This is a genomic window from Exiguobacterium chiriqhucha RW-2, from assembly GCF_000416965.1.
Taxonomy (GTDB): Bacteria; Bacillota; Bacilli; order Exiguobacteriales; family Exiguobacteriaceae; genus Exiguobacterium; species Exiguobacterium chiriqhucha.
Genome location: NZ_ATCL01000020.1, coordinates 173015 through 229965 on the forward strand (window position 1 = coordinate 173015; position 56951 = coordinate 229965).

General features: G+C 52.3%; 60 protein-coding genes, 1 other RNA gene and 1 other annotated feature (2 of these 62 running past the window's edge). Of the genes, 48 read left to right on the forward strand and 13 right to left on the reverse strand.

The window, feature by feature from the left end; all coding sequences use genetic code 11:
- On the forward strand, positions 1 to 767 hold the 3' portion of the coding sequence (locus tag M467_RS24990; RefSeq protein ID WP_021066913.1) for a zinc-binding dehydrogenase. It extends 268 nt beyond the left edge of the window; only the last 767 of its 1035 coding nucleotides appear in the window; the start codon falls outside the window, past its left edge; it ends in the stop codon at positions 765 to 767.
- Between the two features lie 163 nt (positions 768 to 930).
- A complete protein-coding gene (gene tnpB, locus M467_RS24995; RefSeq protein ID WP_021066914.1) occupies positions 931 to 2103 on the forward strand; it encodes an IS200/IS605 family element RNA-guided endonuclease TnpB in 1173 nt (390 codons plus the stop codon).
- Positions 2104 to 2174: 71 nt separating this feature from the next.
- Here tnpB and M467_RS25000 read toward each other — a convergent pair whose 3' ends face one another.
- Positions 2175 to 2819, reverse strand: a complete 645-nt coding sequence (locus M467_RS25000; protein WP_031200136.1) for a YczE/YyaS/YitT family protein — start codon at positions 2817 to 2819, stop codon at positions 2175 to 2177.
- Between the two features lie 344 nt (positions 2820 to 3163).
- On the opposite strand from M467_RS25000, the gene M467_RS25005 reads away from it, so the two are divergent.
- From M467_RS25005 to M467_RS25010, 3 genes are all read left to right on the forward strand, one after another.
- The gene (locus tag M467_RS25005; RefSeq protein WP_021066917.1) at positions 3164 to 4378 is read left to right on the forward strand and encodes a DASH family cryptochrome; all 1215 of its coding nucleotides are present in this window, start codon (positions 3164 to 3166) and stop codon (positions 4376 to 4378) included.
- 75 nt (positions 4379 to 4453) lie between these two features.
- Positions 4454 to 4640, forward strand: a non-coding RNA gene (ssrS, locus tag M467_RS31625) — 6S RNA.
- A 95-nt stretch (positions 4641 to 4735) separates the two neighbouring features.
- Entirely contained in the window at positions 4736 to 5503 is a 768-nt protein-coding gene (locus tag M467_RS25010) for a tRNA threonylcarbamoyladenosine dehydratase (RefSeq protein WP_021066918.1), read from the forward strand.
- Between the two features lie 24 nt (positions 5504 to 5527).
- Here the strand turns inward: M467_RS25010 and M467_RS25015 are convergent, their stop codons facing one another.
- Positions 5528 to 6835: a replication-associated recombination protein A gene (locus M467_RS25015; RefSeq protein WP_021066919.1), complete on the reverse strand. Its 1308-nt coding sequence runs from the start codon at positions 6833 to 6835 to the stop codon at positions 5528 to 5530.
- A gap of 60 nt (positions 6836 to 6895) precedes the next feature.
- On the opposite strand from M467_RS25015, the gene cymR reads away from it, so the two are divergent.
- Genes cymR through M467_RS25035 form a run of 4 tightly spaced genes read left to right on the forward strand, consistent with a single transcriptional unit; the run spans position 6896 to position 10252 of the window.
- The gene (gene cymR, locus M467_RS25020) at positions 6896 to 7303 is read left to right on the forward strand and encodes a cysteine metabolism transcriptional regulator CymR (RefSeq protein WP_021066920.1); all 408 of its coding nucleotides are present in this window, start codon (positions 6896 to 6898) and stop codon (positions 7301 to 7303) included.
- A gap of 17 nt (positions 7304 to 7320) precedes the next feature.
- Positions 7321 to 8457, forward strand: coding sequence for a cysteine desulfurase family protein (locus M467_RS25025; RefSeq protein ID WP_021066921.1), 1137 nt, complete (start codon positions 7321 to 7323; stop codon positions 8455 to 8457).
- Positions 8458 to 8460: 3 nt separating this feature from the next.
- Complete coding sequence (gene mnmA, locus M467_RS25030; protein ID WP_021066922.1) at positions 8461 to 9582, forward strand: tRNA 2-thiouridine(34) synthase MnmA; 1122 nt, start codon at positions 8461 to 8463, stop codon at positions 9580 to 9582.
- A 4-nt stretch (positions 9583 to 9586) separates the two neighbouring features.
- A complete protein-coding gene (locus M467_RS25035) occupies positions 9587 to 10252 on the forward strand; it encodes a tetratricopeptide repeat protein (RefSeq protein ID WP_021066923.1) in 666 nt (221 codons plus the stop codon).
- Between the two features lie 44 nt (positions 10253 to 10296).
- Here the strand turns inward: M467_RS25035 and M467_RS25040 are convergent, their stop codons facing one another.
- The 3 genes from M467_RS25040 to M467_RS25050 all read right to left on the reverse strand — a co-directional run bounded on the left by M467_RS25040 (position 10297) and on the right by M467_RS25050 (position 11627).
- Positions 10297 to 10743 carry a hypothetical protein gene (locus M467_RS25040; protein ID WP_021066924.1) on the reverse strand — a complete coding sequence of 149 codons (447 nt, stop codon included), beginning with the start codon at positions 10741 to 10743 and terminating at the stop codon, positions 10297 to 10299.
- Positions 10740 to 11015: a hypothetical protein gene (locus tag M467_RS25045; protein ID WP_021066925.1), complete on the reverse strand. Its 276-nt coding sequence runs from the start codon at positions 11013 to 11015 to the stop codon at positions 10740 to 10742. The genes M467_RS25040 and M467_RS25045 overlap by 4 nt, the downstream gene beginning before the upstream one ends.
- Positions 11016 to 11078: 63 nt before the next feature.
- The gene (locus M467_RS25050; RefSeq protein ID WP_021066926.1) at positions 11079 to 11627 is read right to left on the reverse strand and encodes a VOC family protein; all 549 of its coding nucleotides are present in this window, start codon (positions 11625 to 11627) and stop codon (positions 11079 to 11081) included.
- Between the two features lie 116 nt (positions 11628 to 11743).
- Between M467_RS25050 and M467_RS25055 the strand changes: the two genes are divergently transcribed.
- The 15 genes from M467_RS25055 (at position 11744) to M467_RS25125 (ending at position 28299) form a co-directional block, all read left to right on the forward strand.
- The gene (locus M467_RS25055; protein WP_021066927.1) at positions 11744 to 12430 is read left to right on the forward strand and encodes a magnesium and cobalt transport protein CorA; all 687 of its coding nucleotides are present in this window, start codon (positions 11744 to 11746) and stop codon (positions 12428 to 12430) included.
- A 70-nt stretch (positions 12431 to 12500) separates the two neighbouring features.
- Positions 12501 to 14708 carry an SF1B family DNA helicase RecD2 gene (recD2, locus tag M467_RS25060; protein ID WP_034797288.1) on the forward strand — a complete coding sequence of 736 codons (2208 nt, stop codon included), beginning with the start codon at positions 12501 to 12503 and terminating at the stop codon, positions 14706 to 14708.
- A 310-nt stretch (positions 14709 to 15018) separates the two neighbouring features.
- Positions 15019 to 17658, forward strand: a complete 2640-nt coding sequence (gene alaS / locus M467_RS25065) for an alanine--tRNA ligase (RefSeq protein ID WP_021066929.1) — start codon at positions 15019 to 15021, stop codon at positions 17656 to 17658.
- Between the two features lie 37 nt (positions 17659 to 17695).
- Positions 17696 to 17962 (forward strand): IreB family regulatory phosphoprotein, encoded by a 267-nt coding sequence (locus tag M467_RS25070; protein ID WP_029595797.1) that lies wholly within the window; start codon positions 17696 to 17698, stop codon positions 17960 to 17962.
- A gap of 1 nt (position 17963) precedes the next feature.
- Positions 17964 to 18386, forward strand: coding sequence for a Holliday junction resolvase RuvX (ruvX, locus tag M467_RS25075; protein ID WP_029595796.1), 423 nt, complete (start codon positions 17964 to 17966; stop codon positions 18384 to 18386).
- Between the two features lie 13 nt (positions 18387 to 18399).
- The gene (locus M467_RS25080; protein WP_021066932.1) at positions 18400 to 18699 is read left to right on the forward strand and encodes a DUF1292 domain-containing protein; all 300 of its coding nucleotides are present in this window, start codon (positions 18400 to 18402) and stop codon (positions 18697 to 18699) included.
- Positions 18700 to 18770: 71 nt separating this feature from the next.
- Complete coding sequence (gene mltG / locus M467_RS25085; protein WP_021066933.1) at positions 18771 to 19913, forward strand: endolytic transglycosylase MltG; 1143 nt, start codon at positions 18771 to 18773, stop codon at positions 19911 to 19913.
- A gap of 66 nt (positions 19914 to 19979) precedes the next feature.
- Positions 19980 to 20621, forward strand: a complete 642-nt coding sequence (locus tag M467_RS25090) for an O-methyltransferase (protein ID WP_031200140.1) — start codon at positions 19980 to 19982, stop codon at positions 20619 to 20621.
- Positions 20622 to 20637: 16 nt separating this feature from the next.
- Positions 20638 to 21273: a uridine kinase gene (gene udk / locus M467_RS25095; RefSeq protein WP_021066935.1), complete on the forward strand. Its 636-nt coding sequence runs from the start codon at positions 20638 to 20640 to the stop codon at positions 21271 to 21273.
- Between the two features lie 67 nt (positions 21274 to 21340).
- On the forward strand, positions 21341 to 21814 hold the full coding sequence (greA, locus tag M467_RS25100; protein ID WP_021066936.1) for a transcription elongation factor GreA: 474 nt from the start codon (positions 21341 to 21343) through the stop codon (positions 21812 to 21814).
- 55 nt (positions 21815 to 21869) lie between these two features.
- Positions 21870 to 22574, forward strand: coding sequence for a 5'-methylthioadenosine/S-adenosylhomocysteine nucleosidase (gene mtnN, locus M467_RS25105; RefSeq protein WP_021066937.1), 705 nt, complete (start codon positions 21870 to 21872; stop codon positions 22572 to 22574).
- Positions 22575 to 22649: 75 nt separating this feature from the next.
- Positions 22650 to 23609 (forward strand): beta-ketoacyl-ACP synthase III, encoded by a 960-nt coding sequence (locus M467_RS25110; protein ID WP_021066938.1) that lies wholly within the window; start codon positions 22650 to 22652, stop codon positions 23607 to 23609.
- Positions 23606 to 24838 (forward strand): beta-ketoacyl-ACP synthase II, encoded by a 1233-nt coding sequence (gene fabF, locus M467_RS25115; protein WP_021066939.1) that lies wholly within the window; start codon positions 23606 to 23608, stop codon positions 24836 to 24838. Before M467_RS25110 ends, fabF begins: the two co-directional genes overlap by 4 nt.
- Before the next feature lie 66 nt (positions 24839 to 24904).
- Entirely contained in the window at positions 24905 to 26437 is a 1533-nt protein-coding gene (locus M467_RS25120; protein ID WP_021066940.1) for a peptide ABC transporter substrate-binding protein, read from the forward strand.
- 203 nt (positions 26438 to 26640) lie between these two features.
- Positions 26641 to 28299: a peptide ABC transporter substrate-binding protein gene (locus tag M467_RS25125; RefSeq protein ID WP_021066941.1), complete on the forward strand. Its 1659-nt coding sequence runs from the start codon at positions 26641 to 26643 to the stop codon at positions 28297 to 28299.
- Between the two features lie 117 nt (positions 28300 to 28416).
- Here the strand turns inward: M467_RS25125 and trpS are convergent, their stop codons facing one another.
- Both trpS and M467_RS25135 read right to left on the reverse strand, forming a co-directional pair.
- A complete protein-coding gene (gene trpS / locus M467_RS25130; RefSeq protein ID WP_021066942.1) occupies positions 28417 to 29418 on the reverse strand; it encodes a tryptophan--tRNA ligase in 1002 nt (333 codons plus the stop codon).
- A gap of 48 nt (positions 29419 to 29466) precedes the next feature.
- Positions 29467 to 29674 (reverse strand) — a binding site (T-box leader).
- 46 nt (positions 29675 to 29720) lie between these two features.
- Positions 29721 to 30089 carry a DUF3899 domain-containing protein gene (locus M467_RS25135; RefSeq protein ID WP_021066943.1) on the reverse strand — a complete coding sequence of 123 codons (369 nt, stop codon included), beginning with the start codon at positions 30087 to 30089 and terminating at the stop codon, positions 29721 to 29723.
- Positions 30090 to 30361: 272 nt separating this feature from the next.
- On the opposite strand from M467_RS25135, the gene M467_RS25140 reads away from it, so the two are divergent.
- The 5 genes from M467_RS25140 (at position 30362) to M467_RS25160 (ending at position 36280) form a co-directional block, all read left to right on the forward strand.
- Positions 30362 to 31978, forward strand: coding sequence for a peptide ABC transporter substrate-binding protein (locus M467_RS25140; protein WP_031200143.1), 1617 nt, complete (start codon positions 30362 to 30364; stop codon positions 31976 to 31978).
- Positions 31979 to 32280: 302 nt separating this feature from the next.
- A complete protein-coding gene (opp3b, locus tag M467_RS25145; protein WP_021066945.1) occupies positions 32281 to 33207 on the forward strand; it encodes an oligopeptide ABC transporter permease in 927 nt (308 codons plus the stop codon).
- Positions 33207 to 34232, forward strand: a complete 1026-nt coding sequence (gene opp3C, locus M467_RS25150) for an oligopeptide ABC transporter permease (RefSeq protein ID WP_021066946.1) — start codon at positions 33207 to 33209, stop codon at positions 34230 to 34232. The genes opp3b and opp3C overlap by 1 nt, the downstream gene beginning before the upstream one ends.
- Positions 34233 to 34256: 24 nt before the next feature.
- Positions 34257 to 35330, forward strand: coding sequence for an ABC transporter ATP-binding protein (locus M467_RS25155; RefSeq protein WP_021066947.1), 1074 nt, complete (start codon positions 34257 to 34259; stop codon positions 35328 to 35330).
- Complete coding sequence (locus tag M467_RS25160; protein WP_021066948.1) at positions 35330 to 36280, forward strand: ABC transporter ATP-binding protein; 951 nt, start codon at positions 35330 to 35332, stop codon at positions 36278 to 36280. Before M467_RS25155 ends, M467_RS25160 begins: the two co-directional genes overlap by 1 nt.
- Positions 36281 to 36351: 71 nt before the next feature.
- Here the strand turns inward: M467_RS25160 and M467_RS25165 are convergent, their stop codons facing one another.
- On the reverse strand, positions 36352 to 36885 hold the full coding sequence (locus tag M467_RS25165) for an HD domain-containing protein (protein ID WP_021066949.1): 534 nt from the start codon (positions 36883 to 36885) through the stop codon (positions 36352 to 36354).
- Between the two features lie 220 nt (positions 36886 to 37105).
- Here M467_RS25165 and M467_RS31795 point away from each other — a divergent pair, with 220 nt between their 5' ends.
- The 4 genes from M467_RS31795 (at position 37106) to M467_RS25180 (ending at position 39954) form a co-directional block, all read left to right on the forward strand.
- On the forward strand, positions 37106 to 37243 hold the full coding sequence (locus M467_RS31795; protein WP_021066950.1) for a hypothetical protein: 138 nt from the start codon (positions 37106 to 37108) through the stop codon (positions 37241 to 37243).
- Positions 37244 to 37422: 179 nt separating this feature from the next.
- Entirely contained in the window at positions 37423 to 37821 is a 399-nt protein-coding gene (gene spxA / locus M467_RS25170; RefSeq protein ID WP_015881217.1) for a transcriptional regulator SpxA, read from the forward strand.
- 180 nt (positions 37822 to 38001) lie between these two features.
- Entirely contained in the window at positions 38002 to 38655 is a 654-nt protein-coding gene (gene mecA / locus M467_RS25175) for an adaptor protein MecA (RefSeq protein WP_021066951.1), read from the forward strand.
- Positions 38656 to 38721: 66 nt separating this feature from the next.
- The gene (locus M467_RS25180) at positions 38722 to 39954 is read left to right on the forward strand and encodes a DUF2254 domain-containing protein (RefSeq protein WP_021066952.1); all 1233 of its coding nucleotides are present in this window, start codon (positions 38722 to 38724) and stop codon (positions 39952 to 39954) included.
- 37 nt (positions 39955 to 39991) lie between these two features.
- Here M467_RS25180 and M467_RS25185 read toward each other — a convergent pair whose 3' ends face one another.
- Positions 39992 to 40714 (reverse strand): SDR family NAD(P)-dependent oxidoreductase, encoded by a 723-nt coding sequence (locus tag M467_RS25185; RefSeq protein WP_021066953.1) that lies wholly within the window; start codon positions 40712 to 40714, stop codon positions 39992 to 39994.
- A gap of 81 nt (positions 40715 to 40795) precedes the next feature.
- Here M467_RS25185 and cls point away from each other — a divergent pair, with 81 nt between their 5' ends.
- Genes cls through pepF form a run of 3 tightly spaced genes read left to right on the forward strand, consistent with a single transcriptional unit; the run spans position 40796 to position 45201 of the window.
- Positions 40796 to 42307: a cardiolipin synthase gene (cls, locus tag M467_RS25190; protein WP_021066954.1), complete on the forward strand. Its 1512-nt coding sequence runs from the start codon at positions 40796 to 40798 to the stop codon at positions 42305 to 42307.
- Positions 42308 to 42319: 12 nt separating this feature from the next.
- Positions 42320 to 43381 (forward strand): competence protein CoiA, encoded by a 1062-nt coding sequence (locus M467_RS25195; RefSeq protein WP_021066955.1) that lies wholly within the window; start codon positions 42320 to 42322, stop codon positions 43379 to 43381.
- Between the two features lie 17 nt (positions 43382 to 43398).
- Positions 43399 to 45201 carry an oligoendopeptidase F gene (gene pepF, locus M467_RS25200; protein WP_021066956.1) on the forward strand — a complete coding sequence of 601 codons (1803 nt, stop codon included), beginning with the start codon at positions 43399 to 43401 and terminating at the stop codon, positions 45199 to 45201.
- Between the two features lie 221 nt (positions 45202 to 45422).
- Here the strand turns inward: pepF and M467_RS25205 are convergent, their stop codons facing one another.
- Both M467_RS25205 and M467_RS25210 read right to left on the reverse strand, forming a co-directional pair.
- Entirely contained in the window at positions 45423 to 46196 is a 774-nt protein-coding gene (locus M467_RS25205; protein WP_021066957.1) for a DsbA family protein, read from the reverse strand.
- Between the two features lie 85 nt (positions 46197 to 46281).
- Entirely contained in the window at positions 46282 to 46863 is a 582-nt protein-coding gene (locus M467_RS25210; protein ID WP_021066958.1) for a CYTH domain-containing protein, read from the reverse strand.
- A gap of 107 nt (positions 46864 to 46970) precedes the next feature.
- On the opposite strand from M467_RS25210, the gene yjbM reads away from it, so the two are divergent.
- Genes yjbM through M467_RS25225 form a run of 3 tightly spaced genes read left to right on the forward strand, consistent with a single transcriptional unit; the run spans position 46971 to position 49294 of the window.
- Positions 46971 to 47615, forward strand: coding sequence for a GTP diphosphokinase (gene yjbM, locus M467_RS25215; protein ID WP_021066959.1), 645 nt, complete (start codon positions 46971 to 46973; stop codon positions 47613 to 47615).
- Positions 47616 to 47626: 11 nt separating this feature from the next.
- Positions 47627 to 48424: an NAD kinase gene (locus tag M467_RS25220; protein WP_021066960.1), complete on the forward strand. Its 798-nt coding sequence runs from the start codon at positions 47627 to 47629 to the stop codon at positions 48422 to 48424.
- 3 nt (positions 48425 to 48427) lie between these two features.
- On the forward strand, positions 48428 to 49294 hold the full coding sequence (locus M467_RS25225) for an RluA family pseudouridine synthase (RefSeq protein WP_021066961.1): 867 nt from the start codon (positions 48428 to 48430) through the stop codon (positions 49292 to 49294).
- Between the two features lie 40 nt (positions 49295 to 49334).
- Here M467_RS25225 and M467_RS25230 read toward each other — a convergent pair whose 3' ends face one another.
- Positions 49335 to 50501, reverse strand: a complete 1167-nt coding sequence (locus tag M467_RS25230) for an FtsW/RodA/SpoVE family cell cycle protein (protein WP_021066962.1) — start codon at positions 50499 to 50501, stop codon at positions 49335 to 49337.
- A 150-nt stretch (positions 50502 to 50651) separates the two neighbouring features.
- Here M467_RS25230 and fabI point away from each other — a divergent pair, with 150 nt between their 5' ends.
- Positions 50652 to 51425, forward strand: coding sequence for an enoyl-ACP reductase FabI (gene fabI, locus M467_RS25235; RefSeq protein ID WP_021066963.1), 774 nt, complete (start codon positions 50652 to 50654; stop codon positions 51423 to 51425).
- 85 nt (positions 51426 to 51510) lie between these two features.
- Complete coding sequence (locus M467_RS25240; protein WP_021066964.1) at positions 51511 to 51699, forward strand: hypothetical protein; 189 nt, start codon at positions 51511 to 51513, stop codon at positions 51697 to 51699.
- A gap of 2 nt (positions 51700 to 51701) precedes the next feature.
- Here M467_RS25240 and M467_RS25245 read toward each other — a convergent pair whose 3' ends face one another.
- Positions 51702 to 52211 carry a YjcG family protein gene (locus M467_RS25245; protein WP_021066965.1) on the reverse strand — a complete coding sequence of 170 codons (510 nt, stop codon included), beginning with the start codon at positions 52209 to 52211 and terminating at the stop codon, positions 51702 to 51704.
- Between the two features lie 172 nt (positions 52212 to 52383).
- Here M467_RS25245 and M467_RS25250 point away from each other — a divergent pair, with 172 nt between their 5' ends.
- The 7 genes from M467_RS25250 to M467_RS25280 all read left to right on the forward strand — a co-directional run.
- Positions 52384 to 52929: a phosphatidylglycerophosphatase A family protein gene (locus M467_RS25250; protein ID WP_029595773.1), complete on the forward strand. Its 546-nt coding sequence runs from the start codon at positions 52384 to 52386 to the stop codon at positions 52927 to 52929.
- Entirely contained in the window at positions 52929 to 53513 is a 585-nt protein-coding gene (locus tag M467_RS25255; protein ID WP_021066967.1) for a phosphatase PAP2 family protein, read from the forward strand. Before M467_RS25250 ends, M467_RS25255 begins: the two co-directional genes overlap by 1 nt.
- The gene (locus M467_RS25260; RefSeq protein WP_021066968.1) at positions 53510 to 54043 is read left to right on the forward strand and encodes a hypothetical protein; all 534 of its coding nucleotides are present in this window, start codon (positions 53510 to 53512) and stop codon (positions 54041 to 54043) included. Before M467_RS25255 ends, M467_RS25260 begins: the two co-directional genes overlap by 4 nt.
- Entirely contained in the window at positions 54040 to 54231 is a 192-nt protein-coding gene (locus M467_RS25265) for a hypothetical protein (RefSeq protein WP_021066969.1), read from the forward strand. Before M467_RS25260 ends, M467_RS25265 begins: the two co-directional genes overlap by 4 nt.
- A 155-nt stretch (positions 54232 to 54386) precedes the next feature.
- Positions 54387 to 56405, forward strand: coding sequence for a BglG family transcription antiterminator (locus M467_RS25270; RefSeq protein ID WP_021066970.1), 2019 nt, complete (start codon positions 54387 to 54389; stop codon positions 56403 to 56405).
- A 3-nt stretch (positions 56406 to 56408) separates the two neighbouring features.
- Entirely contained in the window at positions 56409 to 56675 is a 267-nt protein-coding gene (locus M467_RS25275; RefSeq protein WP_021066971.1) for a PTS sugar transporter subunit IIB, read from the forward strand.
- 33 nt (positions 56676 to 56708) lie between these two features.
- Positions 56709 to 56951, forward strand: partial view of a PTS ascorbate transporter subunit IIC gene (locus M467_RS25280; RefSeq protein WP_021066972.1) — the start only. It continues 1020 nt past the right edge of the window; 243 of the gene's 1263 nt are visible here — the first part of the coding sequence; the start codon lies at positions 56709 to 56711; its stop codon lies off the right edge, out of view.

Below are 56951 nucleotides of genomic sequence, written 5' to 3' on the forward strand. Positions count from 1 at the left end.
TAGGACGTCGCGTCATCCTGTTCCCGTTCACATCGAGCGGGCAGGACGGGGAAGAGCATATCGCTGACGATATGTCGTTCATCGGTTCCGAGTACGATGGCGGTTATGCCGAATATGTCGCTTGGCCGGCCGCACTCTGTTACGATATGCCGCTCGACAGTTTCGTCGATAGCGCCGTCTTCACGGTGAGCGGGTTGACGGCGTGGCATATGAATGAGCAGATTGAGATTCAGCCGGGGCAGACGATTGTCGTCACCGGTGCGAGCGGTGGGGTCGGGTCGTTCAACGTCCAAATCGCGGCGAACGTGCATGGTGCGAACGTATTCGCCATCGTCGGCGACTTGAAAGATGAGGCGAAGCTGAAAGAACTTGGCGCGAGCCGTGTCTTTTCATACCGCTCCGAGACACTCGCCGACGAGATTCTCGAGGCGAACGGCGGGCCGGTCGATGCCGTCCTTGATGTCGTCGGTGACGCCTTGTTCGCGACGTCGCTCGAGGTGTTGAAAAACGGCGGTAAGTTCTGTATTTCCGGTTCGGCCGGGGGACAACAGACGAACCTCGATTTCCGGAAGCTGTATTTGAAACATATCACCATGTACGGCTCCGTACTCGGCACGCGGGCCGAGTTCCAAGCGATGCTCGAGGCGATTGAGGACGGTAAGATTCGGTCACTCGTCGATCGGATGTTCCCGCTTGCTGAGGCGCGGGACGCCCAAACGTATTTCAAACAACGGGGCAAATTCGGGAAAATTGTCCTCGTGCCATAACGAAAAGAGAGGAAACCGGACTGTGTCCGATTTCCTCTCTTTTTTATCAAAATTAGGCGAGAATACGCCCACTTCTAAACGTGACGGGCGAAGCCCCAGTGAAAGTGGGCAATGAATCGCCACCCTCTCTTTTGGGTATAAATACCTAGAGGAGGTGAACATCATGTTGAAGCAAAAAGCGTATCGATTCCGGATCTACCCGACAACGGAGCAGGAGATCCTGATCGCCAAGACGATCGGCTGTTCCCGCTTCGTCTTCAACCATTTTCTAGCGAAGTGGGAAGAGACCTACGAGGCGACAGGAGAAGGACTGTCCTACGGTTCCTGTTCGAAAAAAATCCCTGCCTTGAAGCAAGAGTTCGACTGGCTGAGGGAGGTCGATAGCACCTCTGTCCAAGCGAGCGTCAAGCACCTGGCCGAGGCGTATGACCGCTTCTTCAAGAAGCAGAACGGACGGCCCCGGTTCAAGTCGAAACGGAACCCGGTCCAATCCTACAAGACGAACATCCAAGGCAAGTCTCAACTTCCTGAGGTGTCGATCGTCGGGAACAAGCTCAAACTCCCGAAGCTGAAGTGGGTCCGGTTCGCCAACTCGAGGAAGGTCGAGGGCCGCATCTTGAACGCCACGATCCGACGCAACGCCTCGGGCAAACATTTCGTCTCCCTCTGCGTCGAGCAGGAGGTCGACGAGCTGCCGAAGACCGGCTCCTCGGTCGGCGTCGACGTAGGCCTGAAGCATTTCGCCGTCCTGTCCGACGGCACGGTGTACCAAAACGACCGCTACTTCCGTTCGCTCGAGAAGAGACTGGCGCGCGAGCAACGCAAGCTGTCGCGGCGTCGGCTCATCGCCCTGAACCGGAACATCAAGCTGTCCGAGGCCAAGAACTACCAGAAGCAGAAGCGGAAGGTCGCCCGCATCCATGAGAAGATCGCCAACAAGCGCACCGACTTCCTGCACAAGGTGTCGACCGAGATCGTCAAAAGCCACGACGTCATCGGCATCGAGACCCTGCAGGTGAAGCACATGCAGCAGGACCGCAAGTTGAGCAAGTCCATCTCTGACGTCAGTTGGTCGGAGTTCTTCCGCATGCTCGCATACAAGGCGGACTGGTACGGCAAGACCGTCGTGAAGGTCGGGAAAACGTTCGCCTCGAGCCAGCTCTGTTCGAGTTGCGGCCATCAACACAAGGACGTGAAGCATCTCGGTCTGCGCGAGTGGACATGCCCGGGTTGCGGGACCCATCACGACCGCGATGTGAACGCAGGACTGAACCTCAAACGCGAGGCCGAGCGCATCCTGGCCTCCTCAACCGTCGGGACGACGGGGCTAGCCTGATCAGGTTCCGGTCGTCAGACCGGATCACCCAGGAATCCTCCACCTCCAAGCGAAGCGTAGGTGGGGGTAGTTCAAGCGGCCACTTTCGCCCGGTCGATGACTGAGACGAGGCGCCGGAACTGTTCAAGCCAAAACTGGAAGAACGGGCCGATCAGGAAAATCGACAGCACCGTTCCGAAAAAGACCGGTCCGCCGAGCACCCAGCCGATGAGGCAAGCCGTCAGTTCCATCCACGTCCGCATCATCCGGACCGACGTGTTGAACCGGTCGGCCAAAGCGAGCGTCAATCCGTCCCGTGGGCCGGCCCCGTAACCGATGGCGACGTACAATCCGGCACCCATCCCGATGACGAAGATGCCAAGGATGAGCCAGGCGATGTTGAGTGCGATGCCGTCAAGTTGCGGCAACCAATGATGGTCGAGAATCAAGTTCATGAACACGCCGACGAAGACGGCGTTGACGAGCGTCCCGAACTGGGGCCGAATCCGGTCCAGTATGTACTTGCAGAAGACGAGCAGGAGACCGACGAGCAAGATGATTGTCCCGACAGAGATCGGGGTATGGCGGGCGAGCCCGAGATGGAGCACGTCCCATGTCGATACGCCGAGGTCGGCCGTGATCATCATCGAAGACCCAAGGGCGAGCAAGAATAGACCACCCATGAATAACACCCACTTCAAACTGATTCGTAAAGATTGTACCCATACCGCGTGCATGATGGTCGCCTCGATTCCCTAAAATGTTCCATCATCATATCATATCTGGTTTCAACAGAAGAAAAAAACGCCTCGGACGAGGTCCGAAGCGCTTGGCTCACTTTTTAGGTGTTGATGCTTTTTTTGCTTTGTTCTTTTTATAGTAATCGTAGACGAACGGTGCGACCGCCGTCGCGACTTTAATGAGTGTACCAAATTTACCTTTTCTAGCCATGTTGCTGCACCCCTTTCTGTTCTAATGATGTATATTCCACCCGTTCCGGAAATGAAAACATGTTTCGTACAGTTTCGTCTAAGCGAGCACCGGGATTCATGTTCCATAATGGGGGGAGGAGGCGAAATCAATGAAGACGATTATCTGGTATCAAAATGATTTACGGGTCGACGACCATCGTCCGCTCGAGGAGGCGCTCCGGCATGACGATCCGATTGAAGGTCACTACATCATTCCACAAGAAGAGCTCATTGAAAACCGGTTCGGCCATACGCCGCTCGGACCACGGCGACTTCAGTTTTTGAACGAGTCACTCGACGACTTGGCCGGTTCGCTCGCAGCGCTCGGCATCCCGCTCTTCGTCCATGTCGGTCATCCGCTCGACATGTTCGAACCGACTGACCGCCTGTTGTTCCAACGGTCGATCGGCTATAACGAACGGAAACGCGAACGTGAGGTCATGACCGCGTGGCAGGGCGAGTGTCAGGCGTTCGACGGGTTCATGCTCTATCCACGCGACGAGATTCCGTTCGAGAAACTGCCATTCCTCTTCACCGAGTTCCGGAAAGCAGTGGAAAATGATGCAAGACCGGACCGTTTGATTGAGCGCTCGCCTGCGAAGGAACTGCGAGCCGTCGATTTTCCGATCGCTTATGAACAGCCGCGATACGACGCACGGACTGCGTTTCCATTTCGAGGCGGGGAACGGGCGGGGTGGGAACGGCTCGCGGCCTATTTGGCCGGTCCGGTCCGGACGTATAAAGAGACACGGAACGGCTTCGGGGTCGACGACTCATCGAAACTGTCGGCTTATCTTGCCAACGGCTCGTTGTCACCGCGACGGGTGCTGCACGAGCTCGAGCAACATGAGCGGTCATACGGGGCGAACGAGTCGACGTATTGGCTCTATTTCGAGCTGCTCTGGCGCGAGTTCTTCCAATGGGTCGCCCTCGAGCAAGGGAAACGACTGTTCCGCGCCCAAGGCATCCGTTCGAAACAGAAGACATGGCGCGTGGACGATGACGTCATCGGGCGTTGGCAAGCGGGAGAGACGGGCGTCGACTTCGTCGATGCGTTCATGCGCGAATTGAACGCGACGGGATGGATGTCAAACCGGGGGCGTCAAATCGTCGCGAGCTATTTTGCGAAAGAGCTCGGGCAGGACTGGCGTATCGGCGCGTCGTATTTCGAATCGATGCTGATCGACTATGATGTTGCCAGCAATACCGGCAATTGGGCGTACCAGGCCGGCGTCGGCAACGACTCGCGAGATCGCCGTTTCAACGTCACGCGGCAACAAGATACGTACGACCCGACCGGTGCGTTTCGTAACAGCTGGTTGTGACGAAACTGTCATAAGAAGTCGTCGTTTCTGATTGACTTCTTTTTACAGACAGTGCTATAGTAAGGGCAACAGATGGGATACCTGAGGTGTACGAGAGCCGCCTTCGTTATTTTGAGCCAACACTTTGAATACGGGAGACCGAACTGCCATCCAGATCAACTGCCTCATCACGTGCAGGAGGACTTGTGAAGGGGACGCTAGGTCACCCACCTGCTTAAGCAGGTTCAAAAGCAGGGCATCGTCACGGCACTCCGGGTCCCATCGATTTTATTGTAAAAACGTCGCTAGACGTCTTTTTTTTGATTATAATTCCGAGTAAAATAGTGTGAGAAAATAGGATTCATTTGGAGGAAGAGTATGTTACACCAGTTTTCACGTAATGAGTTGGCCATCGGTCAAGAAGGTTTAGAAGCATTAAAAGGTAAGACGGTCGCCATCCTCGGTGTCGGCGGTGTCGGGTCGTTCGCGGCCGAGGCACTTGCCCGGAGCGGAGTCGGACGCATCGTCCTCGTCGATAAGGATGACATCGACATCACGAACGTCAACCGCCAAATCCACGCGCTCTTGTCGACGGTCGGGCAACCGAAAGTCGAAGCGATGGGAACACGTCTCCTCGACATCAACCCGGAGCTCGAGCTCGTCAAACTGAAAATGTTCTATACAGAAGAGACGTTCGAAGAATTCTTCGCCCAAGACCTCGATTTCGTCATCGACGCCTCGGATACGATTATCTATAAGATTCATTTGATCGTCGAGTGCAAACGCCGGGGCATCCCGGTCATCTCGAGCATGGGCATGGCCAACAAGATGGACCCGACGCGCATCAAAGTCGTCGACATCAAGGATACGACGTACGACCCGATCGCCAAGATGGTCCGGACACGTCTCCGTAAAGAGCGTATCCATAAAGGCGTCCCGGTCGTCTTCTCGGACGAGTCACCGATCGTGACACGCGAAGACGTGAACGAGGTCGTCGGGAAGAAAGATGCCCCGATCCGTAAAGCGAAGATGCCGCCGAGTTCGAACGCGTTCGTCCCGTCGGTCGCAGGCCTCGTCGCTGCGGGCTATGTCATCAATCAAATGCTCGAGACAGCGGGTGTCGAGATCAACCGCATCCAGAAATGAAAAAACGACGCCGGCTCATCAGAGTCAGCGTCGTTTTTCCCAATAGTCGAGCCGTTTTTGCAGCTGTTGCTCGAAGCCACGGCTCGTCGGTGTATAATATTTAGGACGTTTCCGGGCCAGATTCTCTGGCCAATAGTTTTGCGGGACGTAGCCATCTTTCTCGTCGTGCGGGTATTTGTAGCCGGCACCGTTGCCGAGCTCACGGGCACCCGGGCTATGGGCGTCGCGGAGATGGACCGGGACCGGACCGCCCTCGACGGTACGGACGTGATGAATCGCCTTGTCGATGGCGGTGATGACCGCGTTCGATTTCGGTGCCGTCGCAAGATAAAGGACGGCCTGTGCCATCGGGATGCGCGCTTCCGGGAAACCGACATGTTCGCTCGCGCGGGCGGCCGCATCGACGATGACGAGCGCGTTCGGGTCACTGAGCCCGATATCTTCGGCCGCATGGACGTAGAGCCGGCGCATGATGAAGCGCGGTGATTCACCGGCCTCGATCATGACGGCGAGCCAGTAGAGGGCCGCGTCCGGGTCTGAGCCACGAATCGACTTGATGAACGCCGAGATGACGTCATAATGCCGGTCGCCCGTCTTGTCGTACTTGATTGCTTTTTGTTGAATCGACTCTTCGGCGACTTCGAGCGTGATGTCGATTTTGCCGTCAATCTCGGGTGTCGTCAACACGGCCAGTTCGAGCGCGTTCAACAGCACGCGGTAGTCACCGTCCGCCATTTTGATATAATGCTCCACGGCGGCTTCCTCAATCTTGACCGGATAATTGCCAAGTCCTTTTTTATCAGCTAGAGCCCGTTCCAAAACGACACGAAGTTCGTCTGGTCCAGGCGGTTCGAGCCGAAACACGGTCGCGCGCGACAGCAACGCCGCGTTGACCTCGAAACTCGGGTTTTCGGTCGTCGCCCCGATCAAGATGAGCTTGCCGGCCTCGAGTGCCGGGAGCAGGGCGTCTTGCTGCAATTTATTGAAACGATGAATCTCGTCTAAAAATAAAATCGTTCGTTCTTGTTCGAAGTCGAACCGGGACTCGGCCTCACGGATGACACTTCGTAGTTCATCAAGTTTGGCCGTGACGGCGTTCAATTGGACGAACGTCGCTTTCGTATAATTTGAAATGACGCGGGCGAGCGTAGTCTTGCCCGTTCCCGGCGGTCCATACAGGATGATCGTGCCGAGACGGTCGGCCTCGATGGCCCGGCGCAACAATTTGCCTTCGCCGATGATGTGGCGTTGACCGATGACTTCGTCTAACGTTTCCGGCCGCATCCGATTGGCGAGTGGGCCGCTATTCGATTGCTGAAATAAATCACTCATACGTACACATTCCTTTCGACAAACGTTTGTTCGATTAGTATAGCAGAAGGAGACATGAAGATGAAAATATCTACAAAAGGTCGTTATGGATTGACGATCATGATCGCACTGGCTCGGGAAACGGACAATAAACCGCTCAGCTTGAAAAAGATTGCGGCCCGGCATGACTTGCCGGAACATTACTTAGAGCAATTGATCGGTCCACTCCGCAACGGTGGTCTCGTCAAGAGCGTGCGCGGGGCGTATGGCGGCTATCAGCTCGTCAAACCGGCGACGGACATCACGGCTGGAGAAATCATCCGTCTGCTCGAAGGCCCGCTCACGATTGTCGAAGATTCAGAGGCAGATGACGCCGTGAAACGGAAGCTATGGGATAAAATCAAAGCCGCAATCGAGAAAGTGCTCGAAGAGACGACACTTGCCGATCTTGCTGAAGAAGATTCAGACGGCTATATGTTCTATATTTAAAGGTGAGGTGAACGAACATGAACTACTTTGATCATGCCGCAACGACGCCGATGCGTCCGGAGGTGCTCGAGGCGATGACGCCGTATTTGCTCGAGCAATACGGCAATCCGTCGAGCATCCACGGCATCGGACGGACGGCCCGCGCCGCGTTAGACGCTTCACGCCGGACACTCGCCACGTGGATCGGGGCGACCTCGAACGAGATCGTCTTCACGTCGGGTGGGACCGAGTCGGACAATTATGCGTTGTTCGGCGCGGCGTACGCGAATCAACATAAAGGCAAACATTTGATTACGACGAAAGTCGAACATCACGCCGTCCTGCACGCGATGGAGCAACTCGAACGGGAAGGCTTCGATGTGACGTATCTCGATGTCGACGCGACGGGTGCGGTGACGCTTGAATCAGTCCGATCCGCACTCCGGGACGATACGATTCTCGTCTCGGTCATGTACGGCAACAACGAGGTCGGCACATTGCAACCGATTGCGGAAATCGGGGCGCTCCTCGCCGACCATCAGGCCTATTTCCATACAGACGCGGTCCAAGCGCTCGGCACGGAAACGATTGACGTCAAGGCGCTCGGTGTCGATTTATTGTCGGCCTCGGCCCATAAAATCAACGGCCCGAAAGGTATCGGTTTTCTTTTTATGAAAACAGGTGTAAAATTAGCGACGCGTTCTTTTGGAGGACAACAAGAACGGAAACGTCGAGCCGGCACGGAAAACGTTCCGGGTGCCGTCGGGTTCCAACAAGCAGCCGAACTGGCCAAAATCGAACGGGCCGAACGGGTGAACACGTATCAGCAAATGGCTGAGGCGCTCTTCGGGCGACTCGATGAACTTGGAGTCGAGTATGACGTGAACGGGGCGAATCGCTTGCCGCACATCGTCAACTTGTATCTCCCGGGCATCGAGCTCGAACCGTTCCTGATCATGATGGACATGCGCGGTTTTGCCATCTCGAGCGGCAGTGCCTGCACGGCCGGGTCGATCGAACCGTCACACGTATTGACGGCGATGTTCGGGACGTCGGAACGGACGAAACAGTCCGTCCGCATCAGCTTTGGACACGGCAACTCGGTCGAAGACGTGGAACGGCTCGCCGAACGACTCTCTGAGGTCGTCTCGACATTCACGAACGGAGTGAGATAACGAATGAACTTACGCACAAAAACCCCTGCTGAGACGACGGTCGTCGTCGGGATGTCAGGCGGCGTCGATTCATCGGTGACGGCCCATCTGCTGAAAGAGCAGGGCTATAACGTCATCGGAATCTTTATGAAAAACTGGGATGATACGGACGAGAACGGTGTCTGTACGGCGACCGAAGACTATGAAGATGTCATCGCGGTCGCGAACCAAATCGGAATCCCTTATTACGCGGTCAACTTTGAGAAAGAATATTGGGACCGCGTATTCGAATACTTCTTGGCCGAGTACCGTCTCGGACGGACGCCGAACCCGGACGTCATGTGTAACAAGGAAATCAAGTTTAAGGCGTTCCTCGATCACGCGCTTCGTCTCGGTGCCGACTTTGTCGCAACCGGGCACTACGCACGGGTCGAGTATGTCGACGGTGAGCATCGACTCCTTCGTGGGAAAGATGACAATAAAGACCAAACGTACTTCTTGAACCAGTTGTCACAAGACCAACTCGCGCGGACGATGTTCCCGATCGGTCATATGGACAAGAAAGACGTCCGTGTCATCGCCGAAGAAGCGGGACTCGCGACAGCGAAGAAAAAAGATTCGACGGGCATCTGCTTTATCGGAGAGCGAAACTTCAAAGAGTTCCTCTCGGAGTATTTGCCATCACAACCAGGCATCATGCAGACGCTCGATGGGGAACAAAAAGGAAACCATGACGGGCTCATGTATTACACGCTCGGTCAACGCCACGGTCTCGGCATCGGCGGCGACGGGGACCCATGGTTCGTCGTCGGCAAGAACGTCGAAGAAAATATCCTCTACGTCGGCCAAGGGTTCCATCATGACGCGCTCTATTCGGACGCGCTGCTCGCCTCGAAGTTGTCATGGACAGGTGCCGTCCCAACAGGTGAGTTCCGGGCTACGGCGAAATTCCGCTACCGTCAACAAGACGTACCCGTGACGATCGCACCACTTGAAAATGGCGAAGTGCTCGTGAAATTTGATGAGCCGCAACGCGCCATCACACCAGGCCAAGCGGTCGTCTTCTATGATGGCGACATCTGCCTCGGCGGTGCGACGATTGACGAAGCGTATCGAAACGGAAAACGACTCGACTATATCGGATGAGGTGATGATTTTGAACGCAAACGAATTAGGCATCCAAGCGATGCAACAAGGTGAGTTCGAACAGGCGGCCAAGCAGTTCAACGCTGCCATCGAAGCGGACTCAACCGACCCGACTGGTTACGTCAATATGGGTACGCTCCTACAAGCAATCGGTGACCATGAACGGGCCATCGTCTTTTACGATAAGGCGCTCGAACTCGACAACGCGTTCGGCGCGGCGCATTATGCGAAGGGAGCGCTCGCCTATGAGCTCGAACAGCTCGACTTGGCGGAGGCTTCGCTTCGTCAGGCGCTCCTTGCCGGGATGGACGACGCCGACCTTCATTTCATGCTCGGCTTGACGTACAAGGCGATGGGCGATTTCGTCCGGGCGTTGCCACGTCTTCGCGAGGCGATGAAGCAGGCGCCAGAAGACGTCGAGATTTCGTTCCAGTACGGGCTCGCGCTCGCACAGAACGAACAGCTCGATATGGCCGTCGAAGCGCTCGAGCATACGCTCGACCTCGACGCGAGCCATACGGACGCCCGCTACAACTTGGCGATCGCTTACGCGTTCCTCGGAGAACAAGACAAGACGTACGCCGAGCTTGAACGCGTGCTCGAGTTGCAACCGGACCATGCGCTCGCGTATGACGCGAAAGCGAAAATGGATGAGCTGCTCGGTAACTAAATCAATAAAGCGCTTCTCGCAGTGTTTGCGAGAGGCGCTTTTTGTTAGTCCCAATAATGGAAGATGACGTTACCAATTGTTTCTGGTTCCCAATATTCGATTTCTCCGCGTTCCGCCTTGTTCAGAAACGGCTGTAGCGACAAATCGAACCGCTCATTCAACTCCGCCGCTGATGGGATTTGATATAAATCAGGAAACAAATCGGTCAGTTCGGGCACATCGATATACTCGTACTGAAACGGTTCATATTTTGAGATGCCGATGACGGGATAAACTCTGCTGAGCAGCACATAGATGCTACGTCCACGGATGGTGATGGTCGCTTGGTCATAGTTCGGGGTGACCGAGTCCCCGAGGATGATGCTACACGTCCCACCTTTACGACGGGCGTAATCGAAACAAACCGTTCGGAACGATTGATCATCGAACTCGGGGGCGGGGCAGTCGCCGTATGAAAAGCCGGTGATGCATTCTGGTAAGATGAGCGTCATGACGCCACCTCCCCGATGATCCAAACCGAAACATTAAAAATCGTCACGAACAACGCGCCGGTGAGCGCGATATAGCTCCACACGACGCCCGTTCCTGATTTGGTCCGGCGTACCCCATCCGTTAAGATGAGCAACATGGCGCCGAATGACAAAAACGATAAGGCGGCAAACGAAGTCGGCCGGTCGAGCGTAGGAAACGCATCGAACACGAAATAGAGTCCGAGCGTGAGAACGGTTAACCCAGTCATGATCAGAAGTGGGAAGAAACGCATAAAACACAACCTTTTCCATTTTCTCTCATCGTATCATGTGGGGTTGTCGAGCGTATACGTGAATCAGAGTTGCTTCGTCGTGATTTTTACGGGCTCGCCACCGAACTTCTCGTACGCCTCGTCCATGTTTTTCGTATACAGCTCGATGACGTTCTTGCTCGGGTCTTTAAAGTAGGCCGAGCGCTCTTTGCCGTTGACCGTCTCGTCTTCGTCCCACGTCCGGAGCTTCGTCGGGATGTTTGACGCCTCTAATACCTCGAGCGCTTGGTCGAACGAGTCCATCGGCACATAGAACGCGCAGTGGACGTGGGCGCCGCCCTCATCATAGAGCGTATCCCACTCGGTCACCTCTTCTTGCCGATTCGATTCTTCTTCCGATGTGAAATCACGTTTCAGCCAGAGGCCGAGACGGGTGTTCCCCCCGACATAGAGCCACGTCGCCCATGGTTCGTCCGCCTGTTCCTGTGCTTCGCTCGGCTCGGCATCGTCACCGACCCATTGTTCGACGACGGGAAGTCCGAGCTTGCCGTGCCAAAAGTCGACGGCCTCCGCCATATCGGTCACTTCTAACACGAGTTCACACAGGCCACTGATTGGAATACGTTTCGTCATACATAGTCCCTCCTTCATAGGTTCACTCGAACAGTTCCCGCTTTGATTCGACGAAAAACGTGCATAGCCGTCCAATTGTTCGGGAAATGGAATAACAATTGAGAGGGGAGAAGTGTATGCGATTGATCAGTCTGGTCAGTGTCCTTGTTTTTTTTATCATCGAATGGTTTATGCTCGGTCGTCTGTTTGCCGCCATCGACGAACGTTTAGCGACGGGCGAATGGACAAACAATCTGTTGTTCCGGGTCGTCGTCGAGTCGGAGCGGGCGTCGACCGTCCTGTTAGTCTTATTCGCGACGTTCTTCGTGCTCGGTATCATCATGCATTGGGTGTTGTCGACTCATCGCTCTTGGTCCGTAACGCTCGGGACGGTCGGGGTGGCCTGGGTCGTACCAGCCCTGCTCGCGATTGTGGCTTGGTTCATCCCAAATCCATACATCCAGCTCGCCATCATCGTGTTGCAGTTGTCGTTCATCCCGCTCATCCCGTTCGTCGGACAGACGGTGCGGCTCGGTCATGTCGTGCTCAACTGGGGTGTCCATGTCGTTGCCGCAGGTCTCGTGTTGTTGATTCAGCGGCCATCTTTGGAGCAATTGTTCCGCATCGAGCGGACCGAACTGTTCGAGCGGCTCGAAGGGTATGTCAATTCGGGCGAGTTGGAACGGTTCGAACGGTTGCTTGAAACCGTGGACTTAGATCAACTTGAACGGATCTTGAACCGAATCGATCTCGATCAACTCATTCAAATCTTGGAACGGGTCGACCTCGATCAACTTGAGCGCATCTTGAACCTGTTCAGTTAGGCGATTTGTCCTATCGTTTCAACTCGGGCTATAATGGGGGATGGAAAACTAGCTGGAGGTGGCTCGAATGATGGCAGCACCTTACGAGTTGACAGGAAAAGTCATCCGCGTCCTGTTTCAATCGGAAGAAGAAGCGCACACGATCGCGCTCGTACGTATAAAAGAAAAGAATTTTGAGACAGACGAGACCGAGATGGTCATCGCCGGTGTCGGCGTCGGCATTGAAAAAGGTGAGACATACAAAGCGCACGGGCGTCTCGTCGACCATCCCCGGTTCGGGAAACAGATGAAGGCCGAGTGGATTCGTCGTGTCGTCCCGATGACGAAGCGCGCGGCCGTCCGCTTTTTAACGAACGGTTCGTTCCCTGGAATCGGACAAAAGACGGCCCAGAAGATTGCTGACGCACTCGGAGACGACTGTATCGATCAAATCGTCAAGCATCCGAGCCTTTTGTCAAACGTCGACGGCTTGAAAGAGAAACAAGCCCGCGTCATCACCGAACGGTTGAACATCTTGTATGGGGTCGACCAGTTGCTATTGTTTTTGGCGCCGTTCGACGTGACACCGCGCCTCGCCTCAAAGATTCATAAAGAGTATGAAGGACGGGCGATGGAGACGATTGAAAAAAATCCATACGCCCTCATGTATGATGTCCCTGGTATCGGCTTCAAGACGGCCGATGCCATCGCCGCTCACTTCGGAATTCAAGGAATTCATCCGGAACGGATTGCTGCGGCCGTGTTATACGTGCTCGAGCTCGAGCAAGGAAACGGGCATTTGTTCGTCACGGCCGACCAACTCGCGAACGAGATGCCGCGCATCATCGGCGGCGACCCGGGTGAGGCACTCGTCTCGGCGCTCGAGACGCTCGCGAACGATGAGCGAGTCATCGTCGAAGACGGGGTCGTCTATCATCCGCGCGTGTACCGGGCCGAACAAAAAGCGGCCGAAGAACTCGCGCGCATCATGTCGACCTCGACGACAGAAGACGTCGATATGACGACGATTTTCGATGCGGTCGGACGCGTCGAAGAGATGTTCTCGATTGAGTATGCGAAACAACAACGAGAAGCGATTGAACTCGCTTTGAAGTCGCCGCTCATGGTACTCACCGGTGGACCGGGTACCGGGAAGACGACCGTCGTCCGCGGCATCATCCACGCGCTTAGCGATGTGTTCGATTGGAAGCTCGAACCGGTACAGAATCAACCGTTCCCGTTCGTGCTCGCCGCACCGACCGGACGAGCTGCGAAACGGCTCAGTGAGTCGACGGGCTTACCGGCGTCGACGATTCACCGCCTCTTGAAGTTCGATGGCAGTTCGTTCCAAGTCGATGACACGAATCCGCTCGTCGGAAAAGTGCTCATCGTCGATGAGGCGTCGATGATCGATATCTTCTTGTTCCGAAGTCTGCTCCGGGCCGTGCCGAACGGGATGAAGATTCTCTTCGTCGGGGACCGTGATCAATTGCCTTCGGTCGGACCGGGCCAAGTGCTCGCCGATTTGATGGCGACCGACGGCATCCCGGTCGTCCGCCTTGATGTCGTCCATCGGCAGGCGTCCGAGTCGAGCATCCTGCGCCTGGCGCACGCGCTCAACGCGAAACAGATGCCGGACGATTTGCTCGCGGCGCTGCCGGACCGCCGTTTCTATACGGCCAACCAAGAGACGGCACTTCAAGCCATCTGCCAAATGGCAGGGGCCGCACTACGAAAAGGCTATTCACCGTTCGATATCCAAGTGCTCGCGCCGACGTACCGCGGGGTATGCGGCATCGACGGCTTGAACGAGGCACTTCAAAACGTGTTCAATCCGAAATCGGCGGCCCGGGAAGTGAAGCACGGCAACCGGACGTATCGAAACGGGGACAAAGTGCTCCAACTCGTCAATAACGCCGAGGAGAACGTCTACAACGGTGACATCGGCGAAATCACGAACATCTTTTACGCCAAAGAGAACGTCGACAAGGTCGATAAAATCTATATCCGTTTCGATCAAACCGAGGTCGAGTATAACCGGAGCGAATGGGACCAATTCACCCACGCCTACGCCATCACCATTCATAAGTCGCAAGGGTCCGAGTTCCCGATCGTGCTCATGCCCGTCTTCTTTAACGGCGGCTTCCGCTCGTCGCGCAACTTGATTTACACGGCTGTCACGCGGGCGAAGAAGAGCCTGCTCTTGTTCGGGGACGTGCGTGCGCTCGAGGCGGCGACACGGGAAGAGGAACCGGTGCGGCGGACGAAACTCGTCGAGCGGCTAGGCGGCAAGTCTTGACGTCTCCCGATTGACGTGTGATAATGACCAATAGAAAACTGAAACGATTAAAGACGATGAAGGAAATGAGTACGTCGTAACCGCCTCACCAGAGACATCTTCCTAGGCTGTGAGAAGATGGGGGTCCGGTCGACCGAAGCTAGTCTGGAGTCCCCACTCACCCTGGGCGCCTCATCCGCGTTATCGGATGTTCGAGGCACGGCTTTGCCGTGCGAACGAGGGTGGTACCACGAAGCGATGCTTTCGTCCCTTTCCACAGGGATGAGCATCGCTTTTTTTCGTTTCGTTTAAACTGAAGGAGGAATTGTTGATGAAACCGCTCAAACCATTAACTGGCGCACAGATTCGCCAAATGTATTTAGATTTCTTCAAATCAAAAGGACACAGTGTCGAGCCGAGTGCCTCGCTCGTACCGGTCGAGGATCCGACGCTTCTTTGGATCAACTCAGGTGTCGCGACGCTTAAAAAATACTTCGATGGCCGCGTCATTCCTGCCAACCCCCGCATCGTCAATGCGCAGAAGTCGATTCGGACGAACGACATCGAGAACGTCGGGAAGACGGCTCGTCACCATACGTTCTTCGAGATGCTCGGAAACTTCTCGGTCGGGGACTACTTCCGCGAAGATGCGATTAAATGGGGCTGGGAACTCCTCACGAGCGATGAGTGGTACGGACTCGATCCGGACCGCCTGTCGGTGACGATTCACCCGGAAGATGAAGAAGCGAAACAAATCTGGCTCGCACTAGGCGTTCCGGCTGACCGCATCATCCCACTTGAAGAGAACTTCTGGGAAATCGGGGAAGGCCCGTCTGGCCCGAACACGGAAATCTTCTTCGACCGCGGACCGGCGTTCGGCGACGACCCGACGGATCCGGAACTATACCCAGGCGGCGAGAACGAACGCTACCTTGAAATCTGGAACATCGTCTTCAGTCAGTTCAACCATGACGGGCACGGGAACTATACCGAGCTCCCACGGAAAAACATTGATACAGGGATGGGTCTCGAGCGGATGGCGAGCGTCATGCAAGACGTGCCGACGAACTTCGATACCGACCTGTTCATGCCGATTATCCGCGAGACAGAAAAAATCAGCGGCGAGACGTATCGCGCCGACAGCAGCAAAGATGTGGCGTTCAAAGTCATCGCCGACCATATCCGGACCGTATCGTTCGCGATTGGTGACGGGGCCCTCCCGTCGAATGAAGGCCGTGGCTACGTCCTTCGTCGTCTGCTCCGCCGTGCCGTTCGCTATGCGAAGATGCTAGGGATCGAACGTCCGTTCATGTATGAGCTCGTCGACGTCGTCGGTGACATCATGGTCGACTTCTATCCGCAAGTCCGTGAGAAGAAAGACTTCATCAAGAAAGTCGTCAAGAACGAAGAAGAGCGTTTCCACGAGACGCTTCATGACGGTCTTGCCATTTTGAACGAAGTCGCGAAAGCACAGAAAGCAGCCGGTTTGAACGTCATCAGCGGAGAAGATGCATTCCGTCTTTACGATACGTACGGTTTCCCGCTCGAGTTGACAATTGAGTATGCTGAAGACCATAACCTCTCAGTCGACGAGGACGGCTTCAAACAAGCGATGAACGCCCAGCGCGAACGTGCCCGGACAGCCCGCGCCGACGTCGAGTCGATGCAAATCCAGTCAGGCGTACTCGCAGACATCACGCTCGCGTCATCATTCGTCGGTTACACGAACCTCGGCACGGAAGCAAAAATTATCAGCTTGATTCACGATGGTGAGCTCGTCGACGTCGTCGCAGCAGGCGAAGAAGCGCAAGTCATCCTCGACCAGACGCCATTCTATGCAGAGAGCGGCGGACAAATCGGTGACAAAGGCCAAATCGTCGGGTCGGACTTCGTCCTTCACGTGAAAGACGTCTCGAAAGCACCGAACGGCCAAAACTTGCATACGGTCACGGTCACATCGGGTGTCGCCAAGGCAGAGGTCGCGGTGACGGCGACAGTCGACTTCGACTCACGTCAAGCGATTATCAAAAACCACACGGCGACGCATTTGTTGCATCGCGCGTTGAAAGACACGCTCGGTGAGCACGTCAACCAAGCGGGTTCACTCGTGACACCGGATCGCCTCCGCTTCGACTTCTCGCACTTCGGTCAAGTGACAGCTGAAGAGCTTCAGTCGATCGAGCGTCAAGTGAACGAACGCATCTGGGCGTCAATCGCTGTTGATATCGAAGAGATGAACATCGCCGACGCGAAAGCGAAAGGTGCGATGGCGCTCTTCGGTGAGAAGTATGGGGACGTCGTCCGCGTCGTCGCGGCCGGTGACTCGGTCGAGCTTTGCGGTGGTTGTCACGTCGGCAACACGGCTGAAATCGGACTCTTCAAAATCTTGTCGGAGTCAGGAATCGGGGCCGGTACACGTCGCATCGAGGCAGTCACAGGCGCTGGGGCTTACGAAGTGATGAACCAGCATATTGAGACGCTCGAGACGGCAGCGAAACTGCTCAAGACAAAACCGCTCGAAGTGCCGACACGTGTCCAAGCGCTTCAAGCTGAAATGAAAGAACTCGAACGCGCGAGCGAATCGCTCAAAGCGAAGCTTGCGAACATCGAAGCGTCGTCCCTCACTGACGCCATCGAAACGTTCGGCGATGTCCAATTGATTGCCAAACGCGTCGACGGACAAGACATGGACGCGCTCCGTGGCATGGTCGACGAATTGAAAGGCAAGCTCGGTTCAGCCGTCATCTTGCTCGGTTCGGCGAACGGCGACAAGGTTAACCTCGTCGCAGGGGTGACGAAAGACTTGAACGACCGTGGCTTCCATGCCGGGAAATTGATTAAAGAAGTGGCAACACGTTGCGGCGGTGGCGGTGGAGGCCGTCCTGACATGGCACAAGCCGGAGGCCGTGACGCGACAAAACTGGACGAAGCATTGAAGTTTGCTTCACATTACGTTCAATCACTGGCATAATAGAATGTGAAGTGCAAACGGAAAGAGGTGGATTCTTGTGAGCCAAATGGATCGCACGATGCAATTCAATTTTCCAGAAGATGATAATCGAGCCAACACTCGGGAAACGCTGATCACGGTGTATCAAGCACTCGAGGAGAAAGGCTACCAACCGATCAATCAAATCGTCGGATACTTGTTGTCAGGTGACCCTGCCTACATCCCGCGTCATAACGATGCGCGAAACTTAATTCGCAAAATCGAACGAGATGAGCTGCTCGAAGAGCTGGTCAAATCGTATTTGAACGATCGTAGAGAGGATTAATATGAAGCGAGTCATGGGGCTCGATGTCGGTTCGAAGACGATTGGGGTCGCCGTGAGCGACCTCATGGGATGGACGGCACAAGGTGTGGAGACGGTCTACTGGACCGAGCCGGACTTTGACGAAGCCGTCCGCCTGCTTCAACCGATTATTGAGCAGTACGATGTGAAAGAAGTCGTTGTCGGTCTTCCGAAAAACATGAATGCGACAATCGGACCTCGGGGCGAGGCGTCACAGGCGTTTGCCGCGGCCCTCACCGAGGCGACCGGTTTGCCGACGGTTCTCGTCGACGAGCGTTTGACGACGATGCAAGCGGAGCGGATGCTGATTTCAGCAGACGTCAGCCGAAAAAAGAGAAAGGCCGTCATCGATAAGATGGCAGCCGTCATGATTTTACAAAACTACCTGGATCGCGCAGGCAAATAAGGAGGAATTACGTATGGCAGAACTTAGCCGTAACGAAGAAGAAATGTACCGAATTCCAGATGAAAATGGAGACGAGCATTTATTCGCAGAAATTTTCCGTATGACGAGTGACCGCACGAATAAGACGTTTGTCGTTCTTGAGCCGGTCGGCAACCCGGAGACGGAAGACGAAGATACAATCGAAGTATACGCGTTCGAAATCGAAGAACTTGAAGATGAAGAGTTCGTCTTGAAGATCGTCGAAGACGACGCTGACTTCGAGGAAGTCATGGAAGCGTTCGATATCGTCAATGACGAAGTTGGATTAGACTAATACGTGGGCGGGCGACTAGGGGAAACCCTCGTCGCCCATCTTCATAACAGAAGAACAGGGGAGAAATGCGCATGAACCATCCATCGATGTTTGATGAGAAGCGTGCACGTAACCGGATCGTTCGGCGAATTACGGTCATCATCCTTGCTGTCTTTCTTCTAGTTATCGCCACAGGTGCCGCGGTGTCGTATGCGTTCGTGAAACGATCGCTCGAACCCGTCGACCCGTCTTCGACCGAATCGGTCGAGGTCGAGGTTCCACTCGGTGCAGGTTCAGGGTACATTGGCGAACTACTCGAAGAGAATGGGCTCGTGAGGAATAGCACGATTTTCCGTTTTTATACACGATTTAAAAATGAATCATCGTTCCAAGCGGGGACGTATACATTGTCTCCGTCACAGTCGCTTGACGAGTTGATCGCCACGCTGAAAACTGGGAAAGTCATCGTTGTCCCGGATATCAAATTGGTGATTCCGGAAGGCTTTACAATCGATCAGGTCATCTCACGTCTCGCTAAAGTTGCAGAAATCCCGAAAGAAGAGATTTCGGCCCAACTGAGCGACGAAGAGTATATCCGCTCGCTCGTCAATGAGCATGAGATGTTGACCGAAGAAGTACTCGCTGATGGGATTTACCATCCGCTCGAAGGTTACTTGTTCCCGGCCACGTATGAGTTCGACAAAGGTGTCACACTCACACAGATCATCGATGAGATGTTGAAGCCGACCGAACAGCTCTATCTCGAGTATGGGGATGCGGTTAAAGCGTCGGGACGTACGTTCCATGAGACGCTTGCGCTCGCCTCGGTCGTTGAGAAAGAGGCCGTGTCGACAGAGGACCGGCAAGAGATTGCCGGCGTGTTCGAAAACCGTTTGGCCGATGGCATGAAGTTGCAGTCTGACCCGACCGTCTGGTACGGCACAGGGGAGACGTCAATTTTCACATCGTTCAACGACCTTGAAAACGACTCGCTCTATAACACGTACCGCTACGAGGGCATCCCGATTGGGCCGATTGCTTCGGTCAGTCGTGACGCACTCGTCGCCACACTCAATCCGAACGATACGGATAACGTTTATTTCTACGCTCGACCACCGCGCGAAGGGTTCCCGAACGGGGAAGTCTTGTTCGAAGTGGAATATGAGGCGCACCAACAAAACGTGAACAAGTACCGTCCGGAGTGGGAAGCGTTCGAAGAAGCAAACAACAATTGACGGATATGCGACCGGAAGCCTTGGCTTCCGGTCGTTTGAATGAATAGAGAGGTTGAGGTGTACGACGTGGAACATTCATCCTATGAAGGTTACGTGGAGAACTTGGTCACGCCACGGTCCCCGCTGTTGGCGGAGATGGAGGCGTTCGCGAAAGAACATCACGTGCCAATCATGGACTTGACCGGTTCAGAAGTGCTGCTGTCACTCCTCGCGATGCAACGTCCGAAGCGCATCCTCGAGGTCGGGACGGCCATCGGCTACAGCGCGATTCGCATGGCCGAACTGTTACCGGACGCTGAAATCGTCACAATCGAGCGGAATGCACGACGGCACGAAGAGGCGCTCAGTTTTATCGGACGCTCGGACGTATCGGACCGAATCACCGTCATTCATGGGGATGCGGTCGAGTTAATCGGGACGATCGAAGGAGAATTCGATGCGATCTTTATCGATGCGGCCAAAGGTCAGTATCAAAAATTCTTTGATGGGTATGGCGCTTTAGTACCAATTGGTGGTACGATTTACAGCGATAATTTATTTTTACGAGGGGACGTCCTGCTCGAAGACGTGTCGGTACTTGACCGTCGTCGTCGCCGTCTCGTCCGTCTCGTGAAAGAGTTTACTGAGCAATTGATGGCACGGACCGATTATCATACTGCAATTTTGCCCCTTGGTGATGGCCTAGCAATCAGTCGTAAATTACGATGAGGAGGACTTAACTTTGATGCAACATAAACCCGTCATTATCGGCGTGGCCGGGGGGACCGGATCAGGCAAGACGACCGTGGCCCGCGCACTCGTAGATGCGTTCGAAGGACAATCGGTCGTCATGATCGAGCAAGACGCGTATTATAAAGACCAGTCAGAGATGACGATGGAAGAACGGTACAAGACGAACTATGATCATCCATTCGCGTTCGATAACGATCTATTGATCGAACAGATTAAACAACTGCAAGAACATAAGGCCATCGAGAAGCCCGTCTATGACTATGCGGCACACACGCGTTCGGATCAGACGATTTTGATCGAACCGGTCGATGTCGTCATCGTGGAAGGTATTTTGGCGCTCGAGGACGATCGTCTCCGCGACTTGATGGATATTAAAGTATTCGTCGACACGGATGCGGACGTCCGCATCTTGCGCCGGATGCAACGTGATTTGAACGAGCGGGGCCGGTCAATCGACTCGGTCGTCGCCCAGTACACGAACGTCGTCCGGCCGATGCATCTTCAATTTTGTGAGCCGACGAAACGCTATGCGGATATCATCGTGCCTGAAGGCGGAGAGAACTTTGTCGCCATCGATTTGCTCGTGACGAAGATTCGCTGGGTACTCACAGAACGTAACCGCGCGTAAGGGAAATAAATCGTTTTCAATTTAACCTAGCTGTAATATACTAGGAGACAATGAAGGAGTGACAGAAATGGCTGAAAAACAACATTACATGACGTTAGACGGAAAAGCGAAAATCGAAAATGAATTGAACGAACTGAAGACGGTGCGCCGTAAAGAAGTCGTTGAGAATATTAAGATTGCCCGCGATTTCGGAGACTTGTCTGAGAACGCTGAATATGATGCAGCGAAAGAAGAGCAGGCAATGGTCGAAGGACGAATCGCTCAACTTGAAGAGATGCTTCGTAATGCAGTCATCATCAAAGATGATGTAGCTGACAACTCGATGGTCGCGATCGGGAAGACCGTGACGTTCTTCATTCAAGAAGATAACGAGAACGAGACGTATACGATTGTCGGTGGCGCCGAGGCTGACCCGTTCACAGGGAAAATCTCGAACGAATCACCGATTGCGAAAGCGCTCCTCGGCCGTACGGTCGGAGACGTTGTCAACGTCCAAACGCCAGGCGGCGACATGGTCGTCGAAATTAAAGAAATCAAATAACACAAACGAGCGACTTCCGCATGGATGTCGCTCTCTTTCTGAGGAGGCAATTATAATGAAAATCGGAATCATTGGAGCGATGGAAGAAGAAGTGAACTTGCTCCGCAACGAATTGACAGAACGAACGGACACTGAAATCGCCAACTATCACTTCTATGAAGGCTACCTCGGCAACGTCGAAGTCGTCATTTTGAAGTCGGGAATCGGGAAAGTGAACGCGGCCATCGGCACGACACTATTAATCGACAAGTTCAAACCGGATGTCGTCATTAATACGGGTTCAGCTGGCGGCTTTAAAAAAGGGATGAAGGTCGGCGATGTCGTCGTCTCGACCGAAGTCCGGCACCATGACGTTGACGTGACTGCGTTCGGCTACGAGTACGGACAAGTGCCAGGCATGCCGGCAGCATACACGGCTGACGCTCATTTGATGGATGTCTGTAAAGAAGTGATTGAGAGCCTCCATGATGTGAACGTCCATACGGGCCTAATCGTGACAGGTGACTCGTTCATCAACGACTCGAAGCGTGTCGCCGACATCCTTGGCCATTTCGAAGGCGTCGCGGCCGTCGAGATGGAAGCCGCACCGATCGCACAGACGTGCTATCAGTTCGGGATTCCGTTCGTCGTGACCCGTTCGATCTCGGACAGCGCTGATGAGGAAGCGAACTTGTCGTTCGACGAATTTTTGGAGACGGCATCGATCAACTCGGCGAAAATGGTCATGGCCGTCACGAAACGACTCGGTCAAAGTGAATAATCGAGAGGGATGCGTTGACATCCCTTTTTTATTCCCTTATATTAGTACCAGATACTAAGAATAGGGGTCATCAATATGAACATTGGAATCATTGGGATCGGTTCGTTCCTTCCGGATAACCGGATCACGAACATCGATTTGGAAAAACGAATGGATACGAGCGACGAATGGATTCGGACCCGCACCGGGATCGAGGCACGACATTTGGCCGACGCCGACTTGAGTGTCGCCGATATGGCCACACACGCTGCAGAGCGGGCGCTCCAAAGCGCAGGTGTCTCGATTGAAGACATCGATGCGATTATTTGCGCGACGGCGACGGCGCCATCGTTCCCGGCGACGGCTTGTCTCGTCCAGGCCAACCTTGGAGCCAAGCAAGCGGTCGCTTTCGACGTCAGTGCCGCCTGTAGCGGCTTCATCTTCGCGATGGATACGGCGAAGAGCATGATGTTGGCGAAAGGCTTGAAACGGACGCTCGTCATCGGGGCCGAGAAGATGGGCAACCTCATCGACTGGGACGATCGCTCGACCGCCGTCTTGTTCGGTGACGGGGCAGGTGCCGTCGTCCTCGGTGAAGACCAAGTGGCCGCCATCGATTCGATCGTGCTCGGCAGTGATGGGACAGGCGGAAAGTTCTTATATGAGAATGAAGAAGGTAAAATCGTCATGAACGGACGTGAAGTATTCAAATTCGCCGTTCGTAAAATGCCAGATATCGTGCTAGAGGCGCTACAAGGTGCCGGGAAATCGATTGATGACCTGGACGTTCTCGTGCCGCACCAAGCCAACCGTCGCATTATCGACGCGGCGATTGAACGGCTAGGGCTTCAAGAAGAAAAAGTCGTCGTCACGATTCAAGACCATGCGAACACGTCAGCCGCTTCGATTCCGCTCGCTTTGGCCGAAGCGGTCAAGCACGGTAAGATTTCAAACGGTCAGACGGTCGTCGTCGCCGGATTCGGCGCCGGGCTCACATGGGGAGCGAGTTGTCTAACATGGAATAACGCTAACATCACGGAGGAGATTAACGCATGAAACGAGTAGTCATCACAGGATTAGGAGTCGTTTCCCCACTCGGGAACGACGTTACGGCAATGTGGGAGCGACTGTTGAACGGGGAAAATGCAGTCGATACGTTAACGAAGATTGATATTAGCCAGTATCCGGCGAAAGTCGGGGCAGAAGTCAAGGAATGGAACATCGATCACTTGGTCGAACCGAAAGAAGCGCGTAAGATGGATTCGTTCATCCAATACTCGATTTTAGCCGCTGACGCCGCACATCGGGATAGCGGTCTAGATGTGAAAGCAATCGCGGACGACGTCGGGATTTGGATTGGAAGTGGCATCGGTGGTGTCGAGACAATCGACAAACAAGCGAGCATCTTGCATGAGCGTGGGCCACGTCGCATCAGCCCGTTCTTCATCCCGATGATGATTCCGAACATGGCGAGCGGTCAAGTCTCGATTTATCTCGGGGCGAAAGGGCCAAGTAACTGTTCGGTCACGGCTTGTGCCTCTGGGACGAACTCAATCGGGGAAGCGTTCAAAGTCATTCAACGTGGCGATGCGCTCGCCATGTTCGCGGGCGGAGCCGAGGCACCGATCACACCGCTCTCGTTCTCAGGATTCTGTGCCAACAAGGCGTTGTCGACGAATCCGGACCCGAACACGGCGTGCCGTCCGTTCGATGCGAACCGTGACGGTTTCATCATGGGTGAAGGCGCGGGCGTGCTCGTTCTCGAGGAATATGAGCATGCGAAAGCGCGTGGAGCCAAAATGTATGCGGAAGTCGTCGGGTACGGTATGAGCTCGGACGCCTACCACATCACGGCACCGTCACCGGAAGCGGAAGGCGGCTCGAAAGCGATGAACGAGGCACTTCGGGACGCGGGGATTCGTCCAGAAGACGTTCAATATATCAACGCTCACGGGACGAGCACACCGCTCAACGATATGTTGGAGACGAAAGCCATCCACAACGTCTTTGGGGAGCACGCGCACAACTTGGCAGTCAACTCATCGAAATCGATGATCGGGCACTTGCTCGGTGCTGCCGGCGGAGTCGAGGCCGTCATCACGGCGCTATCGATTCATGAGGGACGGATTCATCCGACCATCAACTGTGAGACACCGGCAGACGATTGCGATTTAGATTATGTCCGTGACGGAAATCGGGAACTTGATATCCAGTACGCACTCAGCAACTCACTTGGCTTCGGAGGCCATAACGCGACGCTCGCGTTCGCGAAAGTAAACGACTAATAGTAGAAAAAAGTGGCAAAAACGGGTAGGGTATAAGGGTTGAGCTAACAGAGAGGAGAATGCCAGATGAAACGATTTTTCATCGGTGCCGCCTTGTTGGGTTCAGTCCTTATCCTTTTTTTCGTTATATGGTATGGACAACGAGAGCAGGCACGAGAATTAGTACCACCTGAAGAACAAATCGTGACGATTCATGGGGAACCGTTACCGGAGCAACCGAATACGCTGCTCGCCATCGATCCGAGTTCACAAACCGTGTTATCGCATATTTATGAAGGGTTGTATCGCTTCGGTGCGGACGGGGAGATCGAACCTGGACTCGTCAAGACGATGACTCGATCAGAAGACGGGGCGACATACACGTTCAAATTGAAAGAAAGTCAAACTGTGAACGGGAATGCGGTCACGGCCGATACGTTCGTCAATCATTTCCGGATGCTCGCCGATGATGATACGAATTCTCCGTTCAGTTTCCTCCTTGAGGACGTATTGAACGGAAAAGCGATCAGCCTCGGGACGAAAGAACCAGAGACGCTCGGCGTGAAGGCAATCGACGAGCAAACACTTGAACTGACGCTCGAACGACCGATGGAAGGGTTCGAGCAGATTTTAGCGATGCCGGCCTTTTTGCCGCAGACGATGGTCGGTGAATGGCAAGAGCTTGATGCGAACGGCCCATTTCAGATTGAGTCGTTAGATGCGGCTCAAGTCACATTGACGAAAAACGAGGCGTATTATGACGCCGATCGTGTCACGCTTGAAAAGATTATGATGTTGGCGGATGAAGGCCTGGATTCAGAACCTAATGGTATCCATCCGATTCCATACGGCACAGACGAGGCGACAATCGACTCGCTCGAAGGGAAGCTCGTCGACGTCTCACGAAGTGGCGTCTTCTATTTGAAACCGAATGTTGACGAGTATCCGTTCGATGATGCCGATTTCCGACGCTCACTCGCCCTCGCCTTGAATCGGGAAACAGTGGAAGATTCGCTCGCACAGGCTGAAGTGACGACCGAACGATTGCTCGTCACCGACGAAGCGGAACTCGACATTTCGCTCGATGGGGAAGCAACCGCACTGTTCGAGGAAGTGCTCGAGCGGCTCGAGGAAGACGAGATTGAAATCGAGTTGCTCAGTTTTGTCGATGAGGAAGCGCGTCAAATCGCCCAGACGATTGAAACGGAACTGGAAAAACTTCCGGGTCTTCAAGTGAATGTCGTCGAACTCCCACTTGGGGACAAAGTTAGGAAAGAAGTCGCAGGCGAGTACGCGTTGTCCCTTTCCGGTTGGCAACCGGACTACCCGGCATTCAGCGCCTATTTGACTCAATTCGAGTCAGATAACTATTTGAATTCGAGCGGATTTGCCGATAAACCGTTCGATCGGTTGATGGAACAGGCACGTACGACCGAGGCGGTTACAGACAGGAACGAGACGTATCGACAAGCCGAGAAACGATTGTTGGAACAAGCTGTCGTTATTCCAATCTACCAAGCTGGAAGATCTTACACGGTTGATTCCAAATATGCGGAAATCGGTTTTCCGGTCATCGGTCCTTCGTACGTCCTAACATTTTCTAAAGTTTATGAAAAATGAGCTAAAAGCCCGTCTCCCTAGGCGGGCTTTTAGCCTATAGTAAAAATTTTTTAGAAAAATCAAAATAAACACTTTGCAAAATTATCAGAATATTGTATTATTGCTTCAACGGGATTGTGGTAACAAATTTTGTAAAGTGAACTATCAGAATTTTCTACCATCGTTCATTTCGTTAAAACGAAAAAAATCAGGGGGTCATCGCAATGAATAAGAAAAAAGGTTTTGCTTTAGCAACGTCGGTAACACTTCTATCTAGCGCATTCCTAGCGGCATGTTCGACAGGGGAAGAAGAGGGAGCAACAACTGACAATAACGCATCAGAAAATGCTGATGAAGCGCAAGTCCTCAACTTGCTCGATAGCTCAGACATCCCTTCACTTAACCCAACGCTTGCAACAGACGCAGTTTCATTCAACGTCTTGAACAACGTTAACGAAGGTCTCTATCGTATGGACGACGAAGATAACCCAACACCAGGGATCGCGGAGTCACACGAAGTTTCTGAAGACGGTAAAACGTACACGTTCAAAATCCGTGAAGGCGCAACTTGGTCTAACGGCGAGCCTGTAACTGCAAACGACTTCGAATACGCTTGGAAAGAAGTCCTTAACCCGGACAACGCTTCACAATATGCTTACGTTATGTCAATCATCGAAGGTGCTGAAGCCTATAACACAGGCGAAGGCGAGCGCGACGCTGTTGGCGTCACAGCTACTGATGAGCAGACACTTGAAGTTAAATTGACTGCACCAGCTGAGTACTTCCTCGGTCTCACAAGCTTCGGCGTATTCATGCCTAAACTTGAGTCGTTCGACAAAGAGCAAGGCGAGAACTTCGGTACATCTGCAGAGACAACTCTCTACAACGGACCGTTCAAACTCGAAAGCTGGGAGCGCGAGCAAGGCTGGAAAATGGTCAAAAACGACGACTACTGGGATGCTGAAGCCGTCAAACTTGACGAAATCAACGTTAAAGTCGTTAAAGAAGTTTCAACAGGCGTTAACTTGTACGAAAACGGCGACGTTGACCGCACTGGTTTGACTTCTGAACTCGTTGCTCAATACCAAGACAACGAAGACTTCTCTACTGTCGTTGAGCCAACACTCTTCTACCTCCAGTTCAACACTGCGGTTGAAGCACTCGACAACCAAAACATCCGTAACGCGATTGACGCGGCATACGATAAAGCAGCGATCTCTGAAACGCTCCTTGCGAACGGTTCAATTCCTGCCAACTATCTCGTACCAAAAGACTTCGTAACTGGACCAGACGGCGCGGACTTCCGTGAAGCTAACGGCGACATCGGCGGCTACGACGTGGACAAAGCGAAAGATCTTTGGGAAAAAGGACTTGAAGAAATCGGTCAAGACTCTGTCGAAATCGAGCTCCTCAACTACGACTCAGAATCTGCGAAGCAAATCGGTGAGTTCATCAAAGGTGAACTTGAGAAAAACCTTCCAGGTATCACACTTACAATCAAGCAACAACCGTTCAACAACAAACTTGACCTTGAGAACAAAGGTGATTTCGAGTTGACATTCGCTGGATGGGGCCCTGACTACCAGGATCCAATGACATTCGTTGACCTCTTCGTCACTGACGGACCATACAACCGTGGTAAGTGGTCGAACGAAGAATTTGACAAACTCATCGAATCTGCGAAATCAAGCACAGATGCTGAACAGCGTTGGGCTGACCTTCAAGCTGCAGAGAAAATCGTTCTTGAAGAGAACGCAATCTCGCCAGTTTACCAACGTGGATCGGCTCGCCTCACGAAGCCATACGTTAAAGGAATCGTTGAACACGCGTTCGGCGCTGACTACTCGTACAAGTGGGCATTCATCGAAGGCAAAGAGCAATAAGAAACAACATGCATACGAAAAGAGACAGGGACGCCTGTCTCTTTTTTTGTGCCTTCAGATGAAGTTAATATACCGTACAAAAAAAGCCGCCCCTTGCATGCAAAGGGCGGCTAAACGTTATTTCTTCACTTTGGCCCGTTTCCGGTTGAGTCCCATCGCTTTCTCGATTTTGGCGAGGTTCTTGTTGGCGACGGCTTCCGCTTTCTCACGGCCCGCATCGAGGATGGCATCGAGCTCAGCTGAGTCGACGAGTTCGTGATAGCGATTCTGGATTGGCTCAAGCATGGCGACGACCGCTTCGGCGACGTCTTGCTTGAACGTTCCATAATTCGAATCCTTGTAGCGCTCGACGAGATCATCGATTGGGGTATCGGTCGAGAGCGAGTAAATCTCAAGCAAGTTCGAGATGCCCGGTTTGTTCTCACGGTCGAAGCTGATGACACCGCTCGAGTCCGTGACCGCGCTCTTGATTTTCTTACGGATGACGTTCGGCTCATCGAGCATCGAGATGAAGCCCTTCGCGTTCGCGTCTGATTTCGACATCTTTTTGACTGGGTTCGTCAAACTCATGATGCGCGCGCCTTCTTTTTGAATGAGCGGCTCAGGAATCGTGAACGTCTCATAGTATCGTTTGTTGAAGCGTTCGGCCAAATCACGCGTCAGTTCGACGTGTTGTTTTTGGTCATCGCCGACCGGGACGAGTTCCGTGCCGTACAAGAGGATATCGGCTGCCATCAAGGTCGGATAGACGAATAGGCCAGCGCCGATATTCTCACTGTTCTGTGATTTGTCTTTATACTGCGTCATGCGGCTCAGTTCACCCATGCCGGCGATGCATGTCAACATCCATCCGAGTTGGGCGTGCGCCTTCACTTCCGATTGGACGAAAATCGTCGATTTCTCAGGGTCGAGACCGCAAGCGAGATAGAGTGCCGCAAGTTTGCGCGTGTTGTCCATCAACTCGACGCGGTCCAATTGAACCGTGATTGAATGGAGATCGACGACACAGTAAAACGCTTCGTGTTCTTCCTGCAGCTCGACGAACTGTTTCATCGCGCCTAAGTAGTTGCCGAGCGTGACGACGCCGGTCGGTTTAATGCCAGAAAAGATTTTTGCCATGATTGCACCTCCAGAGAATATAAAAAAACCGCGGTTCCCCGCCCGATAAATCGGGACGAATAACCGCGGTGCCACCCAAATTTGCATGAAACTCATGCCACTTGATCGCGTTAACGGGCGTGACCGTCTCGCCGTACTATCGTTCAGGCGAGCCACTCCGAAGTCCATTCGCTCGACGCTTTCCATCTACTCGCAGCAACGTAGACTCTCTGGGGGAAAGGGGATTCGAGGTACTTGTCTTCTTCATTGTGTTTCCTATTGTTCTAGGCATAGTGTAGCATATCGACAGTGAAATCGGAAGGTCAAACGAGGGTGATCACGTAAGAAAGAACGACGCTCGTGACACCGACATAGACCCAACGCCACGCCGAACGTTTTTGATTGGCTCGATCTTCTGGTGAGGCTTCTTCGTCTTCTTCGTAGTCAGGGTCGATTTCTTTCAACTTGGCCCGACGATTGCGTTTGAACCCGTACATGAACCCGTCAAATAATCCGGTGGCACCCATATGAGAGAACATCCCGACCGCGAAGACGAGTATACCGGCCACGAACAAGCCGCCACTCAAATGGAACCCGATCGTCTCGTCTTGGTAGTATGACAAGTTCGACCAAACGGTGTAGGCAATTGTGACAATTCCCCAAACGATTAATATACTTCTAAAATTTTTCAATGTGACAAACTCCTTTCAGCGTGGATGCGCTCCATCGAGTCATCCGCCCTATGGCTCTATGATACCTGTTGTGCCACATATATGGCGAGAAGTTCGTGTTAAAAATGACAACGGTTTATTGGGGAGTTGACAGTTTGATTAAAAATTTTTTACAATAGCCCTAACGTTCTTTCGTCGGATACAAAATGAAATATTCAGAAAATTAAAGAAAAAGTAAGATGTTACGGTCCGACGAAACGCCATGCTTCACGATTCAGAAAGGGGACATCGCAATGAAGAAAAAATCGATTCTGCTCATGATGACACTCATCTTGGCACTCGGTTCAGTGCTCGCCGCTTGCTCGACTGGCGGAGACTCTGACGGCGGTTCGTCTTCGAACGGAGAAAAGATTCTCCGCTTGACGGACACGTCTGACATTACAACAGCTGACCCGGCGCTCGCGACGGACGCTGTGGCGTTCAACTTGATCGCCAACACGATGGAAGGTCTCTATCGTCTTGACCAGGAAGGAAATGCCGTTCCAGCCATCGCTGAAGGAGAACCAGAAGTGAGTGAAGACGAAACGGTCTACACGTTCACACTTCGTGACGCGGAATGGTCAAACGGAGAACCTGTCACAGCGAACGACTTCGTCTACGCTTGGCAACGCGCCGTGGATCCTGAAACAGGTTCACAATACGCGTACATCATGAACACAGTTAAAAATGCCGAAGCCATCAACACGGGTAAACTTCCTAAAGAAGATCTCGGTGTGAAGGCAATCGATGAGAAGACACTTGAAGTTACACTCGAGCGTCCAGACCCATCATTCATCTCGCTCACATCGTTCGGTACGTTCACACCGATTAACGAAGTTTTTGCGACTGAAAAAGGCGAAGACTTCTCGACGACTCCAGAAAACCACATCTATAACGGTCCATTCACATGGTCGGAGTGGGATCGCGAGCAAGGATACGTGTTGACGAAAAACGAATCGTACTGGGATGCTGAGAATGTAGCTCTAGAGAAAGTCGACGTTCGCGTCGTCAAAGACACATCGACAGTCGTTAACTTGTATGAAGCAGGAGAAGTCGACTACGCCGGCCTCTCATCTGAACAAGTTGCAGCGTTCCAAGAGAACGACGACTACAGTACAGGTCTTCGTTCAACAGTCGGTTACTTCAAGTTCAACCATGAAGATGAACTCTTTGCTGACGTAAACGCCCGTAAAGCAGTCGCTCGTGCGGTCGACCCAGCCGGGATTATCGATCAGTTGTTGAACAACGGTTCAATCGCCACGACTTCGTTCGTCCCGAAAGAATTCATCAAGTATGAAGACGGAACGGATTATGCAGAAGGCGTAACACACTTTGAGACGAACGCTGACGAAGCGGCATCACTTTGGGAAGAAGCGACTGGCGGCGAAGCTGTCACGATTGAACTTCTCTCATTCGATAGCGAAGTAGCAAAACAAATCTCAGAGTACATGAAAGGCCAACTCGAATCGAACTTGCCGAACGTGACCGTGAACATCTCACAACAACCGTTCAACAACAAGCTCGAACTCGAAGCGAACGGAGAGTATCAGATGTCATTCGCCCTTTGGGGACCTGACTATCAAGATCCGCTCACGAACCTTGGTATTTTCACATCTGACAACGGTCAAAACGACATCAACTACAAGTCGGCAGCATACGATAAGTTGATTGATGAAGCATCAGCTGAAACAGCAATCGATGCGCGTTATGACAAGTTTAAAGAAGCAGAAACGCTCTTGATTGAACAAGACCAAGCTATCATGCCGCTTTACCAAGCGGGTGTCGCTTACTTGCTCCGTCCGAACGTCGAAAACTTCAACCGTCAACTATTCGGTGCTGACTACCAGTACAAATACGTCGATATCAACTAAATGAGAAGGGGGCATGCACCACGCATGTCCCCCCTTTTCTAAAAAAAAATCAGAAATTAGAGAAAAAACTATTCAAAAGTTTTGTTGGTAAAGTATAATGTAGTAACAGTGAAAATTCAGAATACTTTACAAACTAAGGATTCTTCGATTTTCATGTGCTGTGCTAAGAGCCTTGAGATGACGTTTGACCTATTCTTTCAGAAAATTCCTTTCATTTTGTGAATTCATGAAAAGGGAAATATGTCATAGTGACGCTGTTGGTGCAAGCATAGACACATTAGAAAAACAGGGGGTATTTATTTATGGGACGTTATATTCTTCAGCGGCTGACTTACGGCCTCATCACGTTCTTCTTGATTGCGACGTTCACGTTTTTCCTGATGGACCTGCTTCCAGGTTCGCCGTATCAAAACCAGGAGAAATTGACAGAGACACAAATTCAACTCTTGAACGACCGCTACGGACTCAATGATCCGCTTCCAGTTCGTTATGCGACCTACTTAGGAAACCTTGTGCAAGGGGACCTCGGTGTATCGTTCCGTACGGCCAACCGGCCAGTGACGGATTTGATCATGGAACGAATCGGTCCTTCAGCTCAACTAGGTATTCAAGCACTTGTGCTTGGGACGTTTGTTGGATTGTTGCTCGGGATCGTGGCAGCCATTCGTCATAATACGTTCATCGACTATGGTTCGATGTTCATCTCGGTAATCGGGATTTCTGTCCCATCATTCGTCTTTGCAGCACTTCTCCAGTACTACGTTGGAGTTAAGTTGCAGTTGCTCCCTGTTGCGTTTTGGGATTCCCCGGCGCATACGATTTTACCGACCATCTCGCTCTCACTCGGGGTCACGGCGTCCATCGCTCGTTTCGTCCGGACCGAGATGTTAGAAGTTACCGGACAAGATTACGTGACGCTCGCGAAAGCGAAAGGGTTGACCGGGAATGCGATCGTCTGGAAACACATGGTGCGTAACGCGATGATTCCAGCAATCACAATCCTCGGACCAATGACGGCCGGTCTATTGACGGGTACGTTCGTCATCGAAAAAATCTTTGCGGTACCTGGTTTAGGTGAATTGTTCGTCACATCTATTACGTTGAATGATTACTCGGTCATCATGGGCACGACGCTCTTCTTCTCTGGCCTGTTCATTATTATCATTCTACTTGTCGATTTGCTCTACGGAGTCGTTGACCCACGTATTCGTCTTGGGGGGAATAACTGATGATTGAAAACAAAAAGAATTTCGAGCAGTTCGACCAAGACATGTTCCAACGTGTCGAGATGAACGAACAGCTCGCTGAACGAATCGCTGGTAAAAGTCTAAACTTCTGGCAAGATGCTTGGATGCGCCTAAAGAAAAACAAAGCGGCCATCTTGTCGTTATCGATTATCGTCATTCTTGTCTTACTCGCTCTATTCGGCCCGATGTTGTCTGGTCGTGACGCTTATACGCAAAACATCTCGCAAGCGAAACTTCCACCTAAAGTCACAGGACTTGAGTGGGCAGGGTTAGACGGGATGGCTAACCTCGGTGGCCGTGAAATCGACTTCTATGAACAAAAGAACGTCGAAGAGAACTACTGGTTCGGTACGGACTACCTCGGCCGTGATCTTTGGTCACGTGTTTGGGAAGGTACACGTATCTCACTCTTCATCGGTTTAATGGCCGCAATCGTCGATACGGTTATCGGTGTCGCCTATGGTGGTATCTCGGCTTACTTCGGAGGCCGTACGGATAACATCATGCAACGGATTGTTGAGATTTTGACTGGTGTACCAAACTTGATTTTGATTATCTTGTTCATCTTGATCTTTGACCCAGGTGTCTTCACCATCATCTTAGCGATGGCCATCACCGGCTGGATCGGGATGAGTCGACTCGTCCGCGGTCAGATTTTGAAATTGAAGAACCAAGAGTTCGTCTTGGCTGCCCGTACACTCGGCGCTTCAAGTACTCGTTTGATTTTCAAACACTTGATTCCGAACACGCTCGGCGCCATCATCATCACACTTATGTTCACGATTCCATCTGCCATCTTCTTCGAGGCATTCCTTAGTTTCATCGGGATCGGACTTCAACCGCCACAAGCATCACTTGGTACGTTGATTAACGACGGATACAAAGAGCTACGGACGTTCCCGTACTTGCTCGTGATCCCGTCAATCATCATCGTCTTGCTCATGGTCAGCTTCAACTTGCTCGCCGATGGCTTGCGTGATGCGTTCGACCCGAAAATGCGTAAATAATTATAGAAACAGGGGGACTCGTGCATGGAAACGATTTTATCTGTCCGAGACTTAGCGGTCTCGTTCCATACGTATGCTGGAACGGTACAAGCCGTTCGCAACGTATCGTTTGATTTGAAAAAAGGCGAGACGCTCGCCATCGTTGGTGAATCGGGTTCTGGTAAATCCGTCACATCGAAAGCGATTATGCGTCTCATTCCGAACCCGCCAGGTGAAATCACGAACGGAGAAATCTTGTTCGAGGGCAAAGATTTGGCGAAGTTGTCGGAAAAAGAAATGCTTAAAATTCGTGGGCGCGATATCGCAATGATCTTCCAAGATCCGATGACATCGCTCAACCCGACGATGACGATCTACAAACAGATCGCCGAAGGATTGAAGCAACACCAAGGACTCACGGGTGAGGATGCGAAGAAGCGTACGCTTGAATTGCTCACACTCGTTGGGATTCCAAACCCTGAGGCACGCCTCAAGCAATACCCGCACCAACTTTCAGGTGGGATGCGTCAGCGGATCGTTATTGCGATCGCGCTCGCATGTAACCCAAAAGTATTGATCGCCGATGAGCCGACGACGGCCCTCGACGTAACAATTCAAGCTCAGATTTTAGAGTTATTGAAAGACATCCAGCAAAAGACGGGCACAGCGATCATTTTCATCACGCACGACCTCGGTGTCGTTGCGAACATGGCAGACCGCGTTGCTGTTATGTACGCTGGTAAAATCGTCGAGAAGGGAACGGTCGATGAGATCTTCTATGAGCCGCGTCACCCATATGCATGGGGACTACTCGGATCGATGCCGCGTCCATCCGATGACCCGAACGAGGCGCTTCCGGCCATCCCGGGTACGCCGCCGAACTTACTCAACCCACCGAAAGGCGATGCCTTCGCACCACGTAACCCGTATGCGATGAAAATCGACTTTGAAAAAGAACCACCGATGTTCCAAATTAGCGACACACACTATGCGGCGAGCTGGCTATTGCACCCACAAGCCCCACAAGTGAGCCCGCCGAAAGCAATCCGTGACCTTGCGCTCAAGTATCGTCCGGACAGCGCGTTCGCGAAATCGATTTTGAAAGGTGGTGCTGAATAATGGAACGCGAGAAATTACTCGAAGTAAAAGACCTGAAGCAGCACTTTAAAATCGGCCGAGGCCGCGTCGTCAAAGCGGTCGACGGCATCTCGTTCGATATTTATAAAGGTGAAGTGCTCGGACTCGTAGGGGAGTCTGGATGTGGGAAATCGACGACAGGTCGTACCATCATCGGACTTTACGATGCGACTGACGGGGATGTCATCTTCAAAGGTGAGAACGTTCACGGCAAGAAGAGCACCGCTGAAAAATTGAAGTTCAACCGAGCGATGCAAATGATTTTCCAAGATCCATACGCATCCCTCAACCCGCGTATGACCGTCGCTGATATCATCGCCGAAGGCATCGATATCCACGGTCTTGCCAAGACGAAAGAAGACCGGATGAACCGCGTCTATGACCTTCTCGAGACAGTCGGTCTTACGAAAGAGCACGCGAGCCGTTACCCGCACGAATTCTCGGGCGGTCAGCGTCAGCGGATCGGGATTGCCCGCGCTCTCGCAGTCGAACCGGACTTCATCATCGCTGATGAGCCGATTTCGGCTCTCGACGTATCGATTCAAGCCCAGGTCGTCAACTTGATGAAAGAATTGCAACGCGACCGTGACCTCACGTACTTGTTCATCGCCCACGACTTGTCGATGGTCAAGTATATCTCGGACCGGATCGGTGTTATGTATCAAGGTCACCTCGTCGAGCTCGCTCCTGCAGCGCGCCTGTATGAGAACCCACTCCACGCTTATACGAAGTCACTTCTCTCAGCAATCCCACTTCCGGATCCTGAGCATGAGCGGACACGTAAACGCATTGTGTATGAGTCGAAGTCACTCGGTGCCGTCGGACGTTCGGATGAGGATTCAAGTATCCCGCCACTCCGCGAAGTCGAGCCAGGCCACTTCGTCTCAATGACAGACGAAGAGTACGAAGCTTACAAAGTACAACTCGTATAATAGGAAAGTCCCGAATCCAGATGGATTCGGGACTTTTTTCGTACAAAAAAACACCGTCCATGATGACGGTGTCAGGCGTTTGAAATGCGTGGCAAATTCGAGAGCCGGTCGACAACCGCGTCAATCAAGCGGACGCGGGCCAGGGCGTCTTCGATATCCATCGTCTCATAGTGGTGCAATCCACCAGGCTGTTCGACGTACGTGTCCGCATCGTGAACGAGCTGTTGGAGCGGCGTCCGTTGAATCCGGTTGGGCGGCAAGTAGGAGTCGGTGTGAAGCAATATCATGACCGAGATCTCTTTCGCGCGGGCCGGGTCTTCGCCGAGACGAATCAACAGCTTATGGGCACGTTCGGCGCCTTTAATGGCATGGATATCGTTTTGACGATACAAATCATAATTCCATTTTCCTTCGGTGTACCATTCATAATGACCGATGTCATGGAGCAGGGCGGCTTTCGTCGCTAAATCCGTATCGAGGCCTCGTCGCGTCGCCAATTCGAGAGCGCGTTCACACACATCGACGGCGTGTTTCAAGCCAGAACGGGTCAAGTATTTCTGGGTGACCGGGTGTTGCATAATCGTCTCTAACGTAATTCTCATCATCGCTCTCCTCCTTGGTGATTTCAAAGGTTATTTCTATTAACTATACGGGAATGAGATAGGAAAAGCAAATTTGGAACGTGTGAAATGATGAAAAACTTGGAGATTGTTCAACTATTTTCATAAGAATGTGCTATAATTTAAATGTAGATTAGTGCAAGTTCAAGATTTTCAGATTCAGTAACGGTCGGTCCGGTCCTTTTGGCGTTGGGGGTGAGAGACCATGAAAGAACGTAATAAAGTTTTGCAACAGAAAAAGAAACTTCTAAAAGAAGTCCTCAAGAAGAAATTGAAAGACTTGCAAGTGAAGCCAGGCAAAGAGACGGTATCACAACCGGTTTCTCGAATGCCGGCGTCCTAGAACGGTCGATCAAGGGTCGCATTCTCGAGAATGCGTCCTCTTTTCTTACCCGAGTGAGAAAAGTTATCATTGAAGTTTCAATTGATAAGAATTATTATAATTAAGTGAACGATTTTTTGGGTATACAAATAGAGTCACTTGAAAAAGATGAACGAACATTTGATCAGGGAGGAACGAAAATGGTCACACTTTACACGTCTCCGAGCTGCACATCGTGCCGAAAAGCACGGGCTTGGCTTGAAGAGCATGATATCCCATTTACGGAACGAAATATATTTTCAGAACCACTCTCACTTAATGAGATCAAACAAATCCTACGTATGACAGAGGACGGGACGGATGAAATCATCTCGACCCGGTCTAAAGTTTTCTCTAAAATCGACGTATCGGTCGATGCGCTCTCGCTTCAACAACTATACGATTTGATTCAAGAGTATCCTGGATTGCTTCGCCGTCCAATCTTGATTGATGAAAAACGTCTTCAAGTCGGGTATAACGAAGATGAGATTCGTCGATTCTTGCCGCGCAAGGTCCGGACGTTCCAACTTCAAGAAGCGCAACGACTCGTCAACGAGTGAGGAAGCATACTGTCTAAGCAGTGTGCTTTTTATTATTCCGTTTTTCCGATAAAATAATAGTAACAACCCCATCATCAATAGATTGACACGTTAAAAAAAGGGTACTATGATAACAAGACAATTTCCCCTCTCCTCCTTAATTGTTGAAGTAGGAGTGAGGTGAGAAGGGAGTGGACAATCGTGAAAATTGAGCGCATCAATGACAATACCGTCAAATTTTTCATTACGTATGTCGATATCGAAAAACGCGGTTTCGCTCGTGATGAAATCTGGTATAACCGAGAACGTGGTGAGCAGCTGTTCTGGCAGATGATGGACGAAGCGCACGAACGAGAAGATATCTCGTTTGATGGTCCACTATGGATACAAGTACAAGCTTTTGAAAAAGGACTCGAAGTGACCGTGACGATCGCGAAAAACGTGATTGGCGCCGAAGACGATTCTGAGCTCGGATCACTCCTACGCTCGGCAATCGATGAGGCACGCGATCAACAATCGGTGCTCGACCAGTTGAGTGAACTCGATGAAGAAACCGAGCAGGAGGCGTGGGCTCCGCTCGCTATGGAAACGGATGACTTTGAGGCGATCATCTCGCTCAGCAAACGGGCGGGAGAGACGTTAAGCAACGTCGACCTCAAACTGTTCCACTACGATCAGAAGTATTACTTGTGGATCGATTTCCCGGAAGAGATGGAACCAGAGGAAGAAGAGAACGTATTGAGTCTCTTGGCCGAGTATTTGACGTTCAGCACGCAGACGTTAGCGATGCTCGAAGAATACGGTAAGCTTATCCTCGATGGGGATGTCTTCGCTAAAGTCCGTCACTATTTCTAAACCCCGATCGCCTGTTCATATGGACAGGCGATTTTTTTCTAACTAATACATAAACGAGGTGTCGTGATGTTCAAGCGTTTGCAGTTGATGTTGGCCGATAGTGCCTGGTTTGTCCCGTTTTTATATGGGGTCGGGGGGATTGCCTTGACGTTCCTGACCCAATACTTCGGAAACTTCTTTCGGGAACTGTTGCCCGAAATCGTCTATTTAGATAAGGATTCGGCAGCAACCGTGCTGTCCTCGTCCTTTACGAGTCTGATGACGATGATGACGTTTAGTTTCTCAACGATTCTCGTCGTCTTGACGACGTACTCGTCACAGTTCTCACCACGAACAATCAATAACTTTTTGACGAACTCGGCATCGAAACATACGCTCGGCTTGTTCATCATGACGACGGTGTACGGGATCACGAACTTATTTTTAATTCGGACGTCGGATGAGGATGTCGTACTCGCCTCGGGCGTCAGCGTGTTGCTCGTCGTCAGTTCCATCTGGGCGTTCGTCAAGTTCATACAAACGATAAGCGTCTCAATTCAAGCCGAACGTCTCTTGTCAGCCCTGCATCGCGAGGCGTTGTCCGTCATCGAGACGCAACAGCAAGCGGTGGAGGACGGAAAGATGCACATCGTTCCCGAACGTTCGGTCCACACGTTCGAGGGCCAGGCCATCTATGCGCCGCGCACCGGCTATATCCAATTGTTCGCAAGCGAGAAACAAGAAAGCCATGATGTCGATTTCGAGTCGGTCGTGGCCGTCGGGGATTTCGTGGCGAAAGGAGACTTGCTCGGCTATTGGCTCGGAGAAGAAGCGCTCGATGTCGACGTGTTCCAAATTGGGGAGATTCGCTCCTCGATTCAAGACCCGGCCTTCGTCATCGAGAAATTGAGTGAAATCGCGTTGAAAGGCATCTCGCCCGGGATTAACGATCCGAATACTGCGATTCACGCCATTCATTACATCGGCGACATTTTGCGAGAACTGAGCCGATTACCTGAAGGGGATTTCTTATTTTCCAATGACAAGAGCGAATGGCACGCCAAACGTAAACCGATGGAGGCGACGTTGTTCGAGGCGCTCACCCCAATCAAGACGTATGCGAGCCATGACATCTTTGTGATGGCATCCGTGTTCGAGGCGATCCGAATCGCCCGACTGGAAGCACATGCCTCACACGAAGAGACGTTCGAGGGGTTCATCGACTATTTCGAGGAGTCGCTCGATTTTGAAGAGTTGCATCCGAGAGAACGCGCGTTTCTGACGAATCAGATGATGCGTGCCCGAAAAGTACAGACGTAAAAGGGAGGGGTCACTCGAGACCCCTCCCTTTTGGTACTTATGAGAGTGTATAACCACCGTCCACCGTGATGGCTTGACCGTTAATATAGCTTGACGCTTCGCTCAATAGGAATGTGACGACCGGTGCGACTTCCTCCGGTTTGGCGGCATGTCCCCGGAAATGATGGGTCATCGCCTCTTGGAATTTGGCCTCACCGCCATACAGTTTATGACTGAGTGGCGTATCGACCGGACCGAAACAGACCGCATTGAAACGTATTTTGCCTTTCATCCGATGGGCGAACGTCTTCGTCAAGGCGATGACGGCCGCTTTCGAGGCGGCGTATGGACCGAGCATCGGAGGAAATTTGACGTGGCCGACGATTGCAGCGTTATTGACGACGCTCCCTCCCGTCGCCAACAGCGGGATGGCGCGTTGGATAAGCCGGTTCACAGCCAACACGTTCAGTTCGAATACGTCGTCAAACGCGGTCGCCGGCAACCGCTCCGGTGTCCCGGGACGACCGAACGTCGCGGCGTTGTTGAATAATCCGTTGAGGACGACCTTGTCCTCGATCAAGCGGTCCATCAATGCTTCAACTTGCTCGGATTCGGCTAAATCACATGTAAGGAAAGTGATGCGTGGTGAGGCGTCTTCTAGTGCGGCACCTCGTGTCTCGTCGCGGCCGATGCCGATGACGTCATGTCCGTCCTCAGCCAAACGAAGGGCGACGGCCCGTCCAATCCCGCTCGTCGCTCCTGTAACCAAAAATGTGCCCATATTTTGTTCGCTCCCCTCAAAAGATGGTGTTAAGTTGTATAATTATGATAATACAAGACAGAAACGAGGTCAGTTTATAATATGTTGCGACGCATACAAGTACTTTTATCCCTGATTTTGCTCGCAGGTCTCATTGCCGTATTATCGTATTACTGGAGCTCGCAAGTGATCGGGTTGTTCTCGGTGCTCGTCTTTTTGACGACGTTCAGCATCCTGCTCGTCATCCTGCTCGAGAATCGAAATCCGCAGCGGACGCTCATTTGGGCCATCGTCATGCTCGGCTTCCCGGTCGTCGGGCTGTTCGCCTATTTTGTGTTCGGACAGAACTATCGCCGGAAGCGCATGTTCAAAGAGAAGGCCATGTTGGACGAAGAGACGTACCTCGCTTATCGACAGAAGGCGATGACGTTGTCGCCGTCGCTCATGTTCTCCCATGACGATTATGAGAAGTTGCTCCATTTGACGTCGTCTCTGAATCAATTACCCGTTTCGTCAAACACGTATACGCAAGTGCTGACGAACGGACAACAGAAGTTCTCGAAGTTGTTGCCCGCTTTGAAAGGGGCGACCCGCCACATCCATCTCGAATATTATATTTTCCGGGAAGATCGTATTTCTCGGGAAATTCAACGGATTTTGATTCAGAAGGCGAAGGCCGGGGTCGAGGTGCGCTTTCTATATGACGCGGTCGGCTCGATTCATACGAACGGGACGTTCTTTGACGAGATGCGCCAAGCAGGCGTCCATGTCAAAGCGTTCTTCCCGGTCGTCCTGCCGCTCGTTTCGAGTAAGACGAACTATCGGAACCATCGGAAAATCGTCGTCATCGATGGAACAGAGGCGTTCACAGGCGGGTTGAATGTCGGAGATGAGTATTTGGGCGAGCATTCGAAGTTCGGTTTTTGGCGTGACACGCATCTATACGTCAGAGGGGAAGGGGTGTCGGAACTCCAGCTCATCTTCTTGCAGGACTGGTACTACATGACGGGTGAGCGTCTATTCACGCCGTTCTATCTCGAGCCGCTCGAGACGGTGCGAAGTGCGAGCGGCGGCGTACAGATTGTGGCGAGCGGACCGGATGAGCCGTACGAGACGATGAAATCGATTTATTTCGCGCTGATCAATGCGGCGAAGAAGTCGGTATACATCTCGTCCCCGTACTTGATTCCAGACGAGGACATCATGAGCGCGCTCAAGACCGCTTCGTTATCAGGCATCGATGTCCGTATCGTGCTTCCGAGCTATCCGGACCATAAAATCGTCTTTTATGCGAGCCGCTCATATTTTGAGGAGCTACTCAGCGCCGGGGTCAAGATTTACTTGTATGAGGAAGGGTTCATGCACTCGAAAGTCATCGTCGTCGACGATGGGTTGGCGACAATCGGAACGGCGAATATGGACTTCAGAAGTTTCCACCTCAATTTCGAGGTGAACGCGCTCTTGTATAACACGAACTCCGTCCATCAGCTCAAACAAGATTTGTATAAAGACTTTGAAGGGTCACACGAGTTGGAGATTCGGGCGTTCTCGGAACGATCCTACTTCATCAAACTCGTCGAATCATTGGCCCGAATGTTTTCACCACTATTATGAGGGGGAAGCGGAATGCGATTTGCCATCGGTCGAACTGGAGGGTATGTGGATGCCCTTACGCTCAGTCGGGGGCGGATTGAGCCGTTTGCCCCTTTTTCGTGCCCAGAATGCGGGGAACGGGTCATCGTCAGGCAAGGTGTGAAACGGCGTCTCCATTTCGCCCACGTCAATCCTTGCGGATGCGGCGAGTCGACCGGACACCATGAAGACAAATGGGGAGTGCGGCAATGGCTTCAAGGGCAAGGGTATGAAGTCGAGCAAGAAGTCGTCATCGGCGCACGTCGTGCCGATTTGGTGGCAGTACGCGACGATACTCGGCTCGTCGTCGAAATCCAGGCGTCCACGCTCTCAATCGAGTCTTACGTCGACCGGACGAGACATTATCGCGACAATGGACTTGACGTCGTCTGGCTGGCGAGCGGGCTGCAGCCCGGGGGTGTGACGACGTTCAAACCGTGGATGCGGGCCGAACTGGCGCGACGACATAGCCTGGTCGTCCCGACCGGACAGGCGTTATACCGCTTCGTCGGCTTTCCGGTCTCCATCCGAGCGGGCGTCGGGCAATGGCAGGTCGCGACCTCGTTCGATGTCTCGCCGTTCGCGGCATATTATGGCTTCGATGCCCATCGTTGGACCCAAGTCATTCGGCGGAGGCGGATGACGCCACCTTATCCGACGCCACAGTATCGCCGGCTCATCTTGAATCGATTGTATCCGCTCGGGATGTTGCCCTCGTTGTTACCGAACTACTGTTATTTGCCGTTGCCGTCACTGTGGGGGGTCCATGTCCATCCGTTCATGTTCCAGACGGTGCTCTACTTGAATCGACGGGATTGCCCCGGAGACTCCGTCAATTGGAGCATCGAGAAGACGTGCCGCCAGTTCGACGTGACCCCGACAAGCGACTTTCTGCAAGCGTTTGAAGTACAATGGAGACAGCTGTTGAACGTATTCGACGTGACGGAGGCGGTGCGCGATTGGCACGTGCCTAAGACGTTAGACACGGCGTTGCTTCACGATTTTCGATACTTTCAAGGGTTTCAGCGATTCATGGCGAAATCGTATACAAACTAAGAAAAGGAAGTGGACATATGTCAGAAGTACTTACACGACAACAAGTACCCGTCGAGGAGACGTGGAACTTAGAGACGATTTATGCAGACGATCAAGCTTGGGAACAAGATTTTGAGGCGCTAAAAGCAAGCGTACCGGCCTTGGTCGAGTTCAAAGGGAAACTCGGAGAATCGGCGGCTTCCTTATTCGCAGGTCTGCAGCTACGCGACGACATTTCGCGTCAATTGCATAAGCTGTATACATACGCCCATATGCGCTACGACGAGGATACGTCGAACAGCCATTATCAGGCACTGAACGACCGTGCCGGTTCTCTCGCCGCCCAAATCTCGGCTCAGCTCGCGTTCATGACGCCAGAGCTGCTCGCCATCGACGAAAGCCAAATCGAGGCGTTCATGAGTGAGCACGAGTCACTCAACGTCTATCGCCACGCGTTCGACGAGTTGGCACAAGAACGTCCACACGTGTTGACGGAAGCGGAAGAGGCGATTCTCGCCCAAGCCGGTGACGTCCTCGGGCAGTCGAGCTCGACGTTCGGCATGCTCAACAACGCCGACTTGAAGTTCCCGAAAGTGAAGAACGAGAAAGGCGAAGACGTCGAATTGACGCATGGCCGCTATATCACGTTCCTCGAATCAAGTGACCGCAGCGTCCGCGAAGGCGCATTCAAGACGATGTACGGGACGTACGAGCAATATTTGAACACGTTCGCCTCGACGTTGTCAGGTAGCGTGAAAAAAGACAACTTCTATGCGACGGTCCGCAAGTTCGAGAGCGCCCGCCAAGCGGCGCTTCACCATAATGCCATCCCAGAATCCGTATACGACGGGCTCGTGGAGGCGGTGAACGAACGTCTCGACTTGTTGCACCGTTATGTCGCGCTCCGGAAACGGGCACTTGGTGTGGACGAGTTGCATATGTACGACTTGTATACGCCGCTCGTCAAAGACGTGGACATGAAAATTCCGTATGCCGAAGCGAAAGACTTGATGGTCGAGGGGCTCGCGCCGCTCGGAGACGAGTACGTCCAAATCGTCAAAGACGGACTTGCTTCACGTTGGGTCGACGTTCGTGAGACACGTGGTAAGCGTAGTGGCGCCTATTCATCAGGCGCGTACGACACGCAACCGTTCATCTTGATGAACTGGCAGGACAACGTCAACAACTTGTTCACGCTCGCCCATGAGTTCGGCCATTCGGTCCATAGCCATTATACGCGTGCGACGCAGCCGTATCCGTACGGGGACTACTCGATTTTCGTGGCTGAAGTGGCTTCGACGACGAACGAGGCGCTCTTGAACGATTATTTGTTGAAGACGCGCACGGACCGCCAGGAGCGGCTCTATCTGTTGAACAATCAGCTCGAAACGTTCCGGGGCACACTGTTCCGTCAGACGATGTTCGCCGAGTTCGAGCACATGATTCATAAAGCGGCCCAAGAAGGCGTCTCGCTCACACCTGAGTATTTGAATGAGACGTATCTCGAGCTCAACAAGCGATACTTCGGAGACGAACTCGTTATCGATGGTGAGATTGCGTTTGAATGGGCCCGTATCCCGCACTTCTATTACAATTACTACGTCTATCAGTACGCGACAGGGATCTCAGCATCGGCCGCGTTGTCGCAACAGATCATGGAAGAAGGCGAACCAGCTGTCCGTCGTTACATCGACAAGTTCTTGAAGGCCGGTTCGAGCGACTATCCGATTGAAGTATTGAAGGCGGCCGGCGTCGATATGACGACGAAAGCGCCGGTGCTCGCAGCACTCGATCAGTTCGAGGCCGTCCTCGACGAAATGGAGACGTTATTATTTCAATAAGAAGTATGGCGTGAACATTATGTGACAATATGAACAAAGTGCTTGTCACACGGCGCCCGTCTCGGTATATTATAAGTGTGAAATCAATCACAAACCCCTTTATTGACCGTAAACTTTCTCCCAACCTGTGATCTGTATAGATACTCGGGTCGTGATGTTTTCCGTCCCCGCGGAGAACATCGCAAAAAACCCACGGCTCCCCGGCCGTGGGTTTTGTTGTGTCATTTATTCGTCGCCCAAGCTTGTCCGCTGCAACCTGGGACAGGTCGGCACCGTTGCTGGAGTGACAGTTTTTTCAGTTCTCTCTCGATGACCGGCTTCTCGAGCTCCAAGATGAAGGCGAGCTCGGTGATGGTCGAGGCATCGTAGCGCCCCAATACTTTCTCGACGTTCCACTCGGACTCCCGGGTTGGGACGTAACCGAGCAGTTCGGCCATGACGGCCTGATAGACGTCATACGGGTACAATCCTTCGATTTTGAGTGCTTCGTCACGCGTGACGAACGTCAAAGCAGGAAGTGACTCAATTTCCCAATCTTTTAAGATCTCATGGTCAACAGCTAGAGCGCTGAGCAGTTGATTGGATTGGATATCGGCCGCCAACTCCTCGATGTCGAGCCCGTAATCGACGAACGAGCGGGCAATTTCCCACAAGTCGCTGTCGCTAGAGCCATCCTTCAAAAAGATATCGTTTATATGCAGATGGCGTAAGAAGCGCATCGCATGACGTTTCCCTTGTAACTCCATAGCCTTAATCATCGTGAGAAGGCGAACCTCTTCTTGACATCCGCCAACACAACTAGGAACCGTCGAAACCATACGGAAACGAATCAAATGCCCGTATTCAAGTTCGAGCTTTTTAATGAGCGTCATCACATGAAGTCCATCTGGATCAGAAATGTCCATGAAATAGAATAACTCTAATGGTTTATAGGTTGCTTGGATAGGAGATTCTTCCAGTGAACAGGATGACTCATTACATTGTTCTAGTTCCATTGTGTCGCCTCCTCTCGTAAACAAAAATCAAATATATCGTATGCTCATTGTAGCAACGAAAAAAAAAGGTTGGCAACGTATCTGCTCAACCTTGATTTCGACGCACCTTTTCTTCCATGAATCGAACGATTTTATTTTTAGCGGGACGAAGGGGAATGACATGCTCGCGAAGGAGCTGTTCGAAAGCGATTTTCCCTCTCGCCTCGTCGGTCACTTCAAATTCTATTTCGTAGTCGTGAATCTCCAAATAATGACTTTCATCAAGGACGAGTAGGCCGTCCGGTGTCGCGATTTCGGCCCGTTTCGTCTCGAGACGGCCGAGGTGTTCGAGCGGTCCAGACAAGTTGAATGGAGCGAGCGCGGCCGTCATTTGATCATCGTGGATGATGCCGTATTTGAACAAGTTCTCGGCTTCTTCTTCGTTGATGGCGGCGTGCGTCTCGAGCAAGCCGACTTCATGCGGCTGCTTCAGTGTCAGCACTTGGCCGTTCTTTTTCTCACGGATGCGAAGGGCGGCACCATGGTTCTTCAGTTCGAACGTCGGCGTGTCAAAGTAGTCGTTGGCTTGCCATTTCACTTCGTCTGTCAAATCGTAGGCGGCGAGCAACATTTCGTACTCGTCTTTTGTCAACATCGATTTAAATTCAATTTCCACTTCTTGGGTCATAAATCATCGCTCCATTCTATGAACAATTGTTGGTTTATGATACCATACAATCGGATACATACGGAAAAAGCAGGGCTTTCCGATACGAACGAAAGTGGTGACAGCATATGCAATCCATGGATTGGGATCAATATTTAGTGCCGTATCAAATCGCGGTCGATGAACTGAAAGTGAAATTCAAGGCGATTCGAAAGCAATATAAATCTCAAAATGACCATTCTCCCATCGAGTTTGTCACCGGAAGAGTGAAACCGGTCGGCAGCATCCTCGAGAAGGCGAAGCGAAAGCAGATTCCTTATGATAAATTGTCGACGGAGATGCAAGATATCGCCGGACTCCGCATCATGTGCCAATTCGTGGACGATATCGTCCACGTCCTCGAACTGCTCCATCATCGGACCGACTTTAAGATCGTCGAGGAACGTAACTATATCACGAACCAAAAGGAATCGGGCTATCGCTCGTACCATTTGATTCTCGAGTACCCGGTGCAAACGATTCATGGCGAGTTCCCGACACTCGTCGAGGTCCAAGTACGGACGCTCGCGATGAACTTCTGGGCAACAATCGAGCATTCGCTTAACTATAAATACGACGGGGATATGCCGCTCGAAGTTCAAGAACGTCTGCGGCGAGCGGCCGAGGCGGCGTTCTTGCTGGATGCAGAGATGAGCCAGCTTCGCGTCGAGATTCAAGATGCACAGCAAGTGTTCCGGGATAAAGAAATGAACGTCCAGACGGACCAAGACTAGGGGGCCACGGCATGCAGTTTGCGATTGTAGCACGGGGAGACGCGCGGTCGGCTGACATCGCGCAAGAGTTGACGAATAAATTGACCGAAGCGGGGCATTCGGTTTCGAAAGAGCCACGCATTGTCGTCTCAGTCGGAGGCGACGGGACGATGCTGCAGGCGTTCCACGAGTATATCGACCGGCTCGATCAGACGTTGCTCGTCGGCATCCACACAGGCCATCTCGGATTTTACGCCGACTGGCAACCGGATGAACTCGATGAGTTGACGGAGATGATTACAAGCGAGTCGTTCGAACCGGTGTCATACCCGCTCGTCGAGGTACTCATCGATTACGAGGATGGGACGACCGATCGACAGCTCGCCATGAACGAATGTACGATTAAAAACTATAAGCGCACACTCGTCTGTGACTTATCGATTCGCGATGATTACTTCGAGACGTTCCGGGGCGACGGGTTGTGCATCTCGACGCCGTCCGGGTCGACGGCCTATAACAAAGCGCTCGGCGGGGCCATCGTCCATCCGTCCATCGAGGCAATTCAAGTGACGGAGATGGCGTCGATTAACAACTTGGTGTACCGCACGATCGGGTCACCGCTATTATTGCCGAAACATCATCAAGTGAAGATTGCTCCGCACACGAAAACCGAGTTTGAACTCGCGTTCGATCATCAAGAAGCGTTGTCGTGGTCGAACGTGCGCTCCATCCGCTGTGCGGTCGCGAAAGAAAAAGTGACGTTTGCCCGGTTCCGGCCGTTCCCATTTTGGCGACGGGTCCGCGAATCGTTCATTGAAGAAGGGAAGTAACCGATGTACGGATTTACATTGCGTCGCGTCGCGGAGACAACCGTCCCGTTGCGCGACTTTTTAATGACAGACTGTGGCATCTCACGAAAGATGTTGACCCAAATCAAACAAGGTGGCCTCATCCTCGTCGATGGCAAGCCTCGCACCGTCCGCTATGACATCCGAGCAGGGGAGGCAGTGACCGTCCACTTCCCGGTCGAACAGCCCGCAGAGACGATGGTCCGTTCCAAGCGGCCGCTCACGATCCTATTTGAGGATGACTATTTGCTCGCGGTCGACAAACCGGCAGGCATTGCGACAATCCCGTCCCGGCTCCATCCGGATGATACACTCGCCAACGCCGTGCTCGGCTATTATGAACAGATTGGATTGCAGTCGGCGATTCACGTCATCAACCGGCTCGACCGTGACACAAGCGGGGTCGTCCTGTTCGCAAAATATGCATACGTGCATCATCGCTTTAGCGAGTTGCAACAGACTGGCGGATTGTCGCGGACGTATCTCGCGTTAGTCGAAGGGCCGCTTGAACCACAGACGATCGATGCCCCAATCGGCCGCGCCCCCGATTCGATTATGGAGCGAATCGTGACAGCGGACGGACAGCATGCTGTCACACATATTCTCGAAGCGGAGGCGCATGGCGCATATACGGCACTATCGATTGCCCTTGAGACCGGTCGGACGCATCAAATCCGGGTCCATCTGCGCCATATCGGCCATCCGTTGCTCGGGGATACGATGTACGGTGGCAAGACTGTTCTCGACCGTCATGCGCTCCATAGCGCTTCGGCGGCGTTTCATCATCCATTGACCGGCGAGGAGCTGTTCATCCAAGCCCCTGACCCGGCTGATTTCCAATTCATCCTGTAACAACAATAGTCCCGCACTCGGATGAGTGCGGGACTATTGTTTAGTCGTCGTCGAACATATACGTTTTTGATTTAGAGGCGACGTTCATGACGAGCCCGATGGCGATCATGTTCATGATGATCCCGGTCCCACCATAACTGATGAACGGTAACGTCAGACCGGTGATCGGGAGGACGCCGATCGTCATCCCGATGTTTTGGAAAATTTGGAACGTGAACATGGCGATGACGGCCGTGACGATGTAGCTTCCGAACGGACTGCTCGCTTCGAGGGCGATATGAATCATTCGGTACAAGAACAAGAAGAAAACGATAATCACGATCGCTGCCCCGATAAAGCCATAATGCTCGGCGATGACGGCGAAGATGAAGTCGGTTTGCGACTCAGGAAGATAGACGAGCCCTTGTCCATAGCCGGCCCCGAACATTTGGCCAGACCCAATCGCTTGAAGCGATTTGATTAACTGGAACGCCAGGTCATCGGAATACTCATACGGGTAAATCCAAGCTTGGAATCGATTCAAGGCGTGGCCTGGCACGAAACTTTGTAACAACTCGAAATGCGAGAAGAACAAATACATGAAGCCACCGATCGTTAAGGCAGCGGCGCTGAACAATCCGAGCAACCACTTCCACCCGATACCAGACACGATGATAATCGCTCCGAGCATCGTAATCAACACGAGCCCTGTGCCTAAGTCTGGTTGCGTCACAATCAGCGCGAGAGGCGGAATGGCGAGAAGCACCAATTTCATTAATAGCCATGTGTCCTGTTGGGACGAACCGTAGCGTTTATTATGGTCATAGACGATCGTCGCCATGGAAATAAGTAAGAACAACTTCATGAATTCGGCTGGCTGGAAACTGAAGCCCGGTACGTTATACCAGCCGTACGCCCCGTTGATGTTCGGAACGAGAGTCGTATCGCGGAGCGGAATCAAACCGGCTAGTAGCAATAACCCGAAGCCATACAAATACCAGTGTATTTTTCGCAATTGTTCATATTCGATGGTCATGATGGCGAACATGGCGAAGAACCCAATGATGTAGCGGATTCCTTGGTCAAATGCGAAATTAATATGTTGCAATCGCGTCGGCAACATCGGTTGGGCCGTATAGATGGCACCTAAACTGATGATCATCAAGAAAAAGACGATTGTCAAAAGTGTTGTGTCTAAACTTTTAAAATAAGATTGAATGCGGTTCATGATGAAGTCGTCTCACCCTTTCTCTACGTATTTTATCTTACCGTAAGTTAAAAAAATCGCAATACGTTACGCGCTAGTTGACAAAACAGACACCATTCTGTAATCTGATAACAGATATTATCACCAGGTACTAAAAAAGGGGAGTTTACGATGTCAATCTATCCAACGTTAACGAATAAGACGTATGTCGTCATGGGAATCGCCAATAAACGCTCGATCGCTTGGGGAATCGCGAAGACGCTCGACGCAGCAGGCGCGAAGCTCGTGCTCACATATGCGGGCGAACGCTTCAAGTCAGGACTCGAGTCGCTTGCAGCCGACTTGAACGGAGAAGCCTTGCTGTTAGAGTGTGACGTCACGAACGACGAAGCCATCGACACGACGTTCCGGGCGATTCATGAACAAGCAGGCCCGATTCAAGGGATTGCGCACTCGATCGCATTCGCAGACAAAGAAGCACTCCGCGGTGAATTCTCAGAGATGACACGCGGCCAGTTCGCGCAAGCGCTCGATATTTCGGCATACAGCTTGACGGCTGTCGTCAAAGCGGCCAAACCGTACTTCGCAGAAGATGCATCGGTCATCACGCTCACATATCTCGGTGGCGAACGCGTCGTCCCGAACTATAACTTGATGGGTGTCGCCAAGGCGGCGCTCGACTCGAGCGTCAAATATTTGGCAAACGAGTACGGCCCACACGGCGTCCGCGTCAATGCGATCTCGGCTGGCCCGATTCGGACGTTGTCGGCTAAAGGAGTCGGCGACTTTAACAGCATCTTGTCTGAACTCGAGCAAAAAGCGCCATTGCGCCGCAACGTCTCGGTAGAAGAAGTGGCCTCGACCGGCCTGTTCCTCTTGTCGAGCATGGGCAGCGGCGTGACAGGTGAAGTCATCCACGTCGATAGCGGTTATCACATTTTATAAAGATGGGGAAGGGCGTAGCGATACGCTCTTTTTTTGTATTATCGTTGAAGAATTTCGGGTAAGGACTTGTGAAGGAGGTTGGATCATGGGTCCTTATCAGATTGATTTCACAGTCGTCCAATATGGAAATCGCCAAGTTCAACCAACAGAACGGGCGAATATCGAGCCGGTCACACGCATTCAACGTGTCCAACGAATCCGGCCCCGTCAAGAAGAATGGTTAGAAGCCGAACAACAAAACAGCCCCGGTCGTTTCGTCGACCGGAGCGTGTAATCTTATCCGCGGAACCGGAACGTCTCATAGACGTTCCATGTTTCGTTTTCGAGCTCATACATGACGGCCATGCGATTGATCGTCTCCTCGAAATGCACTTGTTCCATTCGCATCCGTTCGAGCACGTCGAACAGTTCGGCATCGGTCAAGTCTTGACCGATGGTGATATGCGGCAGAAACTCGTATTTCGGAGGCTGCTTGAGCAGACCGTCGTGCAGTTTGTCGTGAAGCGCCGACAGTTCGCGCGTCGGCAATACTTTTAAGTAGAGGACGTTGTTCGTCGGTGCGAACGAGCGGACCCCGTCGATTTTCAATTGAACCGGTTTGGTCGAGTCTGCGACTTGCTGGAGATACTCGAGCACTTTCGGCAAATCGGCCTCGTCGATTTCAGTGCGTTCCTTGATCGTCACGTGAGGTGAGATCAACGCATACTTCGTGTCGTATCGCTTTCGATACGAGTTGGCGAAGTCTTGAACTTGTTTTGATGGAAATAAGACTACCCCAATCTTCATTCCAGTTCCCCCTTTATAAAGTGGTCTACTTTTTTATGATGACCGATTTATTGAATGAAGTCAAAGCGGGCTTAGTCTTTTTTTCGAGTTTTCAGTATAATAGACATTGAGTACTTCGAGAAGCTCTTCTCGAGATGAAAGGATGTGTAGCGGGAATGTTCCCGCATCTATGATGAAACATGTACCACACTCACGCGATGTACGCGACGCGGCACGGGCTCGCTTGATTGAACGGGGCGTATCGATCGAATCGATCGCCGAAATCGTCTATCAAATGCAAGCACCGTATTCGCCACACTTGTCATTGAAAGACTGCATGGACTCGGTCGAGGCCGTGTTAGATAAACGTGAGCTCCAACACGCGATTCTCGTCGGGTCGGAACTCGACATGCTCGCCGAGCGCGGGCAATTGTCGGAGCCGCTCTTGTCGATCGTGGCGTCGGATGAAGGGTTGTTCGGTGTCGATGAGACGATTGCGATCGGGGCCGTCAACACATATGGTTCGATTGCCGTGACGACGTTCGGATACTTAGATAAAGCGAAAATCGGGATCATCAAACAGCTCGACACGAAAATGGACGACGGCCAAGTCCATACGTTCATGGATGACCTCGTCGGTGCCATCGCGGCGAACGCCTCAGGTCGGTTGGCGCACCGTCTGCGTGACATGACCGACTTCGGCGAAGACGAGATGCGGGAACGGAAAGGGTTGTATTGATGACTTCTCGCTCACAAGAGCTGGCGATCACCGGGACGATTGGATTCGTTCTCTTCTCGGTGGTCGTCGTTTTAGGTTGGGTCGTACCGGTCGACCGCTTCGTCACGGCTTCGCTTGAACCGCTCGCTGGACCATTGTTCGTTTATGTGACCGAGCTCGGCAGTGTGAAAGTGTTGATTGGTCTATCCTTTATTGGCATGCTCTATTTCTTATGGCGAGGGAACCGCTTTGAGGCGTTCCGTTTGCCGATTGTCGTCATTGCCACGCTTCTCGTGACACAAGTGTTGAAGCTCGTGTTCGGGGTTGACCGACCGTCAATCGATGCCGCGCTCGACGCGACGACTTATAGCTTCCCGAGCGGTCATGCCTCTGGATCACTCGCCTTGTACGGTATGCTGGCGATCTTGATGTACCGCCGCAATGAAAACTTGATCGGGTTCGGCTTGCTTGTCGCGATGGTGTTGGCCGTCTCGTTCAGCCGGGTCATCTTGAACGTCCACTATTTCAGTGACGTCATCGGCGGGTGGCTCGTCGCGCTCGTCATCGTGGCAGGGTCAGAAGTAATAAGGAGGAAACGAAATTGATTTTAGTCTCACAAGTCGAAACATGGTTGTTCATGGACCAAACTCGAGCGGACGCGGCCGACGCCCCGACGATTTTGGTCGAAAAAGATGCGTCCGGGGCCAAGTCATTCACGGCGATGCGAACGTTGTTCCAACTCAAGAAGTGGACGGGACAACGCCGCTTCGTGCCGCTCTTATCGTGCGATGAGACGGCGTATCGAGCCTATGAAGTGTTTCATGTCGACGCGGTCCCGCCGTTCGCCATCCTCGACTCGGGCCGAGTCTTATTAAAGGACAACGAAGTGGATGCGGCCTATGCGGTTGCCCTCGACGATGCTGCGCCAAAAACGTACGGTGAACGGCTCGCGTTTGTAGCCGATTATGTGGAGCGGGCACTCGGTGAAACGGTCTTGCTCGCCATCGATGAGCCGGTCGCGTCGCATCCTCAGGTGCCGGAAGATGTGTTCGTTCCGGAAAATGTGATGCAGACGAGTGAACGATTGTTCGCCTGGGCAAACCGACAACAAACGGAGAGGGATGAAGTGAAATGAACGAGTGGGAACCAAAAATTCAAGAACTTCTCGACGGGACGGTCGACGAATTCATCGTCCCGAAAGACGATTTTTTGACGGTCCGTTCGCTCTTGGTCGACAAGGGCTGGCTGTTTGAAGTCGTCGGTGAAGCGAAGCACGGCGGCGTGACGATTTATCGCCGGAACGAATCGGGATCGGCCGTGTGACTCGATCATATAGAGGTGAGGTGAAGGACTAGTCATCCTTCGCCTTTTTTGCGTAGAGACAGAAGTTTGGGAAGTCTGTCCCGAAAACCCTGTCGTAAACGCTTACATAATCGGAAAGAAACTGTCTTATACTAAAGGTGTAGGAGGCCACTACCATGCTACTGAATGAAAAGAGTAAACGAATATTGAGTGTCATCATGCACGAACAGAACGTGACGGTCGAATCACTCGAGTTGATGCTACCGTATTCACGTCGCACTCTCGAGTATGAGCTCGATCGTATTCAAGAATGGTTGAGCGACTGTGGATTATCGCCGCTCGAACTAGAGGGAACGTCCATAAGGTTGCACGTCACACGTGAGTTGACGGAACGATTTGAACAGGCGGGAGTGATTTGGTCGGAGGAAGAGCGGGAGCTACTCATCGTCTTGTTTACGTTGGTGAACCGGGAGTTCTTATCCGCCTTTCATTTTCAACAGCTGCTCGATGTCTCGAAATTCACGGTACAGGAAAGTTTGAATGCGGTGAAGCGAAGCGCTGCCCATTTTGGTCTCGATTTCGCCTACACCCGGAAAATCGGTTATCACTTTAACGGGCATCCTCAAACCGTCACCTTATATTTGTTTCGAACCATCGAACGGCTCGTGATCCGCTCGACGAAGGGACGTCTCATTAGCGCAGTACTTGACGACTGGGAAGATGAGTATCATCAACTTCTGAGCCAGATTGAATCGTATGAGACGACACGGCAGTTTCAATTGGTCGAGAGCCATCGTGAAAAACTCGCCTACTTCCTCTTGTTCGGAAGTCGAGTCGAACTGTTGGCATCAATCGATGAAGAAGACGTCGTCATGGCGGAGAATACGGACGAAGTGCTTCGAGCCCACTTCAGTCAAGTGCCGCACCTTTGGGTGACGCTCGACTTGTTGATGAAGAGCGGCCCGAAAATCGAGGAAGACATGGATGAATCGACGCAATACGAATTGTCGAGCGTCATGATGGAAGTGATTGAGCGTTTCGAACTGCTCAGTTGCACGTATATCATCGAACGAGAAGCGCTTTGTGAGAAACTCGTGCTCCACTCGAAAGCGACGATGCAACGCGTCTACACAGGGCTTGAGGCACCGGAAGAACTGGAACGCTATGTGATGAAAGAACACCAAGTGCTGAACGTGCTCGTCGAACGTTCGCTCGAACCGTTCCGAAACCGTCTTGGCAAAGACGTGCCGGCGACAGAAGTGATGTATTATACGCTCCATTTCGCGGCTCATTTGCATCAACAAGGTCAGCATCTCGATGAGCAGCTGAAAGCGATTGTGGTCTGTCCGAGCGGCATTAGCGTCTCGCACATGCTCGACCACATTTTGAAGAATCAATTCCCGGAGATTATCTTCTTGCCGCCGATCTCACAGCGGGACGTCGCGCAATATGCCCAACTCGTTGATTTGATGTTCACGACCGTCCCGTTGCCACGCGACATTCATGCACTGACGAACGTGACGCTCGTCCCGGCCTTGCCGACGCGACTGGAACAAATTCAGTTGAAACGGCAAGTCGAGCAACGGTTCTTAAAACGGGGCGACCGTGTCGCGATTCAACTCGAAGACGTGCTACAAATCGTCAAACAACATGCGACCGTCACCAATGAACGGCAACTGCGCCAAGACTTACGTACGTTACTTTACGCTGACACGACTCAAACTGTACACCAGGGGGGACAGCCGGTGCTAAATGAACTGATCACGCAAGAAAATATCCAAGTATTCGATCACATCGACGATTGGCGAACGGCCATCCGTCTCGCGTCCAAGCCGCTCGAAGCGAACGAATCGATTATGACGAGTTATATCGACACAATGATTGCCAACGTAGAAGAACATGGACCTTACATTGTGCTCATGCCGGACGTGGCCATCCCACACGCCCGCCCCGAGGATGGGGTGCATCAACTCGGGATGAGTGTGCTGAAGGTAGAAGAACCTGTCGTCTTCCCGGACGATAAGCCGGTCCGACTCTTCTTCGTGCTCGCAGCCATCGACCAGACGACACATTTGAAGGCACTCGCACAACTGACAGAACTTCTCAGCAACGAGGAAGATTTGACGAAATTGTTGTCGGCTCAGACGAGTGACGACATGTTACCGGTCATCAACAAGTATTCAGAGGAGGAATAAGTTATGAAAAAGATTTTAGTAGTATGTGGAAACGGGTTAGGATCAAGTTTCATCATGGAGTTGAACGTGAAGAAAGCGCTCGATCAAATGGGCGCCGAGGCTGAAGTGTCGCATACCGATATCGCGACGGCACGGACGGAACCGGCCGACATCTATCTAGGGGCCAAAGATATCATCGGGACGCTCGATGACGGGACGCGCGAAATCGTAGCGCTTGAGAACGTCATGGATATCGAAGGAATCAAAGCTCAACTAGCAGGAAAACTGTAAACGACTTCGGGGGTCGGGAAGGGGGAACAATGAATGCTTGATTTGATTATGCGAGACATATTGGGGACACCAGCCATCTTGGTCGGTCTCTTCGCGCTGATTGGTCTGTTGCTTCAAAAGAAAGATGTGGCATCGGTCGTCTCGGGCACACTGAAGACGATTATGGGATTCGTCATCATCGGGGCCGGAGCGGGTGTCATCATTGCGGCGCTTGATATTTTTGGACAAATGTTCGATGAGGCGTTCAGTATTCGCGGCGTCATCCCAAACAATGAA

Excerpts from the sequence above, each read along its gene's own strand:
- M467_RS25195 (WP_021066955.1), top strand. The coding sequence starts at position 42,320 with ATGCGATTTGCCATCGGTCGAACTGGAGGGTATGTGGATGCCCTTACG.
- M467_RS25225 (WP_021066961.1), top strand. The coding sequence starts at position 48,428 with ATGTACGGATTTACATTGCGTCGCGTCGCGGAGACAACCGTCCCGTTG.
- M467_RS25230 (WP_021066962.1), bottom strand. The coding sequence starts at position 50,501 with ATGAACCGCATTCAATCTTATTTTAAAAGTTTAGACACAACACTTTTG.
- tnpB (WP_021066914.1), top strand. The coding sequence starts at position 931 with ATGTTGAAGCAAAAAGCGTATCGATTCCGGATCTACCCGACAACGGAG.
- alaS (WP_021066929.1), top strand. The coding sequence starts at position 15,019 with ATGAAACCGCTCAAACCATTAACTGGCGCACAGATTCGCCAAATGTAT.
- M467_RS25245 (WP_021066965.1), bottom strand. The coding sequence starts at position 52,211 with ATGAAGATTGGGGTAGTCTTATTTCCATCAAAACAAGTTCAAGACTTC.
- M467_RS25140 (WP_031200143.1), top strand. The coding sequence starts at position 30,362 with ATGAAGAAAAAATCGATTCTGCTCATGATGACACTCATCTTGGCACTC.
- M467_RS25000 (WP_031200136.1), bottom strand. The coding sequence starts at position 2,819 with ATGCACGCGGTATGGGTACAATCTTTACGAATCAGTTTGAAGTGGGTG.
- M467_RS25220 (WP_021066960.1), top strand. The coding sequence starts at position 47,627 with ATGCAGTTTGCGATTGTAGCACGGGGAGACGCGCGGTCGGCTGACATC.
- M467_RS25035 (WP_021066923.1), top strand. The coding sequence starts at position 9,587 with ATGATTTTGAACGCAAACGAATTAGGCATCCAAGCGATGCAACAAGGT.
- fabI (WP_021066963.1), top strand. The coding sequence starts at position 50,652 with ATGTCAATCTATCCAACGTTAACGAATAAGACGTATGTCGTCATGGGA.
- M467_RS25250 (WP_029595773.1), top strand. The coding sequence starts at position 52,384 with ATGAAACATGTACCACACTCACGCGATGTACGCGACGCGGCACGGGCT.
- recD2 (WP_034797288.1), top strand. The coding sequence starts at position 12,501 with ATGGCAGCACCTTACGAGTTGACAGGAAAAGTCATCCGCGTCCTGTTT.
- M467_RS25125 (WP_021066941.1), top strand. The coding sequence starts at position 26,641 with ATGAATAAGAAAAAAGGTTTTGCTTTAGCAACGTCGGTAACACTTCTA.
- M467_RS25270 (WP_021066970.1), top strand. The coding sequence starts at position 54,387 with ATGCTACTGAATGAAAAGAGTAAACGAATATTGAGTGTCATCATGCAC.
- M467_RS25160 (WP_021066948.1), top strand. The coding sequence starts at position 35,330 with ATGGAACGCGAGAAATTACTCGAAGTAAAAGACCTGAAGCAGCACTTT.
- M467_RS25050 (WP_021066926.1), bottom strand. The coding sequence starts at position 11,627 with ATGACGAAACGTATTCCAATCAGTGGCCTGTGTGAACTCGTGTTAGAA.
- M467_RS25015 (WP_021066919.1), bottom strand. The coding sequence starts at position 6,835 with ATGAGTGATTTATTTCAGCAATCGAATAGCGGCCCACTCGCCAATCGG.
- M467_RS25210 (WP_021066958.1), bottom strand. The coding sequence starts at position 46,863 with ATGACCCAAGAAGTGGAAATTGAATTTAAATCGATGTTGACAAAAGAC.
- M467_RS25025 (WP_021066921.1), top strand. The coding sequence starts at position 7,321 with ATGAACTACTTTGATCATGCCGCAACGACGCCGATGCGTCCGGAGGTG.
- M467_RS25120 (WP_021066940.1), top strand. The coding sequence starts at position 24,905 with ATGAAACGATTTTTCATCGGTGCCGCCTTGTTGGGTTCAGTCCTTATC.
- M467_RS25180 (WP_021066952.1), top strand. The coding sequence starts at position 38,722 with ATGTTCAAGCGTTTGCAGTTGATGTTGGCCGATAGTGCCTGGTTTGTC.
- opp3C (WP_021066946.1), top strand. The coding sequence starts at position 33,207 with ATGATTGAAAACAAAAAGAATTTCGAGCAGTTCGACCAAGACATGTTC.
- M467_RS25110 (WP_021066938.1), top strand. The coding sequence starts at position 22,650 with ATGAACATTGGAATCATTGGGATCGGTTCGTTCCTTCCGGATAACCGG.
- greA (WP_021066936.1), top strand. The coding sequence starts at position 21,341 with ATGGCTGAAAAACAACATTACATGACGTTAGACGGAAAAGCGAAAATC.
- M467_RS31795 (WP_021066950.1), top strand. The coding sequence starts at position 37,106 with ATGAAAGAACGTAATAAAGTTTTGCAACAGAAAAAGAAACTTCTAAAA.
- M467_RS25045 (WP_021066925.1), bottom strand. The coding sequence starts at position 11,015 with ATGCGTTTCTTCCCACTTCTGATCATGACTGGGTTAACCGTTCTCACG.
- M467_RS25005 (WP_021066917.1), top strand. The coding sequence starts at position 3,164 with ATGAAGACGATTATCTGGTATCAAAATGATTTACGGGTCGACGACCAT.
- yjbM (WP_021066959.1), top strand. The coding sequence starts at position 46,971 with ATGCAATCCATGGATTGGGATCAATATTTAGTGCCGTATCAAATCGCG.
- opp3b (WP_021066945.1), top strand. The coding sequence starts at position 32,281 with ATGGGACGTTATATTCTTCAGCGGCTGACTTACGGCCTCATCACGTTC.
- M467_RS25010 (WP_021066918.1), top strand. The coding sequence starts at position 4,736 with ATGTTACACCAGTTTTCACGTAATGAGTTGGCCATCGGTCAAGAAGGT.
- M467_RS25265 (WP_021066969.1), top strand. The coding sequence starts at position 54,040 with ATGAACGAGTGGGAACCAAAAATTCAAGAACTTCTCGACGGGACGGTC.
- M467_RS25155 (WP_021066947.1), top strand. The coding sequence starts at position 34,257 with ATGGAAACGATTTTATCTGTCCGAGACTTAGCGGTCTCGTTCCATACG.
- spxA (WP_015881217.1), top strand. The coding sequence starts at position 37,423 with ATGGTCACACTTTACACGTCTCCGAGCTGCACATCGTGCCGAAAAGCA.
- fabF (WP_021066939.1), top strand. The coding sequence starts at position 23,606 with ATGAAACGAGTAGTCATCACAGGATTAGGAGTCGTTTCCCCACTCGGG.
- udk (WP_021066935.1), top strand. The coding sequence starts at position 20,638 with ATGCAACATAAACCCGTCATTATCGGCGTGGCCGGGGGGACCGGATCA.
- cls (WP_021066954.1), top strand. The coding sequence starts at position 40,796 with ATGTTGCGACGCATACAAGTACTTTTATCCCTGATTTTGCTCGCAGGT.
- M467_RS25080 (WP_021066932.1), top strand. The coding sequence starts at position 18,400 with ATGGCAGAACTTAGCCGTAACGAAGAAGAAATGTACCGAATTCCAGAT.
- mltG (WP_021066933.1), top strand. The coding sequence starts at position 18,771 with ATGAACCATCCATCGATGTTTGATGAGAAGCGTGCACGTAACCGGATC.
- M467_RS25255 (WP_021066967.1), top strand. The coding sequence starts at position 52,929 with ATGACTTCTCGCTCACAAGAGCTGGCGATCACCGGGACGATTGGATTC.
- mnmA (WP_021066922.1), top strand. The coding sequence starts at position 8,461 with ATGAACTTACGCACAAAAACCCCTGCTGAGACGACGGTCGTCGTCGGG.
- mtnN (WP_021066937.1), top strand. The coding sequence starts at position 21,870 with ATGAAAATCGGAATCATTGGAGCGATGGAAGAAGAAGTGAACTTGCTC.
- pepF (WP_021066956.1), top strand. The coding sequence starts at position 43,399 with ATGTCAGAAGTACTTACACGACAACAAGTACCCGTCGAGGAGACGTGG.
- cymR (WP_021066920.1), top strand. The coding sequence starts at position 6,896 with ATGAAAATATCTACAAAAGGTCGTTATGGATTGACGATCATGATCGCA.
- trpS (WP_021066942.1), bottom strand. The coding sequence starts at position 29,418 with ATGGCAAAAATCTTTTCTGGCATTAAACCGACCGGCGTCGTCACGCTC.
- M467_RS25275 (WP_021066971.1), top strand. The coding sequence starts at position 56,409 with ATGAAAAAGATTTTAGTAGTATGTGGAAACGGGTTAGGATCAAGTTTC.
- M467_RS25185 (WP_021066953.1), bottom strand. The coding sequence starts at position 40,714 with ATGGGCACATTTTTGGTTACAGGAGCGACGAGCGGGATTGGACGGGCC.
- M467_RS25165 (WP_021066949.1), bottom strand. The coding sequence starts at position 36,885 with ATGATGAGAATTACGTTAGAGACGATTATGCAACACCCGGTCACCCAG.
- M467_RS25205 (WP_021066957.1), bottom strand. The coding sequence starts at position 46,196 with ATGGAACTAGAACAATGTAATGAGTCATCCTGTTCACTGGAAGAATCT.
- M467_RS25055 (WP_021066927.1), top strand. The coding sequence starts at position 11,744 with ATGCGATTGATCAGTCTGGTCAGTGTCCTTGTTTTTTTTATCATCGAA.
- M467_RS25240 (WP_021066964.1), top strand. The coding sequence starts at position 51,511 with ATGGGTCCTTATCAGATTGATTTCACAGTCGTCCAATATGGAAATCGC.
- M467_RS25040 (WP_021066924.1), bottom strand. The coding sequence starts at position 10,743 with ATGACGCTCATCTTACCAGAATGCATCACCGGCTTTTCATACGGCGAC.
- ruvX (WP_029595796.1), top strand. The coding sequence starts at position 17,964 with ATGAAGCGAGTCATGGGGCTCGATGTCGGTTCGAAGACGATTGGGGTC.